This is a genomic window from Fusobacterium ulcerans ATCC 49185 (genome assembly GCF_900683735.1).
Lineage (GTDB): Bacteria > Fusobacteriota > Fusobacteriia > Fusobacteriales > Fusobacteriaceae > Fusobacterium_A > Fusobacterium_A ulcerans_A.
This window is the reverse complement of record NZ_LR215979.1, coordinates 2,249,191-2,306,861: the sequence shown is the minus strand read 5'-3', so window position 1 is coordinate 2,306,861 and position 57,671 is coordinate 2,249,191. Positions and strand designations below refer to the sequence as shown.

At 29.9% G+C, this 57,671-nt stretch carries 44 protein-coding genes, 1 other RNA gene and 2 pseudogenes (2 of these 47 only partly in view); 32 read left to right on the top strand and 15 right to left on the bottom strand.

Annotated features, from left to right (window positions below):
• The 8 genes from E0E45_RS10320 to smc form a co-directional block, all read right to left on the bottom strand.
• Window positions 1-917: the 5' portion of a glycogen/starch/alpha-glucan phosphorylase gene (locus E0E45_RS10320; protein WP_130891081.1), read on the bottom strand. 1,465 nt of this gene lie to the left of the window's left edge; only the first 917 of its 2,382 coding nucleotides appear in the window; the start codon lies at window positions 915-917; the stop codon falls past the left edge of the window.
• Window positions 918-940: 23 nt separating this feature from the next.
• Entirely contained in the window at window positions 941-2,455 is a 1,515-nt protein-coding gene (malQ, locus tag E0E45_RS10315; protein ID WP_130891080.1) for a 4-alpha-glucanotransferase, read from the bottom strand.
• An 11-nt stretch (window positions 2,456-2,466) separates the two neighbouring features.
• The gene (locus E0E45_RS10310) at window positions 2,467-3,252 is read right to left on the bottom strand and encodes a TrmB family transcriptional regulator (protein ID WP_130891079.1); all 786 of its coding nucleotides are present in this window, start codon (window positions 3,250-3,252) and stop codon (window positions 2,467-2,469) included.
• Window positions 3,253-3,512: 260 nt separating this feature from the next.
• Window positions 3,513-5,276: a flavocytochrome c gene (locus E0E45_RS10305; RefSeq protein WP_130891078.1), complete on the bottom strand. Its 1,764-nt coding sequence runs from the start codon at window positions 5,274-5,276 to the stop codon at window positions 3,513-3,515.
• A 115-nt stretch (window positions 5,277-5,391) separates the two neighbouring features.
• Complete coding sequence (locus E0E45_RS10300) at window positions 5,392-5,991, bottom strand: nitroreductase family protein (RefSeq protein ID WP_130891077.1); 600 nt, start codon at window positions 5,989-5,991, stop codon at window positions 5,392-5,394.
• Window positions 5,992-6,072: 81 nt separating this feature from the next.
• Window positions 6,073-7,314: a cytochrome c biogenesis protein/redoxin gene (locus E0E45_RS10295; RefSeq protein WP_130891076.1), complete on the bottom strand. Its 1,242-nt coding sequence runs from the start codon at window positions 7,312-7,314 to the stop codon at window positions 6,073-6,075.
• Between the two features lie 382 nt (window positions 7,315-7,696).
• Window positions 7,697-9,142 (bottom strand): HD domain-containing protein, encoded by a 1,446-nt coding sequence (locus tag E0E45_RS10290; RefSeq protein WP_130891075.1) that lies wholly within the window; start codon window positions 9,140-9,142, stop codon window positions 7,697-7,699.
• A gap of 352 nt (window positions 9,143-9,494) precedes the next feature.
• Entirely contained in the window at window positions 9,495-13,013 is a 3,519-nt protein-coding gene (gene smc, locus E0E45_RS10285; RefSeq protein ID WP_130891074.1) for a chromosome segregation protein SMC, read from the bottom strand.
• 414 nt (window positions 13,014-13,427) lie between these two features.
• On the opposite strand from smc, the gene E0E45_RS10280 reads away from it, so the two are divergent.
• A complete protein-coding gene (locus E0E45_RS10280) occupies window positions 13,428-15,410 on the top strand; it encodes an alpha/beta hydrolase family protein (RefSeq protein WP_130891073.1) in 1,983 nt (660 codons plus the stop codon).
• Window positions 15,411-15,604: 194 nt separating this feature from the next.
• On the opposite strand, the pseudogene E0E45_RS10275 reads toward E0E45_RS10280, so the two are convergent.
• The 4 genes and pseudogenes from E0E45_RS10275 to E0E45_RS10260 form a co-directional block, all read right to left on the bottom strand.
• Window positions 15,605-16,555, bottom strand: a pseudogene (locus tag E0E45_RS10275) (IS91 family transposase); the annotation flags it as partial.
• Window positions 16,556-16,570: 15 nt separating this feature from the next.
• Window positions 16,571-16,759, bottom strand: coding sequence for a transposase zinc-binding domain-containing protein (locus tag E0E45_RS18100; protein ID WP_420026343.1), 189 nt, complete (start codon window positions 16,757-16,759; stop codon window positions 16,571-16,573).
• Between the two features lie 245 nt (window positions 16,760-17,004).
• Window positions 17,005-17,955: pseudogene (locus E0E45_RS10265) on the bottom strand (IS91 family transposase); the annotation flags it as partial.
• Window positions 17,956-17,970: 15 nt separating this feature from the next.
• The gene (locus E0E45_RS10260) at window positions 17,971-18,213 is read right to left on the bottom strand and encodes a transposase zinc-binding domain-containing protein (protein WP_130889764.1); all 243 of its coding nucleotides are present in this window, start codon (window positions 18,211-18,213) and stop codon (window positions 17,971-17,973) included.
• Window positions 18,214-18,683: 470 nt separating this feature from the next.
• On the opposite strand from E0E45_RS10260, the gene E0E45_RS10255 reads away from it, so the two are divergent.
• From E0E45_RS10255 to E0E45_RS10205, 11 genes are all read left to right on the top strand, one after another.
• Complete coding sequence (locus E0E45_RS10255; protein ID WP_130891072.1) at window positions 18,684-19,988, top strand: winged helix-turn-helix transcriptional regulator; 1,305 nt, start codon at window positions 18,684-18,686, stop codon at window positions 19,986-19,988.
• Window positions 19,989-20,159: 171 nt separating this feature from the next.
• Window positions 20,160-20,879, top strand: a complete 720-nt coding sequence (locus E0E45_RS10250) for a DUF5058 family protein (RefSeq protein WP_197730055.1) — start codon at window positions 20,160-20,162, stop codon at window positions 20,877-20,879.
• 13 nt (window positions 20,880-20,892) lie between these two features.
• Window positions 20,893-21,546 carry a hypothetical protein gene (locus E0E45_RS10245; protein ID WP_130891071.1) on the top strand — a complete coding sequence of 218 codons (654 nt, stop codon included), beginning with the start codon at window positions 20,893-20,895 and terminating at the stop codon, window positions 21,544-21,546.
• A gap of 9 nt (window positions 21,547-21,555) precedes the next feature.
• Entirely contained in the window at window positions 21,556-23,178 is a 1,623-nt protein-coding gene (locus E0E45_RS10240; protein ID WP_130891070.1) for an N-acyl-D-amino-acid deacylase family protein, read from the top strand.
• 2 nt (window positions 23,179-23,180) lie between these two features.
• Window positions 23,181-24,500 carry a TRAP transporter large permease subunit gene (locus E0E45_RS10235; RefSeq protein ID WP_130891069.1) on the top strand — a complete coding sequence of 440 codons (1,320 nt, stop codon included), beginning with the start codon at window positions 23,181-23,183 and terminating at the stop codon, window positions 24,498-24,500.
• A 654-nt stretch (window positions 24,501-25,154) separates the two neighbouring features.
• The gene (locus E0E45_RS10230; protein WP_130891068.1) at window positions 25,155-26,780 is read left to right on the top strand and encodes a Na/Pi cotransporter family protein; all 1,626 of its coding nucleotides are present in this window, start codon (window positions 25,155-25,157) and stop codon (window positions 26,778-26,780) included.
• A gap of 146 nt (window positions 26,781-26,926) precedes the next feature.
• Window positions 26,927-27,724, top strand: a complete 798-nt coding sequence (locus E0E45_RS10225; protein WP_130891067.1) for a 5'-nucleotidase, lipoprotein e(P4) family — start codon at window positions 26,927-26,929, stop codon at window positions 27,722-27,724.
• Between the two features lies 1 nt (window position 27,725).
• Window positions 27,726-29,066, top strand: a complete 1,341-nt coding sequence (locus E0E45_RS10220) for a sigma-54 interaction domain-containing protein (protein WP_130891066.1) — start codon at window positions 27,726-27,728, stop codon at window positions 29,064-29,066.
• 317 nt (window positions 29,067-29,383) lie between these two features.
• Window positions 29,384-30,664: a CitMHS family transporter gene (locus E0E45_RS10215; protein WP_130891065.1), complete on the top strand. Its 1,281-nt coding sequence runs from the start codon at window positions 29,384-29,386 to the stop codon at window positions 30,662-30,664.
• A 19-nt stretch (window positions 30,665-30,683) separates the two neighbouring features.
• A complete protein-coding gene (locus E0E45_RS10210) occupies window positions 30,684-32,036 on the top strand; it encodes an acyclic terpene utilization AtuA family protein (RefSeq protein ID WP_130891064.1) in 1,353 nt (450 codons plus the stop codon).
• A 1-nt stretch (window position 32,037) separates the two neighbouring features.
• Entirely contained in the window at window positions 32,038-32,337 is a 300-nt protein-coding gene (locus tag E0E45_RS10205; protein ID WP_005981264.1) for a hypothetical protein, read from the top strand.
• A gap of 116 nt (window positions 32,338-32,453) precedes the next feature.
• Here E0E45_RS10205 and rpoN read toward each other — a convergent pair whose 3' ends face one another.
• Complete coding sequence (gene rpoN / locus E0E45_RS10200; protein ID WP_130891063.1) at window positions 32,454-33,692, bottom strand: RNA polymerase factor sigma-54; 1,239 nt, start codon at window positions 33,690-33,692, stop codon at window positions 32,454-32,456.
• 137 nt (window positions 33,693-33,829) lie between these two features.
• The gene (gene pssA, locus E0E45_RS10195) at window positions 33,830-34,606 is read right to left on the bottom strand and encodes a CDP-diacylglycerol--serine O-phosphatidyltransferase (RefSeq protein WP_130891062.1); all 777 of its coding nucleotides are present in this window, start codon (window positions 34,604-34,606) and stop codon (window positions 33,830-33,832) included.
• Between the two features lie 212 nt (window positions 34,607-34,818).
• Here pssA and E0E45_RS10190 point away from each other — a divergent pair, with 212 nt between their 5' ends.
• From E0E45_RS10190 to hslU, 18 genes are all read left to right on the top strand, one after another.
• A complete protein-coding gene (locus E0E45_RS10190) occupies window positions 34,819-35,589 on the top strand; it encodes an RNA-binding protein (RefSeq protein ID WP_130891061.1) in 771 nt (256 codons plus the stop codon).
• A gap of 12 nt (window positions 35,590-35,601) precedes the next feature.
• A complete protein-coding gene (locus E0E45_RS10185) occupies window positions 35,602-37,314 on the top strand; it encodes a hypothetical protein (protein WP_130891060.1) in 1,713 nt (570 codons plus the stop codon).
• Window positions 37,315-37,373: 59 nt separating this feature from the next.
• Window positions 37,374-37,473: signal recognition particle sRNA small type (ffs, locus tag E0E45_RS10180), an RNA gene on the top strand.
• A 186-nt stretch (window positions 37,474-37,659) separates the two neighbouring features.
• Complete coding sequence (locus E0E45_RS10175) at window positions 37,660-39,837, top strand: ATP-dependent helicase (protein ID WP_130891059.1); 2,178 nt, start codon at window positions 37,660-37,662, stop codon at window positions 39,835-39,837.
• Between the two features lie 13 nt (window positions 39,838-39,850).
• Complete coding sequence (lpxC, locus tag E0E45_RS10170; protein WP_130891058.1) at window positions 39,851-40,675, top strand: UDP-3-O-acyl-N-acetylglucosamine deacetylase; 825 nt, start codon at window positions 39,851-39,853, stop codon at window positions 40,673-40,675.
• A gap of 28 nt (window positions 40,676-40,703) precedes the next feature.
• The gene (fabZ, locus tag E0E45_RS10165; protein WP_005981279.1) at window positions 40,704-41,129 is read left to right on the top strand and encodes a 3-hydroxyacyl-ACP dehydratase FabZ; all 426 of its coding nucleotides are present in this window, start codon (window positions 40,704-40,706) and stop codon (window positions 41,127-41,129) included.
• A gap of 17 nt (window positions 41,130-41,146) precedes the next feature.
• Window positions 41,147-41,920: an acyl-ACP--UDP-N-acetylglucosamine O-acyltransferase gene (gene lpxA, locus E0E45_RS10160; RefSeq protein WP_130891057.1), complete on the top strand. Its 774-nt coding sequence runs from the start codon at window positions 41,147-41,149 to the stop codon at window positions 41,918-41,920.
• Entirely contained in the window at window positions 41,920-42,723 is an 804-nt protein-coding gene (locus E0E45_RS10155; RefSeq protein ID WP_130891056.1) for an LpxI family protein, read from the top strand. Before lpxA ends, E0E45_RS10155 begins: the two co-directional genes overlap by 1 nt.
• Window positions 42,724-42,735: 12 nt before the next feature.
• Window positions 42,736-43,809 (top strand): lipid-A-disaccharide synthase, encoded by a 1,074-nt coding sequence (gene lpxB, locus E0E45_RS10150; protein ID WP_130891055.1) that lies wholly within the window; start codon window positions 42,736-42,738, stop codon window positions 43,807-43,809.
• Window positions 43,806-45,590 carry an ABC transporter ATP-binding protein gene (locus E0E45_RS10145; protein WP_130891054.1) on the top strand — a complete coding sequence of 595 codons (1,785 nt, stop codon included), beginning with the start codon at window positions 43,806-43,808 and terminating at the stop codon, window positions 45,588-45,590. The genes lpxB and E0E45_RS10145 overlap by 4 nt, the downstream gene beginning before the upstream one ends.
• Before the next feature lie 32 nt (window positions 45,591-45,622).
• On the top strand, window positions 45,623-46,387 hold the full coding sequence (rph, locus tag E0E45_RS10140) for a ribonuclease PH (protein ID WP_130891053.1): 765 nt from the start codon (window positions 45,623-45,625) through the stop codon (window positions 46,385-46,387).
• A 5-nt stretch (window positions 46,388-46,392) separates the two neighbouring features.
• Window positions 46,393-46,983 carry an XTP/dITP diphosphatase gene (locus E0E45_RS10135; RefSeq protein WP_130891052.1) on the top strand — a complete coding sequence of 197 codons (591 nt, stop codon included), beginning with the start codon at window positions 46,393-46,395 and terminating at the stop codon, window positions 46,981-46,983.
• Window positions 46,984-47,232: 249 nt separating this feature from the next.
• Window positions 47,233-48,255: an ABC transporter substrate-binding protein gene (locus tag E0E45_RS10130; RefSeq protein ID WP_130891051.1), complete on the top strand. Its 1,023-nt coding sequence runs from the start codon at window positions 47,233-47,235 to the stop codon at window positions 48,253-48,255.
• A gap of 131 nt (window positions 48,256-48,386) precedes the next feature.
• Entirely contained in the window at window positions 48,387-49,508 is a 1,122-nt protein-coding gene (locus tag E0E45_RS10125) for an ABC transporter ATP-binding protein (RefSeq protein ID WP_130891050.1), read from the top strand.
• The gene (locus E0E45_RS10120) at window positions 49,498-51,153 is read left to right on the top strand and encodes an ABC transporter permease (protein WP_130891049.1); all 1,656 of its coding nucleotides are present in this window, start codon (window positions 49,498-49,500) and stop codon (window positions 51,151-51,153) included. The genes E0E45_RS10125 and E0E45_RS10120 overlap by 11 nt, the downstream gene beginning before the upstream one ends.
• A 61-nt stretch (window positions 51,154-51,214) precedes the next feature.
• Window positions 51,215-52,912 carry a sensor histidine kinase gene (locus tag E0E45_RS10115; RefSeq protein ID WP_130891048.1) on the top strand — a complete coding sequence of 566 codons (1,698 nt, stop codon included), beginning with the start codon at window positions 51,215-51,217 and terminating at the stop codon, window positions 52,910-52,912.
• Window positions 52,913-52,916: 4 nt separating this feature from the next.
• Window positions 52,917-53,717 (top strand): response regulator transcription factor, encoded by an 801-nt coding sequence (locus tag E0E45_RS10110; protein ID WP_130891047.1) that lies wholly within the window; start codon window positions 52,917-52,919, stop codon window positions 53,715-53,717.
• An 86-nt stretch (window positions 53,718-53,803) separates the two neighbouring features.
• Window positions 53,804-55,120: an ATP-dependent protease ATPase subunit HslU gene (gene hslU / locus E0E45_RS10105; RefSeq protein WP_130891046.1), complete on the top strand. Its 1,317-nt coding sequence runs from the start codon at window positions 53,804-53,806 to the stop codon at window positions 55,118-55,120.
• 32 nt (window positions 55,121-55,152) lie between these two features.
• Here the strand turns inward: hslU and E0E45_RS10100 are convergent, their stop codons facing one another.
• Window positions 55,153-56,529: an MATE family efflux transporter gene (locus tag E0E45_RS10100; RefSeq protein ID WP_130891045.1), complete on the bottom strand. Its 1,377-nt coding sequence runs from the start codon at window positions 56,527-56,529 to the stop codon at window positions 55,153-55,155.
• Between the two features lie 267 nt (window positions 56,530-56,796).
• On the opposite strand from E0E45_RS10100, the gene E0E45_RS10095 reads away from it, so the two are divergent.
• Window positions 56,797-57,567, top strand: coding sequence for an ABC transporter permease (locus E0E45_RS10095; RefSeq protein WP_130891044.1), 771 nt, complete (start codon window positions 56,797-56,799; stop codon window positions 57,565-57,567).
• Window positions 57,548-57,671, top strand: the beginning of a protein-coding gene (locus E0E45_RS10090; protein ID WP_232044099.1) for an ABC transporter ATP-binding protein. It continues 599 nt past the right edge of the window; 124 of the gene's 723 nt are visible here — the first part of the coding sequence; it begins with the start codon at window positions 57,548-57,550; its stop codon lies beyond the right edge, outside the window. The genes E0E45_RS10095 and E0E45_RS10090 overlap by 20 nt, the downstream gene beginning before the upstream one ends.

The window sequence follows — 57,671 nt, the reverse complement described above, 5'->3', positions numbered from 1 at the left end:
TCTGGAATAGCTATAACAGGGTGAGTATCATTTAATTGAATTGCTGTAAATTCAGCAAATTTATCAAAATTTCTTCCATGTATTTTTTTAAATTTTCTTAAAATATCCTGCAATGATGCAGATACAAAGAAATACTGTTGTTTTAATCTTAATTTTTTCCCTTCATCAGTTGAGTCATTTGGATAAAGAACTCTTGATATATCTTCTGCTCTAGTTTTTTCCTGAGTAGCATGAAGATAATCCTGTTGATTGAATTTTCCAAGATCAAGGTCTATTATAGAATGAGCTTCCCATAGCCTTAAAGTATTTATATTTTTAGTTCCATAACCTATTATTGGCATATCATATGGAACTGCTCTTACATTTTCATCTCCAAAACTTACTATAACTTCATCAGCTGGTCTTTCAACAGACCATACATCCCCATATTTAAGCCATGTTTCAGGTTTTTCTACCTGATATCCATCTTTAAATGATTGGTTAAAGATACCATTTCTATATCTGATACCATATCCTTGTCCAGGAAGATTAAGAGTAGCAAGAGAATCTAAAAAACAAGCAGCAAGTCTTCCTAATCCACCATTTCCTAAAGCAGAATCTTCTTCTTCATCTTCTATTTTATTATAATCAATACCATATTCTGCCAATACTTCTTTGACTTCACCTAATAATCCAAGATTAATAAGATTATTTCCTAATGCTCTACCCATAAGAAATTCTGCTGAAAGGTAAAAAGCCTGTTTTTTTTGAGAATAAAGTTTTTTTGTTTCATACCAGTCTTCAGCGATTTCTTCCATAATAGCCTGTCCTAAAGCTCTATAAATTTCAAATTCATTAGCTTCAGTTATATCTTTACCAAAACTTATCTTTACATATTTTTCAATTTGTTTCTTTAACTCATTTTTTTCAATTTTCATATTTTCTCCCTTTAATAATTTGTCTATCTTTTAAATTTTCTAGTTATTGTCTTTATATTATTACATAATTCATCTGTAATATATTTTTCATTGAGCCTCCATTTCCAATTTTTTCCTAATGTAGATGGAGCATTCATCCTTCCTTCTTCTCCTAAACCAATAAAGTCCTGCATTTGAGCTATAGCTATATTAGCTTTTGATGCCCATATTGCATCAATAAATCTAAGATTAATAGGAAGCCAGTAATCACTCCCAAATTTACTGAGATAATTTTTTAAATACTCATCACAATAATGTTTAATTTCAGGAGAGATAGTTTCATACCATCCAGTCACAGTATTGTTATCATGGGTTCCTGTATATGCTACACAATTTTCTTCATATTTATGTGGTAGATAGTCGCTGTTTTCTGAATCAAAAGCAAATTCAAGTACTTTCATTCCAGGAAAGCCGCTTCTCTTTAAAAGCTTCTTTACTCTTTCAGTAAGAAGGCCAAGGTCTTCAGCTATTATTGGAAGCTTTCCTAATCTTCTTTCAACAGTTCTGAAAAAATCCATTCCAGGACCTTTTTCCCAGTGTCCTCTTACAGCAGTAGTATCTTTTGACGGAATACTCCAATAAGCTTCAAATCCTCTGAAATGATCTATTCTGACAATATCATATATTTCAAAACAGTAAGCTATTCTTTTTATCCACCAGTCATAATTTGTTTTTTTAAGATATTTCCAATCATACAATACATTTCCCCACAGTTGACCATCTTTGCTAAAATAGTCTGGAGGACATCCTGAAACTCTTTTTGGTTTTTTATATTTATCAAATTGGAATATTTTTGATTCACTCCAAGTATCAGCACTGTCTGTTGCTACAAAGATAGGAATATCTCCAATTATGCAAATTCCTTTGGAATTAGCATAAGATTTTAACTTAAACCATTGTTTATAGAAAGTATATTGCACAAAAGAAAAATAATCCATATTTTTTTTCAAATTTTCATCATTTTTTTCAAATTTTTTTAAATTTCTATATTTATAACATTTAGGCCAGTTTTGCCATGACTTTCCAGAAAATTTTTCTTTTAATGCCATATACAAAACATAGTTGTCCAGCCAGTAAGCATTTTTTGTTTTAAATTTTTTGAAGTCTTCCTCTATTTCATCATTTTTTTCTGTTTTTTTCCAGAAAATCTCAAAAATATTTTTTAAAAGTTTAGTTTTTCTTTCATTTACCTGTTCATAATCAAGATTATCTTCATAGTTTATTTCTCTTAAAGGCAAGAGGTCATTATGATCTATGTATCCAAGCTCTATAAATTCTTCTAAATCTATGAAATAAGGATTACCTGCAAAAGCTGAGAAAGACTGATAAGGTGAATCCCCGTATCCTGTAGGACCCATTGGGAGTATCTGCCATAATTTCTGTTTAGATTTTTCAAGAAAATCTACAAATTCATATGCTTTTTTTCCAAAATCTCCTATTCCATATTCACTTGGAAGAGAAGTTATATGCATTAATATACCACTGCTTCTTTTAAACATTTTTCCCCCTGTTACTGAATAAAGTTTTTCTTTTCATGAAGGCTGTTTATACTAATTTTCTTTTCAAAAGATTTTTCATATATTTTAGCTAATCTTGCCATATAGATGTCACTGTGTATATGTTCTGAGATTATCTGTACATAGACTTCATTATCTGTGAGAGTGCCTATCATTTTATCACCAGTATTAGTCACTACAAAACTATTGCATAAATCAGTTACCATCATAATTCTTTTTGGATTTTTATGAGTTTCTTTTAATTCAGTCTTATGATAATATTCTATATTTTCTCCAATATCTTCTAATTTATTAAAAGAAAATATAATAATTCTTACTCCTCTTTTAGCTGCTTCCTTTAAATCAGATTCCATAATTTCAAGATTGAAATCTGTATTCAGATATATTTCTTTTTCAGCATCTTTAATAATACTGTGAAGAGTATGTAGAATATTTTCATAGCCTTCTATTCTTAGATAATAATCTTTTTTTAAAGGTCTTTCTATATTTTTAAGTTGTTGTTTTATACTTTCAGCATTTTTATGAAATTTCTTTTCTATTTCTTCAAAAATTATCTCAGGCTCTTTTGCTTCATATTCTTTACTACCATTAGGAATCATAAAAACATATCCATTTTTATATAAAGACTCTAAAGCCTGATAAACAGTGGATCTTGAGAGATTTAGTTCTTTAGCCATTTTATAACCATTTGTTTTTCCTGATTTAAGCAAGGTTATATAGACTACAGCTTCTGTTCTTGTGAAACCGAAATTCATAAGTTTGTCTACTACATCCTGCATAACTTCCTCCCTCTATATTTAAGTAGTACATTTATGTACTACTATTCTTAATTTAATTATACTTTAAAAACTGTATAATATCAATAGCAATTGTAATGAAAAAATCTATTTTTTTAAAAAAATATTTAGAAAAATAAATTCAATAAAAAAAGAATGACCTTTTGAAAAGAATATATAAATAACTTCTAAAACTTAATCTAATTTTTTAGTCATTTACTTAATATAATTTCAGGTCATTCTTAATTATTTATATTGAATTTTTATTTATTATCTTTAACTACATTTTGTCCTGCAATTCTTCCAAATACTGTAATATCAGCAATTGCGTCACTACCTAGACGATTGGTACCATGAATATCTCCAGTAACCTCTCCAGCTCCATAAAGTCCTTTTATTACTTCCCCTTTAGTATTGATAACTCTTGCATTTTCATCAATTTTTACTCCACCCATTGTGTGATGTACAGCAGGGACAGCTTTCATAATATAGAAAGGTCCTTTTGCTTCAAATGGAGTAAGTTTTCCTCTTTTATTAAATTCTAAATCTTTTCCATCTTTAGCATATTGATTATATTTTGCTACAGTTTTTTCAAGTTCAGCAGCATCTATTCCAAAGAAATCAGCAGCTTCTTTTATAGTATCAGCTTTCACTAAAAGTTTATTATTAAATAGGTAATTCATTTCATCCTCATGATGTTCAGCTACTCCACTTATTTTTACTTGTGCTTCATCACAGAATTGGTAAGCAGCATTTCCAGTTTGATTTTTTATTGCCATAGAGATAACATCTCTTCTTTCTAATTCTTCAACAAAACGTTTTCCCTCTTGGTTGATAAGAATACTTCCACCAATAAGTCTTACATCACCAAAATAAAGAAGAGCTCCACTTATAGGGTCGCAAGTAGGGTAAGTTTGGATGAATGGCATATCTTCAAGCTGGGCACCTATTTTTTCAGCCATAGTTATTCCGTCACCAGTTATTCCAACTGTGTTTGTAGAAAGAATATTTTCATCTACATCTTTATTGTATTTAACTCTCATTTCAAGATTAGAACCAAATCCACCAGTAGCTAGGATAACTCCATTTTTAGCGAGGAATGTATATTCTTTATCTTCATCTACTGCCTTTACTCCTGTAACTCTTCCCTTATCAACTATAAGTTCTGTAGCAGGAGTTTCATATAGTATAGGAATATTTAATTCTTCAGCTTTAGCAAGAAGCTTAGATATCATTTCAACTCCAGTAGCTCCTTGAGGAACAAGGCTTCTTTCTACAGAGTGCCCACCAAAGAACATCTGTCTATCTTCAAAAGTCATGTTGATATAGTCCTTAAGCCATTCAGCACCACTTAGGGCATTATCGGCTAAAACTCTTACTAATTTAGGATCTCCCTCATGATCTCCACCTTTTAATATATCATTGTAAAAAATATCATTACTATCTTTTAATCCTTTTTTAACTTGTACCCAGTTGTTAGGTGCAGCATATTCTCCACCAGATATAAGAGTATTTCCTCCAGCAAAAGCCATTTTCTCAATTACAATGACATTTTGAGCACCATTGTTTTTAGCCTCGATAGCAGCAACAAGACCTGCTCCTCCTGCTCCAACTACAACTACATCTTTGTTTTGAGTTTCTTTAGCTAATTTTTTAGCTTCTATAACAGGTTTTTTATTTAATTCTTTAAGATCAGCTCCAGAATTTTTAAGAGCATTTCTTACAGCTGAAGTAAGGGCTCTGCTTGTACCAGTAGCACCAGATACTCCATCTACTCTTAGAGATTGATATTTTACTATTTGTTCAGGAACTTTTTTTGCTGCTGATTCAGAGATTATAGGAGTATCAGTATTTTTTATTACTTTTACTTTCTCAATTTTATTTTTAGAAGTTTTTACTTCTACTTTTACCTCCCCTCTGTATCCTTTAGCCTCTCCTATATATGTTCCCTCTTTGAATTCAACTCCAAAAGCTGAAATACTTAAAGCTACACATAATATAAGAGATAAAATTCTTTTTTTGTTCATATTTGTCCTCCTCCAAGATATTTTGTTTCACTATTATAATTATAGCTTAAATTTCATACTTTGACAATAAAAAAAAGAGACGAAATAATTCATTTCGTCTCATAATGTTAGTACTTTATAATACTATAACTCTTTTTTCTATTGGAAGGAATTCTTTTCCAATTGCAGGAGCTGTTGGTTTTCCAAAAGGCATTTGTGCTATAAGCTTCCATGATTTAGGGATTTCAAATACAGTTTTAACTTCTTCATCAATCAAAGGATTGTAATGTTGAAGACTTGCTCCTAATCCTTGTTCAGCAAGCAGTGACCATATAGCAAACTGTAGCATTCCATTAGCTTGTTCAGCCCATACTGGAAAATTATCTCTATATAAAGGGAATTTCTCCATAAGTTCTTTTGTTGTTCTAGTAGAGTCAAAGAAAAGAACTGTTCCATAAGAATTAGCTAATCCTTTAATCTTATTTTCAGTTGTTTCAAAATTTCCAGCTGGGACTACTTTACGAAGAGTATTCATAACAATTTCCCATAATTTTTTGTGGTTTTCCCCATAAAGTATTATAACTCTTGCACTTTGATTATTAAATGCAGATGGAACATGTTTCACTGCATCTTTTATTATTTCTTCTATTTTTTCATTAGGAATAGTTGTTTCTTTAGACAGAGTATATATAGTTCTTCTGCTTTTCAACACATCCATAAAGCTTTTATTGTTCATAATAGTCCTCCTTTTAATGCATTAACTTAAAATTTGTATATTACATTATTCAAGTAGAAACTATTATTTCTTTTTTTTATCTTATTTTTTTTCGTTATTTAATGTCATTTCAATTATTTTTTTCATATTTTCTTTAGAAAGAGCACCTGCTACATATCCCATTATGTTTCCATCTTTATCTATCATAAAAGTAGTAGGAAAAGCACTTATATAGTAATTTCTGAATATTTCTCCTTTTACATCAAATACTACTGGAAATGTATAATTATTTTTAGTAAGAAAAGCTTTTATTTTTTCTTCTGATTCATCTTGGGGAGAAGGATTTTCAGCAGTTGTTGGACTTGCTGCTCCTAATATTACTACATCGTTTTTATTGTATCCATATTCTTTGTATATTTCTTCTATATGAGGCATTTCTGCTCTGCAAGGAGGACACCATGTAGCCCAGAAGTTAAGAAATACCACTTTTCCTTTATAGTCTGAAAGAGTATGAGTATTTCCATATTGGTCTTTTAACTGAAAATCATAAGCTGGAAGTTTTTCTTCCTGAGCAGGTTTAGCTGGCTCTTCAGTTTTTGCAGCATATTCTGTATTTTGGGACTGCTGTCCAGCTGCAAATACATTAAAGTTAAATCCACTCAAAGTCATAATTCCAATTATTATCAGAATAGCTCCACTAATTTTTATACTGTATTTTAAGAAAGATTTTTTTGCTTTTAAGAAATTTAGAACTTTAGTTGTAAATATCCCTAAAAGTAAAAATGGAATAATAAATCCTAAACTGTAAACTGATATAAGCATATTTCCTAAAAAGGCAGTTTTAGCTCCAGATGCCATAATAAGAACAGTAGATAATACTGGACCTATACATGGTGTCCATGCAAAACTAAATGTAAAACCTATTATAAAAGCAATCAATGGATTTATTTTTTTAGCTTCAAAATCTATTTTATGCTCTCTTTCCATGAAATTATTTTTTAATAGTCCTATTTGAAATAATCCTAGAAGGAGGATAAGTACACCGCTTATTCTAGTAAAAAGAATTCTGTTAGTATTAAAGAATCCTCCTAACTTTGAAAAGGAAAGTCCTAAAATAAAAAAAGCAGCAGATATTCCAAGGATAAAAAATATAGTATGTGTAAATACTTTTTTCTGATTATAAGAAATATTTCCCTGATCGTCTGTTGTAGCAGTATTTCCTGAAAGGTAACTCATATAAACAGGAAGGAGCGGAATAATGCAGGGAGAAAAGAAAGAAAATATTCCTCCTAAAAAAACTAAAATAAAACTAATGTTATCTGTTAAAAGTATGTCATTAAACATATGATTCCTCCTTAGTTGTATAAATAGAACTTATTATACCTTATAAATATTAAATATATTTAATTATTTACTAAAAAATTATTTAATTCCTTTATAGACAGAAAAAAATATTAGATAAAAAATGTCAAGATTATCAAGCTTAAAATATCTTGAGTTATTAAAATGACTACTGAATCTAGTCAAATATATTTTTATTTATAAAGATTAAATATTTTTAATAATTTTTTTAATAAAATTTATTATGAATTATTATTTTTTTCTTTGTAACACAAATGACATAATGGCTTGGTATTATTATTTTATAAATCTTTCCCCAAGATGTTTTAATATATAGATAAAAAAAATCTCCCTAATTAAATTTAGAGAGATTTTTTTATTTAGATTATAATTCTTCTTTTATTATTTTTAAGAATAACTTTTTAATCTCTTCTTTCTTCTCTCCAGGACCAAATATATAAAATGAGATATTACTGAATCTTTTGAAACTTTTCTGTGGAAGAAGATCAGAGAGAAGCTTGTCTTCACCATTAAGAGATACATATATCTTAGCTTCAGATACAGCATGATAGAATTTATTGTATCTTGTTATTATAAATATCTCTCCTTTTTTTAAACTAAGAGTTTCTCCAATTTCTCCAACTATTTTTTTTATTTTTTCATTATCTTTTAATATCTTATCCAATCTGTCTGTTACCAGCTTTTCCAGTTCAAGCTCATCTTCTAGACATTCATATTCATAAATAGTCTTCCATAAAGGTTTTAAAAATTTTCTTTCCATTAGCTGCTTCATAACAATAGAAGTGTATTCAACAGTTTTTCCATTGAGAGAAGCTAAATATGCTTTTCTTAAATGAGAATAAATATCATCATCTATTACTAGATTATCTATTACTGCCTCAGTTGAAAAGAAATCTTTTTTATTCATTTCTTCAGGAAATGTTCCTCTCTGCTCATCATAAAGCTTCATAAAATGACCAAGTATATCTCTTATGATAAATTCAGTGTAAACAGAGATATGGTGGTTATATACCCAAAGATAGAGCAAATCTCTTGAATCGACAACAGACTGCATAGCAGGGATAGCTTTAGAACTATATTTTAATTTTTTATCTTCACCTATGAAAGTACATGAAAAAAGTCTTTCAATATCTATTCTAGGAGCTATGTATCCACTCATATGATTATCTCTGATTAAATAATCAAGCTTATCTACATCTATTGTTTTAGAGTTGACTATTTCCACGAGAATATTTTCCAACCATAAATTTTTATCATGATACTGGTTGCCTATTATTATTCTGCATATTAATTCCATATTTATATTGGGATTTATTTCTGTAAGAGTAGGGTTTAATTTTCTTATAATACAAAGACATGACATTAATTCATGAGGGCTTCCTACAATATTTCCCTTTTTATCTTTAAATATTCTATCAGCTTCTTTTTCATCTGAAAGGTTTTCAATTAATGACTTGTAAATTTCTTCCTTATCATAAAAAGATTCTCCTAAATGAGAAAGGGGAGCATGTCCTACATCATGGAGAAGGGCAGCAAATTTTATATGGAATCTATAATTTTCTATTTGTTTTTTAGATATTCCAAATCTTTCCATATCTTTATTCAAAGAATCAAAAAAATCACAAGCTAGTTTCATTACTCCAAGAGAGTGTTCATACCTTGTATGATTGAGAGAAGGGAAAAGATATTCACAAGTAAGCTGTTTTATTCTTTTCAATCTTTGAAAAGACGGAGTATCCACTATTTTTTGAACATCAATATCTATTGTTATATAACTGTGTATTAAATCTTTAATTACTTTATTTCCCATAATTCTCCTTTCTTTGATATATACTTATAATATATTATAACTTTATTTTTTCTCAAAAGCTAATAATTTAATATTGAATAGTTTTTTAATATAGTTGTAACACAAATGACATAATGGCTTGATATTATTATCTTATAAATCTTTCCCCAAGATGTTTTAATATATAGATAAAAAATAGGACTTTCACAAAATGTGAAGTCCTATTTTTTAGTTATTTATTAGAGAAAACTAAGAAGTGTTTTATATTCAAGGAACTCGACTATTCAACATTCAATTTCATTATATTAATCTAACTTCTATTTGTGAATTTCACGCTTTTTTATGTTTTCTTATTAAATTTAAAAAGCAATTCTTAGAATTTAACAGGAACTATTTTAGAGATACCTATCTCTTTATTCATAGTTACTCCAAATATAGATTCTGATTCTCTCATAGTGTCCTTGTTATGTGTAATAAGAATAAACTGAGATTTTTCAGTAAATTCCTTTAATTTTCCAATAAGTTTTCTGGTATTTTTTTCATCCAAAGCAGCTTCTATTTCATCAAGAAATGTAAATGGACTAGGTTTGTACATAAAAATAGACATTATGAATGCTATGGCTACCATAGATTTTTCTCCTCCAGAAAGAAGAGATAGTGTCTGTCTTTTTTTATTTTTGAATTTTACAAATATTTCAACACCACATTCATCAAAATTTTCAGGATTAATAACCAGAAGTTTTCCTTCAGAGTTATTAAGAGTTTCCATACACATCTGATTAAAGTTAGCATCTATCTCTTTGTAAGCAGTGAAGAATTTTTCGTGAATAGTATCATCAATTTCCTTGATTAGTTCCATTAATATATCTTTTCCTTTAACAAGATCATCTTTTTGAGTAGTAAGAAAAATATACTTGTTGTTTAACTCTTTAAATTCTTCTATTGCTAATAGATTTACAGCTTGGAAATTTTTTAATCTGTTATCCAGAGTTTTTAATCTGTCTTTTAACTCTTTCAGTTTTTCTTCTTCAACTTCTATAGCTTCTACTTCTTCAAGAGTACTAAGAATATCTTTCAGTCTTTCTAAATCAATTTTAGTTCTCTCCAGACTTTCTTCTACTCTGTTGAGGCTATCTCTTTTATGAAGGAGATAACTTTCAGTTTCTTTTCTTTTTTTGTTAAGAGTTCTTTCCTCTTCTGTAAGAGCTTCATTTTTTACTTTTCTCTCTTGAACTTCTGTATTTTCGCTTTCATATTTATTTATTCTTTCTTCAATTTCTGTTTTTAATATTTTTTCTTTTTCTTCCAGAGAAATTATTTCATTTTCAAGAAAAGCAGTCTTTTCTTCCATATTTCTTTTTTCATCTACAAGGAACTCATACTCTTTCTTTTCCCTTTCCTCTTCTCTGTCCAGTTGTCCAAGTCTATCCTGACTATTCATAAAGAGAATTCTTACATCTGAAAACTCTTCTTTTTTCTTTTCAATAGCAGTATTTATTTCCCTGATCTTTTCAGTTTCATGCTCTTCATCAGCTTTGATTTCAGCAATAACCTGATCAACTCTTTCTCTTTCATCTTTAGAACTGTTTATTCTTTTTTCAAATTCCTGACTGTATTTCTCTTCTTCTTCCAGTTCTACCTTCACAACTCTTCTGTCTTTTTCTATTCTTTCTTTTTTCAAAATATAGTCATTATATAGTTCCTCTGCAAGTTTAAGTTGTTTTCTGACTCCATCTTCTAAAGAATCTATCTTATCTATTTCATTTTCAAAATTTTCAAGATTTTTACTTATTTCATTTTGTTCAGTAGAAGCATTTTTTATGGTGCTGGTAAGTTTTTCAACAGTTTCTTTAAGGATTCTTATCTCTTTCTTTCTTTCAAATATCTGACTAGCTGTAGAATTGCCAGAATCCCCTCCAGTTATTCTTCCTCTTGAACTCATAAGCTCTCCAGAAAGAGTTACTACATTTCCCATAAACATATTGTTTTTAACTATTTTTAATGCTGTATCCAGATTTTCAACTATAAGGAGATTTCCAAGAACAAATTCAACTACACTTTTGTATCTTTCATCAGCTGTGACCAGTTCAGCAGCTCTTCCTATTACTCCAGGAATATTTATTTTTATCTCTCTTTTTACAGGGACTTTGATGGTATCAAGAGCAAGGAATGAAGCTCTTCCAGCTTTTCTTTCTTTAAGAAAATTGATTGCTTTTTTAGCTGTATCTCCAGTATCTACAACAATATCCTGTATATTTCCTGGAATTCCAGCTTCAATCGCCTTTTCTAATTTTTCTGGAATAGTTACAAGGGAGATAAATACACCTTCTATCCCAATAATTTTACTGTTAAGTACTTCTTTTACCCCTTTGAAGAATCCTTCATTGTTTTCTTCCATTCTCACAAGAGCTTGGAGTTTAGCAGAATGTCTTTTTTCATCATATTCAGCAGTTCTCACTATTTCAGAAAGCTTGTTACTTCTCTGGCTGAGTTTGCTTATTTCTTCTTCTAGAAATGTTCCTCTTTCTTCAATTTCAATAAGTTTTTTCTCTTTTTCAGCTTTTGAAATTTCAGCTTTTCTTAGTTCTGTTACAGCAGAATTTAATTTGATATCATAAGATGAAAGTTCTTCTCTAAGATTTGTAATTTTAGTGTTGCTTCCTTTTACTCTTCTACTTGAACTTTCTATTTCATTTAGAAGCTTTAGTTTTTCTAGTTCCAGCTCCATAACTTTTTTCTTTTTAAGTTCCATTCCCAGATCAAATTCTTTTTTTGTATTTTCCAGTTCTTTTAACTGAGATTCAAATTTTAAATTTTCTTCTGAAAGTTTTTCTATTTTTTCCTTGAGCGTTTCTCTTTCTTCAACCAACATATCAAGAGATTTTGATTTTTCAGATATTTTGAGGTCGCTGTTTGTCATTCTTTCATGTCTGTCACTGACTTCTCTTTTGTACCCTTCTACTCTCTCGCTTATTCTTACTTTTTCTCTTTCTTTAAGCTCAATCTCTCTTTTTAGTTCCTGATTTTTTCCACTTAATTCTTCAATCTCTTTTTTCAGTACAAGCTTTTCTTTATCGATTTCATCAAGCCTGTTTTCAATTGAATTAAATTCCATTTCCAGTTCAGCAGCTTCAGATGTAAGCTTTTCCTTTACAGCATCCCCATCATCTAATTGAGTCTGTTTCTCATTAAATTCACTGAGGTATATTCCCTTTGCCAGTTTATCTCTTTCATCTTTGAGATTAAGATATTCTTGAGCCTTTCCAGCTTGTTTTTCCACTCTATCTCTGTTTTCTTTTACTTCTCTTAAAACTAAATCTATTTTTTCTAATTCAAGTTCTACATTACTGAGATTTTTTACAGCTTCATTTTTTTTTATTTGAAACTTTTTTATTCCAGCGGCTTCTTCAATAATTCCTTTTATCTCTTTTGAAGATGAACCAATAATACGTTCTACTTTTCCCTGTCCAATAACAGAATAAGCACTTTTACCTACTCCAGTATCAAGAAACAGGTTTCCTATATCTTTTAATCTTGTTTTTACATCATTTATATAGTATTCATTATCACCAGTGGCATAAAGTTTTCTAGTTACTTTTATCTCTTCATTTTCTAATGGGAGAAAAGAATCAGTATTGTCTATATACAATGAAACTTCTGCTGAATTCATTGGTTTTTTATCTTTTCCACCAGAAAAAATGACATCAGAACTTTCCTTTGCTCTGATATTTTTATAGGACTGCTCTCCAAGTACCCATAGGACTGCATCCAGAATATTTGATTTTCCACTTCCATTAGGACCTACAATAGATGTAATCCCTCTGTTGAATTCTATATATACTCTCTCTCCAAAAGACTTGAATCCAAATATCTCAACAGCTTTTAAATACATAATATCTCCTAGTAAGTATGATTTTTATATTTATGATTATATATTATTATTTTAAAATAAAGAATAAATTTATTTTATTTTTAATAGGGAATCTTATTTAAATAAAAGTTTTTAGATTTTTATCCAAGAAGTAAGATTTTACCCTTTCATATAAAGTATAACATTAAAATTATTATCTTGCTATTTTGAATTTATTTTTTATGTTTTTTATATTTCTGATATATTGCAAAAATTTCTTGATATAATTAATAGAAATAATAAATTTCATAATGAAAAAATAATAGTGAAAATTATAATTCTCTAAATAAAAAAAACATCTTGAATTTGTAAATAATCAATTGTAAAGTCCATGATTCTAATATATAATATTAGGTAATTCAAGCATTAATATATTAAAACGATGGAGGCACACAAATGGAAAACCTAAAGTTAAAAGATTTTTTAGACTACAAATATCTTTCTAATCTTGAATTTTCACCAAATGGAGAAAATGCAGGTTTTGTAGTAAATACTACAAATTATGATGATAACAACTATCAATCTAATATCTGGCTTCTAAATAATAAAACTAAAAAATATTCAAAATTGACATCTTTAAATGAGGAAAGATCATTTTTATGGATAGATGATTCTACAATTATTTTTCCAGCTGCAAGAGATGCTAAATTAAAGGAAAAAGTAAGTCAAGGAGAAAAATGGACTGCTTATTATTCAATAAACATCAATGGAGGAGAAGCAGATAAATATATGCAGATTCCTCTTTTGATTACTGCTATAAAGATGATAGATAAAGATAACTTTCTTCTTACAGCTAAATATGACAACTATGGAATTAATTTGAATGAGATGACAGGAGAAGAGAGGACTAAAGCTGTTGCAAAATTAAAAGAGGAAAAAGATTATGAAGTTCTTGATGAAATTCCGTTCTGGAGTAATGGTGGAGGATTTACTAATCAAAAAAGAAATAGACTTTATTTATATAACAGAGTATCTAATGAAGTGACACCATTGACTTGTGAACATACAGTTGTAACTTATTTTTCATATAAAGATGGAAAAGTACTTTATGTTGGAAATGTATTTGAAGGAAAGTTGGAGCAAAGAGAAGGAATATTCTGTTATGATATAGCTTCTAAAAAAACAGAAACACTTCTTCCAATAGATGCAAATTTCAGAGTAAGTTATGCTGAGTTTTTAGAAGATGCAGTTATATGTGCATTAAACGACTGCAAAGAATATGGAATGAACCAAAATCCAAGTTTCTATGTTATTAAAAATGGAAAAGTTGAATTGTTGAAAAAACATGACACATGGATGATAAATACTGTTGGTTCAGACTGCAGATATGGTGGAGGAAAAGCTTACAGAGTAGCTAATGGAAAATTGTATTTCCCAACTACTGTATTTAAAGATTCTTTTTTGAATACTATAGATCTTGCTGGAAATGAAACTGTGCTTACTAAAGCTAATGGATCAGTAGATGCCTATGATGTCCATGGAGATGAAATTCTTTTTATTGGACTTAGAGGAATAAAACTTCAAGAAATATATAGTTTAAAAGATGGTGAAGAAACTCAAATTACTGCATTCAATGAAAATATATATACAGATAAAAAACTTTCTATTCCTGAAAAATGTAATTTTGTAAATGATGGAATTGAAATAGAAGGATGGGTATTAAAACCTGTAGATTATGATGAAACAAAAACTTATCCAGCTATTTTGGATATTCATGGAGGACCAAAAACTGTATTTGGGGAAGTATTTTATCATGAAATGCAGGTTTGGGCAAATATGGGATATTTTGTATTCTTCTGTAATCCACGTGGAGGAGATGGAAGAGGGAATGCCTTTGCTGATATCAGAGGAAAATATGGAACTATTGATTATGATGATTTAATGAAATTTACAGATGTAGTGTTAGAGAAATATCCAATAAAAGCTGACAGAGTAGGAGTAACTGGAGGGTCATATGGTGGATTCATGACTAACTGGATAATTGGACATACAGACAGATTCAGATGTGCTGCTTCTCAAAGAAGTATAGCTAACTGGATATCTAAGTTTGGAACTACAGATATAGGATATTATTTCAATGCAGATCAGAATGCTTCAACTCCTTGGATAAATCAAGAAAAATTATGGTGGCATTCACCAATGAAATATGCAGATAAAGCTAAAACACCTACATTGTTTATCCATTCAGAAGAAGACTATAGATGCTGGCTTGCTGAAGGAATACAGATGTTTACAGCTTTAAAATATCATGGTGTGGAAGCTAGACTTTGCATGTTCAGAGGAGAAAACCATGAACTTTCAAGAAGTGGAAAACCAAAACATAGAGTAAGAAGACTTGAAGAAATGACTAACTGGTTTGAGAAATATTTAAAAGATTAGTTTAAATTTTTAATAAAATATTAGGATGATGTGAATTTATTTTCATATCATCCTTTTTTATTTCTTAGGAAATTATAATTTGATAAATTTGTTGAAAAAATAAAAAATGTTAATTATTTTGTATTCATATTAGATATATTAATTGAATAAGATTAAAATTGACAGCACAAAAAAGCTGATTGTTAATCAGCTATTTAGCGATATTCTTTCCAGCAAATGGAGCCTGTATGTATATTAAAATATGATATTTTTTTAACTTTCATTCTGGTATTACATTTAAAACAATAAAAAGGATTTACTCCAAAAGCTTTCCATATTTCAAGTTGATAAAAAGTAAAATTGGAATATTTAGAGACATATTTTCTCATGAATTTCATGATGTTTTTAAGTTCTGATTTAATATTTCTAGAATAGATTCCAAAGCGCCTAATCATTTTGAAATGTTTAGGGGGAATGTGAATAATTAATTTGGAAAGAAATGTTTCTGCATCTAAAGTAAGCTCAATTCTTTGTTTATCATCAGCAAGACTTTCATAATAGAAAGTAACCTTATTATCATAAAAATCAATAATTTTATATTCTGCGATAGGAGCTCTTGCTAGATATCTGCCAATATATTTAATTGCATAAATATTATTATTTAAATCATTTTTTGCAACATTGAAAAAGAATCTTGTATTTTTGCGATAAAGGTAGTTAGCAGCAGCATAAGCTTTAGCTTTAATTTCAGGCTTGTCATAATTTCCAGATTTAACAATATCAATAACCATTTTTTTCCATTGTCCAGCAATGGAATTGACATGAAAATATTTTTTTTCAAGAAATTGGTAGTTTTTATTGAAACCACCTAAAGTAACAATAGCATGAATATGAGGGTTCCATTTAAGATCGCGTCCAAAGGTGTGAATAACAGTAATCAATCCATAATGAATGATATCTGAGTTAGTAAAGTATTTAGAAGAATATTTTGAAATTTTATGAATTCTTTGATTTTTTGCTTTAATGTTATGAAATTGATATTTAAAAACATCATTAACAGCATAAGCAAGCTTAGTTAAAAGATCTCTATCATAGAAGAAAAACATTCTAAGTTCTTCAGGAATAGTAAAAAGGACACTTCTATGTTTAACATCAATAAGAGAAGTGGAAGTTTTTTCAGTTCAAAGAGCAGAATAACGTTTACCGCAGGAAGGACAAAATCTAGATTTACAAGTAACTTTAATTTTATGCGCATCATGACAATTAGGGCATTGAAGAGAGAGAAAAGATTTATCAATAGAACAAGCTAAGAATTTTTGAATAGTCTGTTTAATATCCTCAAAATGCTCATTTTTAAAATATTTCTTGATTTTACCTAAAAGTGCATGTATGTCTCCCTTGTATAATTAGGGTGGTAACTATATTATACAAAAAAGAGAGCTGAGTAAAACATTTTTTTAAATGTTACTCAGCTTTTTTTATTTCTTAGGAAATTATAATTTGATAAATTTGTTGAAAAAATAAAAAATGTTAATTATTTTGTATTCATATTAGATATATTAATTGAATAAGATTAAAATTGACAGCACAAAAAAGCTGATTGTTAATCAGCTATTTAGCGATATTCTTTCCAGCAAATGGAGCCTGTATGTATATTAAAATATGATATTTTTTTAACTTTCATTCTGGTATTACATTTAAAACAATAAAAAGGATTTACTCCAAAAGCTTTCCATATTTCAAGTTGATAAAAAGTAAAATTGGAATATTTAGAGACATATTTTCTCATGAATTTCATGATGTTTTTAAGTTCTGATTTAATATTTCTAGAATAGATTCCAAAGCGCCTAATCATTTTGAAATGTTTAGGGGGAATGTGAATAATTAATTTGGAAAGAAATGTTTCTGCATCTAAAGTAAGCTCAATTCTTTGTTTATCATCAGCAAGACTTTCATAATAGAAAGTAACCTTATTATCATAAAAATCAATAATTTTATATTCTGCGATAGGAGCTCTTGCTAGATATCTGCCAATATATTTAATTGCATAAATATTATTATTTAAATCATTTTTTGCAACATTGAAAAAGAATCTTGTATTTTTGCGATAAAGGTAGTTAGCAGCAGCATAAGCTTTAGCTTTAATTTCAGGCTTGTCATAATTTCCAGATTTAACAATATCAATAACCATTTTTTTCCATTGTCCAGCAATGGAATTGACATGAAAATATTTTTTTTCAAGAAATTGGTAGTTTTTATTGAAACCACCTAAAGTAACAATAGCATGAATATGAGGGTTCCATTTAAGATCGCGTCCAAAGGTGTGAATAACAGTAATCAATCCATAATGAATGATATCTGAGTTAGTAAAGTATTTAGAAGAATATTTTGAAATTTTATGAATTCTTTGATTTTTTGCTTTAATGTTATGAAATTGATATTTAAAAACATCATTAACAGCATAAGCAAGCTTAGTTAAAAGATCTCTATCATAGAAGAAAAACATTCTAAGTTCTTCAGGAATAGTAAAAAGGACACTTCTATGTTTAACATCAATAAGAGAAGCGGAAGTTTTTTCAGTTCAAACAGCAGAATAACGTTTACCGCAGGAAGGACAAAATCTAGATTTACAAGTAACTTTAATTTTATGCGCATCATGACAATTAGGGCATTGAAGAGAGAGAAAAGATTTATCAATAGAACAAGCTAAGAATTTTTGAATAGTCTGTTTAACATCCTCAAAATGCTCATTTTTAAAATATTTCTTGATTTTACCTAAAAGATTTGTTATATTGATTTTAGAGATAATATGTTTGATTTGCATGTATGTCTCCTTTGTATAATTAGGGTGGTAACTATATTATACAAAAAAGAGAGCTGAGTAAAACATTTTTTTAAATGTTACTCAGCTTTTTTTATTATAAATTATTAATAATGTTTTCCTTCTAAAGTTTTTTCTAAACTGAAATCTTCTGATTTTATTTTTTCAATATCTATTTCTTTTACTAATGCCCAAGGATAAAATCCGTTAAAAAATATAAATGACAATTATCCTAAATATGCATTATCAATAGATAATTTAGATTCATATAATGTTGAAGGAATAAGAAGAGAGAAAATCATAATTTTTTTCTTTCATCCAAAACTATTTAACAACAAAATTTAAAATGAATTTACATAATTAAAAGACTAACCATCTTTAGATTTCAAACCTGTTTCTGATTCTATGAGATGATTTTTTATTTTAACTTCTATAAATCCCATGCTATAATACAGTAAAAAAAGGGGGGGAAAATGAAGGTTGGATTAGTTGCATCTTCATCATACATAGAAAAAATAAATATGGTTGTAAAAAAAGAATTTGACCAAATAAATATAACCAATATTATTTATGATGATTACAAAAAAGTTCCTGAAATGTTGGAAAAAATCCAAAAAAAATATGATGTTTTGATGTTCACAGGAATGCTATGCTATAAATATGCCTTACAACACATTCAACCTGAGACTATCTGGGAAAAATTCCCTCGACATGGTGACAGACTCCTAAGAGCTTTACTGGAAGTTATAGAAAGAGGATATGATATAAAAAATATAAGTTTTGATACATATTCTAAAGATGTTCTGGAGGAAATATACGCTGAAATAGGATTTGCTCAGGATTTAAAAATTCAGGTAATCAATGAGTCTATACTAGATGTAGAGTATAATAACAGGGTTTTTGAATTTCACAGGACAAATTATAGGCAGGGAAAAACAAGTTGTTGTATAACTGCATTGTATAAAGTTACTAAAATGTTAGAAAAAGAGGGAATACCACATATTGTAGCAGTTCCTACTTACAATACCATAAGAGAGTCCTTTAAAAAGGCATATCTAAAATATCAGGCAAAAATCAATCAAAAAAGTCAGTTAGTTGTTTTATCAATCTGTATAAATATTCCAAAAGAGTATTCAATCAATGATAAAAATGAATATAGATATATTTTAGATAAAATGAAAGTATCAGAACAGATTTATTTTTTTGCTCAAAAGATTCAGGCAGCCGTAATAGAACCATCAAAGGATAGTTATCTACTCTTCTCCACTAAGGAAATTTTGGAGTCTGAAACAGATAATTTATACAATATAGAACTTTTTGAAAATTTAAAAAATCAGATTTTTAATTCTATCTCTATTGGAATAGGATATGGAGAAACTGCAATAGAAGCTAAATATAATGCAAATATTGCCATGGAAAAAGCAAAACAGAAAGGTGAAAATATCCTCTATGTTATATACAGTGGCAATAGAATCTATGGTCCTATCAAATACAATAATACAGATGATTCTTTAGAGATAAACAAAAGATTTTATAAAATAGCAGATGAATCTCAAGTGAGTCTAAATAAAATATTTCAAATCTATAATATCATAGAAAGAGAACAAAAGAAAAACTTTACTTCTAAAGAGCTGGCAACTAAATGTGGGATATCAATAAGAAGCATGGACAGAATAATTGAAAAGCTGGAAAATGCTGGATATATAGAAATTGTAGGAAAAAATATTATAACTCAATATGGAAGACCAAGCAGAATAATAAAAATAAATTTTAATTAAAAAGCTGAAAAATTAGTGAAATACTTGCTGAATTTTTCAGCTTTTTTTATATAAATTTCATAAAATTCACTTAAAGACAATATTAAGACAATATACAGTCAAAAGTCTTTATGATATATTGTAAAAAACGAATTAAAAATGTAACAAAATATATAAAAATGGAGGAAATGTATGGAAACTGGATTGAAATTAAATGAAATAATGAACAGCTATGGAATGTGGATAGCATGCAGTTTTATGATGTTAGTACTTATAATTCAAAGTGTCCTCTTTGTAAAAGTAAGTTTGAAAGAAAGTAAGAATCTGGGAATGGATCAGCAGAAAATAAAAGAGGGAATCAGATCAGCAATGGTGACTTCCATAGGTCCTACTGTGGCTCAAATAGTAATACTAATGTCTTTAATAGCAGTAGTTGGAGCCCCTAATGCTTGGATGCGTATCAACGATGTAGGAGCAGGAAGATCAGAAATTGCTCAGGTATCTATAGGAGCCAGTGTATTTGGAGTTGAGCCTGGAGCAGCAGGCTATGGAGTAGAAGCATTCAGTTATTCTCTATGGGCAATGGCATTAAACAATGTTGGCTGGATGATAATGGCACTATTATGTGCTGGAAAAATGGGAATTATGGTTGAAAAATTAAATACTAAATATGACCCTAAATGGATAAAACTATTGATGAAAGGTTCTGTATTGGGAGTATTTGGATATCTATTGACAAGCAACATAATTGGAAAACCGAACTACTATATACTGGCAGCAGTAATATCTGCAATTGTAATGCTGGCTCTAGGAAAATTATTTGGAAAAAATCAGAGAATTCAAGAAATTTCCTTAGGAATTGCAATGCTCTGTGGAATGCTGATAACAAATGCAATAAAATTATATCTTTAAAGGGAGGAAATTTATGAGCAGTTTTACTAAAGCATCTATTAAAATAGGAACCATCACTTTATCACTGGCAATTATTTTTAACTTCTTTCCAGTACTTTATTTGGCAGTAATACACCACGTTTTTCCTTCAAAATTCATAACACTGTTTGTACTTGTTGCTTCTGCCAGATTTGTTAGCTGGATAGTACAACCATTATCATACTTTGGAGTATTGGGAACTGGGGGAACATATATGTCATGGTTATCTGGATCTGTTGGGGATATTCGTATGCCAGCAGCCAGAATGGCACAGAAGGTAACTGGGTATGAAGGAGGAACTCCAGAGGGAGATGTTATAGCTACATTGGGAGTAGCAGCTTCAAATTTTATAACATTCAGTTTTCTTAGTATATTTGTTCTGATTGGAGCAGGGATAATGCCTTATCTTCCTAAATTTATTCTAAGTTCATTTACATATATATTACCATCTCTATTTGCAGCAGTATATATAGACATGATGTCTAAAGATAGAAAAATAGGTATACTTACTATAATATTAACTGTACTTATTTTCCTTGTTCTACCTAAACTGGGAGTACCTAGTGGTATAGTAACTCTATGTACAGTAATTGGAGGAATCAGTAGTGCCAGATTGGTTTATGTTATGAACAAAAAAAATAATAACTAGGAGGAAATTATGCTGGATATAAAAATCATAAATGGAAAAATAATTGATGGAACAGGGAAAGAGAGATATAGAGCTGATATAGGAATTAAAGGAAATAAAATAATAAGAATAGGAAAAATAGAAGAGGATGCAGAAAAAATCATTGATGCTGAGAACAAACTGGTTTGCCCAGGATTTATAGATATACATACACACTCAGATGTATCAGTGATATATGACAGATGCGCCAGCAGCAAGATAAGAGATGGGGTAACTTCTGAAGTAATAGGCAACTGTGGTATAGCTGTAGCACCTATTTTTGAGGAAAAGAAAGATTATTTGCTAAAATATCTTGCTACTCGTCTGATAGGAAGTATTCCTGTGGAATTAAAATTACCATGGAATACTCTAGATGAATATTTCGATTTTATTGATAATACTCCTCCTGCTGTAAATATTATTCCTCTGTTAGCTCAGGGGGTAGTGAGAATAAATGAAATGGACTTCTCCAAGGCAGCTCCAACAGATGAACAATTAAACAATATGAAAAAAATAGTAAATGAAAGTATGAAAGCTGGAACTTTTGCTATCACATCTGGGTTAGTTTATCTGCCAGGAGATTATACCAGTACAGAAGAACTAATAGAATTATGCAAGGAAGTAAAAAAATATAATGGGTATTATACTACCCACATGCGTACAGAAAGTGACGGAATATTTGAGGCTTTAGAAGAAGCTATAACTATAGCGGAAAAAAGTGAGATTCCTTTACACATATCACATTTGAAAATAGCTGGATTGAAAAACAGGGGAAAAACAGATCAATTATTACAAAGAATAGAGAAAGCTCAGGCAGATGGATTGGATGTGACTTTCGATGTATATCCATATGATGCTGGACTAACTTCACTCTCTTCTCTACTACCTCCATGGGGATTTGAAGGAGGAGTTGAGAAGCTGATAGAGAGACTTAGGGAAAAAGAAATCAGAGAACAGATGCGTGAAGATATAAAGACAGGAATCAAAGGCTGGCAGAATTCTATCAGTACTTTAGGTTCATGGGATGAAGTAGTGATAGCATCTGTTTTCAATGAAGAAAGTCATTTATTAGAAGGAAAATCAATTAGAGAAATAGCAGAGATGTGGAAAAAAGATCCATTGGAAACAGTTTTTGACATAGTACAAAAGGAAAAAGGGAGAGTACAGGTAATATTGAAACGTATGTCAGAAAATGATGTTAGAGAGATAATAAAACATCCTTTAGCAATAGTGTGTTCAGATGCTATGAGTCTATCTGAAACAGGAATTTTATCACAAGGGAAACCACATCCAAGGGCTTTTGGAAGTCATGCTCGTGTTATATCAAAATATGCAAGAGATTTGAATCTATTTTCAATAGAAGATGCAATCAAAAAAATGACTTCTATGCCTGCCAATCGTCTTGGATTAAAAAATAGGGGTATTCTGGCAGAAGATTATTATGCTGATATAACTATTATTGACTTGGAAGAAATAGAAGATAGAGCAACTTATGCCAATCCAAAACAATATTCAAAAGGAATAGATACAGTAATAGTTAATGGAAAAATAGCACTTATAAATGATGAGGAAACAAAAGAATTTTCAGGAGTAGTTTTAAAAAGAGGTGAATAGTTATGGATATAAAAATTTTATTTGAACCGCCTTCTTTAATTGCATTGATTCCTATGATAGTATATTTGATATTAGCATTTAAAGAAAAAAACAGTACAGGTGCTACTGGAGTTGCTATTATTTTTGGATATTTTATAACAAGACAAAGTCCAGAATCAATAGGAAAATTATTTGCTAAATCATTGGGTTCATCATTAGGAATAGTTGGATTTATAATCATACTGGGAAGTGGTTTAGGACATCTAATGACAAAAACTGGAGTCAGTCAGACTATGGTCACTTGGATAATAAATAAGATAGGGGTAAACAATGAAAAAAAGGCTATTTTAGCAGTGATGTTTTCATGTGTCCTGATTTGTGGACTGCTAGGAACATTAGCTGGTGGGTGCTCTATAATAGCTCCCATTCTAATACCAGTTGTAGCTGCTGTTGGTCTTACTCCAAGTACAGTTGGAGCTGTTTTCCAAACCTCAGGGGAAACTGGGCTCATATGGGGACCATTTACAGGACCAGTAGTAACCTTACTGGCTATAACAGGATTATCATATAGCAAAATGATGATATGGGCCGCCTTACCTTTTGGGATAATCTGGCTGATTTCAATATATTTTCTAGCTCTGAAAATACAAAAAAAAACAAGGGGAAAAGAAAAATATGATTTGACTAAAGAGCTTGAAGAAAAATTTGTTCCCAATCAAAAACAAAAAAGAACAACTACTCTATTTTGTATCTCGTTTATGGTAATGGTGGGATATGGACTGCTTACAAAACAGGGAACAAACTATACAATTATTGTAATGCTAATTCTTTCTTCTATAATAGGAGTAGCTGGAGGTTTAGGTTTAGATGATACTTTTAAAGAGTTAGGAATAGGAATATCAAAACAGGCAAAACTATTTTTACTTTTCATATTCTTAAATGTCTTTATGGAGTTAATAAACATTGGTGGAGGATTTGAAGCATTAAGTAATTTATTTATGCCATTAATAAATAAAGGAGGAAAGACAACTCTTGTCATAGTGGGAAGTATAGTTGGTGCATTTGGAATAAATGGAGCAGCAGTGGCTCAAATGCAGATAACACATGATCTGTTTTTACCAGCTTTAAAAGTCACAGATGTCCCTATGGAAATGTGGGCGATAGCTCTAATTGCAGCTTCAAGAATAACAAGTTCTATCTATCCAGGAACTAATATGATTAGTCCTATGGGAATTGCCAGATCAAATAATATCAAAGCGATGCTCTATGCAGGATGGGGAGTTTCAATGGTTGTTCTTATCTATATTTTCATCTGGTCTTTCGTCGGAATGAAATTATTCTAAATATTTACTTCCTAAAAACTAAATCTAAAAAGAGACCATGCAGATTAATTTTCACTAATCTCTGGTCTCTTTTTTTCAAGTGTTTGTTAAATACAAAGTAGAATACTACAGTTGGAGTCACAGCTTCTATAAAATCACATAAAGGTCGAGTGTAGAAAGCATTTCTAGTCCCTATAAAAATCAGTGAGAGTAAACATATATCCACAAACATATGTTGATTTTCTAAACATCGAAAGAAAAAAACTATCTTTATTCTTCCCACAGCAGTAAATCCATCTACAAAGCAGTACTGGAATGAAAGTAGTAGAAAAAATATACAAATTGTAGGAGATTAAGTCTGGATTAATTTTAAAATAAAAAAGACAACCTACAAGTTGCCTCAGGCTGTAGATGATTAAAATTATCTATAGTCTTTGGTCTGCATTCCAAGAGATAATATTCTATTTTTTATATATTCACATATTTTTTACAACAGAATATAAAAAAAATACAGAAATTTTAATAAAAATATTCTTTTTAAATCCAGGAAAAACAAAGGTTTAAGGGGAAATAATATTTTTTTACACAATTTTTACATAGAATTAACAATAGAATAACATTAGAATGATAGTATATTTTTCAGTTGAAGATGTTTATAAAAACTTAGGAGGAAGAATGTATTTAGATATCATTTTTAATGTTCTTGGGGGATTGGGAATATTTCTTTATGGAATGGATAGTATGTCATCAGGAATGCAGAAATTAGCAGGACAGAGATTAAAAAAAATACTTGCATTATTAACAACAAACAGAATTATGGCCATACTTATGGGAATGGGAGTAACTATGTTGGTTCAATCATCATCTGTAAGTACAGTTATGACAATCGGATTCGTAAATGCTTCATTACTGACGCTTAAACAGGCACTTGGAGTAATATTTGGAGCTAATATAGGAACTACAATAACAGGATGGATACTTGTATTGAATATAGGGAAATATGGGCTGCCAATTGTTGGGGCAGGAGCTATATTATATATGTTTTTAAAAGGAGATAGGGCAAAAACAAAAGCTCTTACTTTTATGGGGCTTGGAATGATTTTTTTAGGACTTCAATTAATGAGCAATGGATTGAAACCTATTAGAAGTATGCCAGAATTTGTGAGTATGTTTCATATGTTCTCTGCTGATACATATTTTGGAGTAATAAAAGTTGCAGCAATTGGGGCATTGATAACTGCTGTTGTTCAATCATCATCTGCTACACTGGGTATTACAATAACTCTTGCAGTTCAAGGACTTATTGATTATCCAACAGCTGTTGCTTTAGTTCTTGGAGAAAATGTTGGAACTACAATAACTGCTATACTCGCAACATTAAATGCAAATGTAAATGCTAAGAGAGCTGCTTATGCTCATACTATTATAAATACTTTGGGAGTTATATGGGTAACAGCAGTCTTTCCATATTATTTAAAATTTCTTTCAAATTTTGGAAGTCCAGAGGCCAATATAACTATGGCAATAGCCACAGCTCATACAATGTTTAATGTGACTAATGTGATAATATTTACTCCTTTTATAGGGGTTATGGCTGACCTTTTAACTAAAATAGTAAAAGATGATGGAAAAAAAGATGAAAGAGTTACTAAAATTGATTTTCTTATGCTTAAAACTCCAAGCGTGGTTGTAGGGCAGACAAAGACAGAAATACTTACAATGGGAAAATATATTGAAGAAATGTTTGGAGCTCTAGATAATATTTATATAAATGATGAATTTATAACTGAGGAAAAAGTAGCTCAAATGAGAAAAATAGAAAATGATCTAGACCTTTTTCAGAAAGAAATAACAGATGCAAACTTTGTGATATTGAATAAGAATATAACTGATAAAATGAAAATGGATACTAGAAATAATCTGGAAGTGTGTGATGAATATGAAACTATCAGTGATTATCTCATGAGAGTAACTAATTCGCTTAAAAAACTCCAGGACAACTCTATAAGCCTTACTGATGAAGAAAAAAGTACATTGAAGGAATTTAATGAAGATACAAGAGAACTATTTAGAAATGTAAATACAGCTTATGCTTTAAAAAATAGAGATATACTTGTGAAAGCTATAACCAAAGCTAACAAAATAACTGAAAAATATAGAAAGGCAAAACAGATACATCTTCAAGATGGTGGACAGGAAAATCCAATAGCTATGCTTACTACAAGTTATATGGATATTTTAAATCATTACAGAAGAGTAAGAGATCATATCTTTAATATTATAGAGGTATACAGTATCTAAAATAAATTTAAATAGGTAGAATGACTTAAAGTAAAATTTAGCTTTCAGTCATTCTTTTTTATTAGGATTAAAAAAATGTATTCTTGAAATAATAGATTCTTATAGTATAATTGATATAGAAAATATATAAAAATGGGGGCATAAAATTGAAAAAAATAATTTTGGGTCTATTTATAGTTACAAGCCTTTTATTTGGAGAAGAGTTAAAAAAGGATATGAATGGAAGACTTGTTGATCAAATGGTGCTTGCAACTCTTTGGATGCAGAAGTCAGGAGAATATAGAGCATTAGTGTATCAGACTTTTAATACAGCAAAATTATCTTTTGATAATATAAAAGCAAAAGATGGAAAGAAAAAGGCAGTGGTGTCTGATCTCGATGAAACATTGGTAGATAATGGAAAAATGGCAGGGTGGCAGATAGAAAATGGGGTGACATACAGTTCAGATGCATGGCACAAATGGGCTCAAGCAAAGGAAGCAGAAGCTATACCAGGAGCTGTTGAATTTTCAAAATATGTAAATGAAAATGGTGGCAAGATGTTTTATATATCTAATCGTTCTCATAAGGAATTTGATGCTATAAAGGAAAATCTCATAGCTTTAGGATTTCCAGAAGTTACAGAAGAAACTCTTTTACTGGTAAAAGAAACATCAGATAAAGCAAAAAGAAGAAAGCAAATAGAAAAAAGTGGATATGAAATAGTAATGCTTTTAGGGGATAACTTAGATGATTTTGATTCTGAAATTAGGAAAAAAGGCAATGAGGAAAGAATAAAACATGTGGATAAAAATAAGGCTGAATATGGAGTTAAATATATAGTTTTTCCAAATCCAATGTATGGAGATTGGGAGGGAGGACTATATAAGGATTATTGGAAAAAGACTCCAGAGGAGAAACTTGAGTTAAGATACAAAAGTTTAAAAATATGGAATGGAGAATAATATGATAAAAATAACAGGGCATGCAAAACTTGTATTTGATTCACTTTATGATGGAATACTTATAGTAGATAAAGAAGGGATAGTAAGATACATAAATCCTGCATATACAAGAATAACAAAAGTAGAAGAAAAAAATATAATAGGAAAATATCTTTCTGAAGTACGTCCTGGAAGCCGCCTTACAGATGTTGTAAAAGATGAAAAAATGGAACTGGGAGCTCACAGAAAGATGGGAGAAGTAGAATATCTTGTAAATATGGTGCCTATTTATGAAAATGGAAAGGTTATAGGGGGAATATCTCTTCTTAATGAACTGATAGATATTTATAAGCTTACAGAAAAATTAAATCTTTCAAAAATAATAATTCAAAATTTAAAAGAGCATGTAAAAACATTAGGAAATGGGAAATACAGTTTTGATGATATTATAGCTGTAGATGAAAAAAGTATGGAAGTAAAAGAATTTGCAAAGAGAATAGCTCTGGCTGATTCTAATGTATTGATAACAGGGGAAAGTGGAACTGGAAAAGAACTTTATGCAAGTGCTATTCATAATTTCAGTCCAAGAAAAGATTTTCCGTTTATTCCTGTAAATTGTGCTTCTTTTGAGAAAAATTTAATAGAGAGTGAACTTTTTGGTTATGAAGAGGGGTCTTTCACAGGAGCGAAGAAAAATGGTAAGACTGGGTTGTTCCAACTTGCCCAGGGAGGAACTCTGTTTTTAGATGAGATAGGAGAACTTGAATATGGACTGCAGGGAAAACTTCTTAGAGTGCTTCAGGAAAAAAGTATAAGAAAAATTGGTGGATCAAAAGAAATACCAATAGATGTAAGACTGATTTGTGCTACTAATAAAAATCTGGAACAAATGATAGAAGAGAACACTTTCAGGAGAGATCTTTATTATAGAATTGCAATAATGCCTATGTCTATACCTCCATTGAGAGAGAAAAAGAATGATATAAAAGCAATAGCAGAAAAATTTCTCTGTGATCTTTCAATGAAATATAGGAAAGAAGTAAGATTAAATGAAAATGCTTTGAAAGTATTAAAAGAATATGACTGGCCAGGAAATATAAGAGAATTAAAAAATATTGTTGAATTTACATTTAATATGGCTGAAGGAAATGAAATAAAAGCTGAACATCTTCCAATAACTATAAAGAATGATATAAATGAGAATGAAAATATCCTCCCTCTTAGTGAAATAGTAAGGAAAGCAGAGCAGAATTATTTGAAAAAAGTAATAGAGATATATGGTGACAGTGTAGAGGGGAAGAAAAAAACAGCTAAAGCTTTGAATATATCTCTTGCTACATTATATAATAAACTGGAAAGATAATGTTTGTTTCTAAAAAACTAGAAATAGAACAGTAATTATTTCTAAAAAATTAGAAACATGTATTTAAGAATTATTAAGTTGTAAAATTGTCAATGTGAATGATCAAAAAGCTAGATTATATTTCTGCTTAAAAGTCATTCACATTTTTATTTCTAAAAAATTAGAATTTTTTTTATATAAAATTTATTTTAAATTTTCTGAACCCTGATAAATCAAGGCAATTAAAAAATATTTACTATGGCATAGGATTTGCTTTATATTTTAACAAAGAAAATGTCAGACGAAAATAAATATTAATAAAATTAAGGGAGGAAAATATGGTAGCGGCTTTAGGATTTATAACGATCATTGTACTATTAGCAGTAATAATGTTGAAAAAAATGTCTCCATTAGTAGCACTTATATCTGTGCCTGTAATAACAGCACTTATAGGAGGACATGGGTTAAATATTGGAAAATATATTAATGATGGGGTAAAATCAATAGCTCCAACTGGAACTATGTTTATCTTTGCAATCTTATTCTTTGGGATTCTTACAGATGCAGGAACTTTCCAGCCGATAATTGATAAAATTTTAAAAATTGTTGGTAAAGACCCAATAAGAATAGCAATAGGAACAGCAATACTAGCTATGATAGTACATCTTGACGGTTCAGGAGCAGTAACATTTCTGGTAACAGTTCCAGCAATGCTTCCTCTATATGAAGCTTTAGGAATGAGAAAAACTACTCTTGCTACAATAGTAGCACTAGGAGCAGGGGTAATGAATATCCTTCCATGGGGAGGACCTACAATCAGAGCAGCAACTTCTTTAAAAATACCAGTAACAGAACTTTTTAATCCTTTACTTATACCTGTTTTAGCAGGAATATTATTTGTTCTTTTTGTAGCTTTTAAATTAGGAAGAGATGAAAAAGTTAGAATTGGAAATATAGAAAATATAAATATTGATACAGAGAATCTGGGAGAAAAGAAAGAAAGCAGAAACTTTATTGTAAATATTTTGACGATAATAGTTGCAATAGTAGTTCTTGTATCAGGAAAATTATCTCCAACAGTTGTATTTATGATTGCTTTCTGTATCTCAATAGTAATAAACTTTCCTTCTGTAAAAGAGCAGAAAGAAAGAGTGGATGCTCATGCAAAAGCAGCTCTTATGATGGCGAGTATATTATTTGCAGCAGGTGCATTTATTGGAATTATGCAAAATTCTGGAATGATAACAGAGATGTCTACAGTTATAGTAAAAACAATTCCTAAATCATTGGGAAGTTATATGGCAGTTATTACAGGAGTAATAAGTATGCCAGCAAGCTTACTGTTTGATCCAGATTCATTCTACTTTGGAGTACTACCAGTTCTTGCAAGTACAGCTCAAGAATTTGGAAGTTCAGCAATAGCAGTTGGAAGAGCGGCTATATTAGGACAAATGACGACTGGATTCCCAGTAAGTCCTCTTACAGCGTCAACTTTCCTTTTGGTTGGATTGACAGGAGTAGAACTTGGAGAACATCAAAAGAAAACAATTCCATATGCGTTTTTAACTACAATAGTAATGCTTATAGTAGCAATAGTAACAGGTGCTTTATATAGATAATTAACTTCAGGAGGTTAAAATGAAAAAAGTAAGAATAGGTTCAGGAGCAGGTTATGCTGGAGATAGAATAGAGCCAGCTGTAGATTTAATGCTCAATGGAAATATTGACTATATAGTTTTTGAATGTCTTGCAGAAAGAACAATAGCAATAGCTCAACAGGAAAAATTAAAAGATCCAAACAAGGGATATAATGGTCTGCTTGAATATAGATTTGAGAAAATACTTCCTATATGCTCAGAGAAAAAAATAAAAGTAATAACTAACATGGGAGCTGCTAATCCATTGAGTGCTATCAAAAAAATTAAATCAATGGCAGAATCTATGGGAATAAAAAATCTTAAATTAGCAGCAGTAATTGGAGATGATATATCTGAACATCTTGGAAAATACCTTGATCGTGATATATTAGAATTAGGTATGCCTTTAAAAAATCTAGAAGATAAATTAATATCTGCAAATGTATATTTAGGTGCTGATGGAATAGTAGAGGCATTGAAAAATGGAGCAGATATAGTAGTTACAGGTCGTTGTGCTGACCCTGCAATATTCATGGCTCCATTGATTTATGAATTTGGTTGGGATGTAAATAATGCTGATTTAATTGGAAAAGGGATTATGATAGGACATCTTCTTGAATGTGGAGCTCAGGTATGTGGAGGATATTTTGCAGTACCTGGATACAATGAAGTAAAAGATCTATGGAATGTAGGATTCCCTATTGCTGAAGTAAGTGAGAATGGTGAAGTAGTAATTACAAAAACTGAAACAACTGGTGGACTTGTAACTACTCACACTTGTAAAGAACAGCTTATATATGAAATACATGACCCAGCAAATTACTTAACTCCTGATGGAGTAGCTGATTTTACAACTATTTCATTAAAAGAAATAGGAGAAGATAAAGTATTACTAACTGGAGCAACAGGAAAAGAAAAACCAAAAACTTTAAAAGTAAGTATTGGATATAGAGATTGCTTTATAGGAGATGCTGGAATCAGCTATGGAGGTTCAACTGCTTATGCCAAAGCAGCTCTTGCAGGAGAAGTAGTTAAGAAAAGATTAGAGTATACAGGAGTAAAATTTGAAGAATTGAAAATAGATCTTTTAGGAGTAAATTCTCTTTATGGAGATACTATTGGAAGAAAATTATGTGATCCATCTACTTTAGGTGAAGTAAGATTGAGAGTAGCAGGAAGAACAGCAAATAAAGCAGAAGCAACTAAAATAGTAAATGAAGTAGAAACTCTTTATACTAATGGACCATCTGGTGGCGGAGGAGTAACTAAGAGCGTAAGTGAAGTAGTTTCAATATGTTCTATATTTGTTCCTAGAGAAGATATAAAAGTCGAAGTTATGTATGAGGAGGTTTAAAATGAAATTATTAGATATAGCTCATTCAAGAACAGGAGATAAAGGAAATATTTCAAATATTTCTCTTATAGTTTATGATGAAAAAGATTATGAATTAATTCGTGAAAAAGTAACTGCTGAGAAAGTAAAAGAATATTTTAAAGATATAGTACATGGAGAAGTAGTTAGATATGAAATACCAAATTTAGGGGCTTTAAACTTTGTCATGGATGAAGCTTTAGGTGGGGGAGTAACAAGATCTCTGGCTTTGGATAAACATGGGAAAAGTTTATCTTCAGCTCTGCTAGAGATGGAAATTTAAAAAAAGCTATATAAAAACATAGGGGAAAAAGAGGCTAATTAGAAAGATAAAGTAAATTTTAGAACCTTTCTACTGGAAAAGTTCTAAAATTATACTATTCTTAAGTTAGCTTCTTTTTATTTTCTTTTTCTTTCTCTGGTAGAAGCAATTCCAAGTTCTTCTCTATATTTAGCTATTGTTCTTCTAGCTACATTACATCCATTATTTTTAAAATGCAGGGATATTTTTTCATCTGATAAAGGAGAAGCTTTATCTTCTAATTTTACAAGATTCTCAATGGTCTTTTTTATTTCAAGGCATTCTGAATTTAATAAAAATAAAGATTTTATAGCAATCATTCCTTGAGGAGTTTCTATAAATTTATCTCTTACAGTTCTAGAAATAGTAGATTCATGAAGATTCAATTCCTTTGCAATATCTTTTAAAGTTAAAGTCTGTAGAAAATCCTTGCCTTTAAAAAAGAAATCCTTCTGCTTTATTATCAGTTGATTTAAAACTCTTTCTAAAGTGATATATCTTTTCTCAATACTTTTAATCAGATTTATAGCTGTGTACATATTGTTTTTATCAGACAATGAATTTGTAGATTCATATGAACTGCTTATTTTGATTTTAGGAATAGCCTCTTCATTTAATGTAACTATAAGTTCATCATCAACTATCTCTATTTTAGCTTCTGGGACAACATAGTTTGTTTTATTCCCAACAAAATATCCTCTAGCAGGTATGGGTTCTAATGTCTTGATTATATCAAGGTAATCTTCTATCTGCTCAATAGAGATATTTAATTTTTCACTTATAAGGGAATAATTTTTATCTCCAAGTTCTTCCAGAAAATCATCTATAAGATAGAAAAGTTTTTCATCAGTAATATTTTTAGCCAGAAGCTGTATTTTTAGATTTTCTTTTAAGTTTTCAGCACCTATACCAGTTGGTTCTAATGAATATATAATATCCATAGCCTCTTTCATTTGAGCTGTAGAAGCTTTGAGAGCTTTTTTTATCTCCAGTTTAGACATAGAAAGGTATCCTCTGTCATCTAAATTATTTATTACATATTCACATATAGATTTTATTTTAGGTGAAATTTTTAAATAACCAAGTTGTTCCTCTAAAAAATCAATTAAAGTTTTTTCTTCAATGATAAAGTCAAAGGGAGAGGGAGTTTCTTCATCAGAATTATATTTTGCTGCAGGAGCAGAATATGTTACCTCCAGCATTGGATTTTTTAATGCTTCTTTTTCGATAAAATCCTTTAGGTTAGATGAAGACATTTGAAGTATACTCATAGAAATTTTCATTTCCTGTGTTAAAGAAAGTTTCATTTCCTGTTTTAGCTTTAATGTAAAGTCCAAATTAAATCACCTCGTTTTTTTAGCCTTATGTATATGATATCATATATTTGAAAAAATAAGAAATATATTTAATTCAATACAAAAAGGACAGATTTGATATTATCAATCTGCCCATTTTTTATATTTTAAATATAGTTTTATTTATCTTTTTCTTCTTCTTCCATAACTTCTATTATTTCTTCTATTTCATCATTATCATCAGCTGGATTTTCAGAACCAAAGAATCTCTTTGTAACATGAGACATGATATTTATGAGAACATAAGCATAAGTTACTATAAATAAGCTTATAGGAAGTGTAACAACTACTAAAATTATAAAAGCACCAGCAAATTTCTTTGGAATAAAAGGAAATGCTTTATCTGGAGTTTTGAATTTCATAGTACTTACCATAAGTACAGCAGCAATTACAGTGATAGCCATAAGAGCATCTATATTAAAAAGGTCAATTCCTAAATGTTTGTTTACCATATAACAGAAAAGGAAATAAGAGCAAACCATAGAAGCTGCACTTGGAATAGGCATTCCACTAAAGTCACCCTTTTCACTTGAAGCAACTGTGATAATATTAAATTTTACAAGTCTCATTACCCCACACAGAGCATATAAGAATGAAACTGGAACTATAAATGGGCTGGCTGCAATTTTTTGCGTCAATATAGAATAAACTAAAAGACTTGGAGCAAGACCGAAGGAAACTGCATCACAAAAGGAATCAAATTCCTTACCAAATTCACTAAAAGCATCTAATTTTCTTGCTGTTTTTCCATCTAATCCATCACAAACCATAGCCAATATAATAAAGACTATAGCACGTATAAATTCACCCTTAATTGATGCTGTGATACTTAAATAACCTAAAAATAAACCAGCAGCAGTGATTGCATTAGGTGCTATATACTTTCTTTTTACCATTTTAATTTTCATCTCCTTAATGTTGAAAAATATTCATTTAATTTTAGCATAAAAAAAACAAATTTTCAATCTAATGTTGAATACAAGCATCTGAAGTAGTAGAATATCCATTATTTTTATATTAAATAAAAAAACTTTTTTTAGGTATTCCTTTTCTGAAAAAAATCATATAAAATCATATATGTAGAGAAAAATAAAAAAGGAGAAAAATTTTGAACAGAAAAAAACTTCAATCAGTATTTCCTGATATAGATGAATTTTTAGTAGGAGCAATATGTGATGATATAGAACTTTGTGAAGAGATAGATTATCCTGTGTACAGCAGATATTTTTATCCACCTAATTTTTGGACTAGATTAGAGAATTTAAACCTAGGGGTAAAGTTTTCTTTTTTGGGAATCAATGACAGCTGCGAAAAGAAAATGATAGGAGTATATCCAAAAGATTTTGATTCAGCTATGTTAAGTTTTCCAGTTAAATATTTTAAAATAGCCAATGGATCTAAGTTCAAGGAGCTGGAACATAAACATTATCTTGGGAGTATTATGTCTTTGGGATTAAAAAGAGAAATATTAGGAGATTTGATTGTAAAAGATGGGATATGTTATGGTATAATAAATGAAGAATTATTTACGTTTTTAAAGGAAAACCTTAAGATGATAGGTAAAATCCCTGTAGAAGCTGAAGAGATAATTTCTGGAGATATTCCAGAAACAGAATTCAAGGAATTGGTAGAAAGTATAGCATCTTTAAGGCTGGATGTAATAACAGCGGCTTTAGGAAATTTTTCCAGAAATAATGCAATAGAAGCTTTAGAAGCTGGAGATGTAGCATTGAACTACAATACTGATAAAGATAAAAGCAGAGTAGTAAAGGAGAGGGATATTATATCCATAAGGAGAAAAGGAAAATTTTTGATTGATTCTGTTTTAGGTGAGAGTAAAAAGGGAAAAATAAGGATACTGATAAAAAAATTCAGCTAAGGAGTTGAAAAGATGAAAAAGTTAATTATGTATTTAGCAGCAGGAATTATTATAATAGTAATTGGAGTATATGCTGCCAGAAACATCATAGTGAAAAATATTTTAGAGAAAAAACTTACAGAAATAAATAAAGGTAAGGTAGATATAGGAAAAGTTGAGTTCTCTCCTTTTAATAAGAGAATAGTAGTTAGAGATATAGAAGCAACAAGTCAGAGAAACAGCATGAAAAATTTTGTAACAGTAAAAGAATTTAATGCTGATTATGATATTTATATTTCAGATAAAAAAGTTTTGATAAGTGAAGCTCATATAATAAATGTAGATTTTCTTACAGACAGAAAGACAGATGGAACTATTGGAATAAAAGAAAATGCTCCATTAGATGCTTCACAAGTCCTTATCCCAGATGATGATGAAAAAAATAAAGAGGTATTGGTAACAGAAATAGAAAATTCGTATTTAGATAGTATGAAAATAAATGACTTGAATCTTGAGAATATTTTGAAAAGTGAATATGAAAGAAATAATAAACTTTTGGAAGAAAAGAGAAATTATTGGGAAACTAGAATAAAAGAGATAGAAAAAGGGAAAGAATTTAAAAGTATAAGAGAAGATTTGAAAAAAGTAACAAGCCTTAAAAATCCATTGGATATCTTCAAAATGGATAGAGAGGTAAAAAATATAATAGAATCTGCCCAAGTATTAAACGATCAGCTGAAAGATGAGAAAGAACAGATAAGATTAGATTTGGAAGATATGAAAAATTCTCCTGAATTAAAATTCTCTGTGGAAAAAGGGGTAGAGGCTTTTGTACAAAATGGAGAAATAGCAATAAAAGATTTAGATTCTCTTGTAAATATATATCTTAATGAAGTTTATGAAAAGAAGATATATGAAATAGTTGTAAAATACAGAGATGTTTTAAAAGAAATTGAACTTAGAAAAAATGAAGACTTGCAGCAAGAAGATAAATGGGAAATATATGTTGAAAAGATTGATCTTACATCTGAATTATATGGATTTTCTTTAAATGGAGAATTAAATAATATTTCAAGTAGACTTTCAAGAAACGAAGATAATGTAACATTCTTTTTAAATGGAAATAAAAAAGACAGTTATGGGAAAATGGATGGATATTTTAATGTAAATACTTTAGAAGGGTACATAAATATAGATATTTCAAAAGTTAATCTTGAAGAATTGAAAGAACTTAATGAATATATACTTGGAGGTTCAGCAGGGCTTTCGCAAAAAACTGTTCTTTCAAAAAATGATATAGTTATAAATGGTAAACTTAATATACATAATATGGATCTTAATGGGCAGAAGATAACAGATTCTTTAAATATAAAAATACCTTTGCTTAGAGATATGATAATACCTCTTCTTAGTGATGTAAGAGATGGGGATATCAGTTACAATTATAATTCTAATACAAGAAGAGTAACTGTAAAAAGTAATCTTTCTGAAAAAATATTAAAGGTATTAAATAACAAAGATGGATACTGGAAAAAGAAAATAATTGAAGACATGAAGAAAAACAGCGAAAAAGAAATTGCTAAATATGAAGAAATTTTAAAAGCAAAAGAGGAAGATATACGAAAAAAATCAGAAGATGGACTGGAAATTCAGATGAATGAGCTTAGTAAAATTGAGGAGCAGATAAATTTTTTAAAGTCAAAAAACAAGAAAGATATATTAAATGAATTGTTTAAAAGATTTTAAGGAATAAAATTGTTGACTGAATTATAAAAACTTGATATAATTAATCGTCGTGGAAATTGTCTGAGGAATCTCATGGCGCAATATTATCGAACCGTGTCAGGTCTGGAAGGAAGCAGCACTAAGGTATTTATTGTGGGTGTGAGTTAAAACTTCTTTCAGTTTTCACGACACTTAAAAAAGCTTACATAGGAAGAAGCAGAGCTTCTTCCTTTTTTTATAGACTGCTCAATAAATGATAACCATAAATAAAAGATATTGAATATTATAGAGTGTTGATGACTTCTAATTGATAAGAGCAGGTGTTTTATGGTATAATTAACTTTTAGAAGGAGTGGATAAAATAGAATGAGCATATTAGAAAAATTAAATGACAGACAGAGAAAAGCTGCTGAGAAAATAGAAGGGGCATTGCTTATACTTGCTGGAGCAGGTTCTGGAAAAACAAGAACAATAACTTATAGAATAGCCCATATGATTCAAGAATTAGGGATATCTCCATATAAAATATTAGCTGTGACATTTACCAATAAAGCAGCTAAAGAGATGAAAGAAAGAGTTGAAGATCTTATAGGGGAAGATGGGAAAAGAACAATGGTTTCTACATTTCACTCATTTGGTGTAAGGCTTTTAAGAACATATGGGGACAGACTTGGCTATGGAGCTAATTTTACTATTTATGATGCTGATGATCAAAAAAGAGTAGTAAAAGGTATAATGAAAGAGCTGGTAGTCAAAGACAAAAATCTTACAGAAGGTATGGTAGTTTCTCTTATTTCAAAATTGAAAGAAGAAGAAGTATCTGCTGATGAATATGAGAAAGCAGAAAATAAATATAATATGAATGCTGCTATAGTGTCAGAAGTATATAGAAGATATAATATAGCTCTTAAAAACAATAATGGAATGGATTTTTCTGATATATTAATCAATACAGCAAAACTTTTAGAGATACCTGATATTTTAAATAAAGTTCAGGATAAATTTAGATATATAATGGTTGATGAATACCAGGATACAAATAATATTCAATACAAGATAATTAATAAAATAGCTGGTAAATATGGAAATCTATGTGTAGTTGGGGATGAAAACCAAAGTATATATGGATTCAGAGGAGCTAATATTCAAAATATTCTTGATTTTGAAAAAGATTATCCTGATGCAGAAGTTGTAAAATTAGAAGAAAATTATCGTTCTACTTCAGTGATACTGGATGCAGCCAATGCTGTAATCAGTAACAACTCAAGTGCAAGGGATAAAAAACTTTGGACTAAGAAAACAACTGGCGAAAAAATAACTCTTCTTCAATGTAATGATGGAAGACAGGAAGTAAATGTCATAATTGAAGAGATAATTAAAGGGAAAAATCAAGGTAAGAAATATAGAGATTTTACTATTCTTTATAGAATGAATGCTCAATCAAGACTTTTTGAGGAAGGTTTTTTGAGATTCAATATACCATATAAAATATTTGGTGGAATGCAGTTCTATCAAAGAGCAGAAATTAAAGATATAGTTGCTTATCTGGCTGTTATCAATAATCCTAAAGACAGTCTTAACCTGAGCAGAATACTTAATGTACCTAAGAGAAAGATAGGAGATAAGAGTTTAGAAAAAATAAATGAGTTTGCTTCTGCAAATGGACTTACTCTCTTTGAAGCTTTAGGAAGAGCAAAAGAGATAGATACTCTTACAGCTAATATGAAAATAGTATTAGAAGAATTCCATAAAATGATGATGGAACTTATTGATATGAGCGAAAGTGAAGCTGTTTCAGAACTTTTTGATAAAGTAATAAAAAGTATAAAATACTTTGATTATCTGGAATCAAACTATGAAGACAGTGAGAATAGAATAAACAATATAGAGGAATTAAGAAACTCTATTACAGAAATGGAAAAGATAATAGAAACTCTTACTTTAAGAGAATATTTAGAGAATATATCATTGGTAAGTGCTACAGATAATCTGGAAGAAGAGAAAGATTATGTAAAACTCATGACTATTCATAACTCAAAGGGACTTGAATTTCCTACAGTATTTTTAGTAGGAGCTGAAGATGAAGTCTTCCCAGGGAAAAAAGCTGACTTTGAACCTAGAGAGCTTGAAGAGGAAAGAAGATTGTGTTATGTGGCAATAACAAGAGCAGAGGATAAGTTATATATTTCTTATGCTGCAAGCAGATTTATGTATGGAGAGGAAAGTTTCAGAACTAAATCGAGATTTATAAATGAACTTCCTGAGAATCTTCTTGAAAGTAATATAGAATCTCAATTTAAGAGAGAAGCAATAAATCCTACAAAAACTCCAGTGAAACAACAATTCAAAAAAATGATAACTATAGAAGACTTGAACAAAACATATAAGGAATATCCTTATTCTGTTGGAGAAAAGGTTATGCATAAGAAATTTGGGTTGGGAGTGGTAAGAGGAGTAACAGATAAAAAAGTTGAAGTAGACTTTGTAGATGGAAAAAGAGAAATTGCAATGGCAGTTGCAGATAAATTTTTAACAAAAAACTAGATAAGGAGGGAAGATGAAAAGGAAAACACTGGCAAAAGAGATTATATATTCAGGTATTGGACTCCATAAAGGAGAAAATATCGATATGAAGCTGATCCCTGGGAGCAATGGAATAATTTTCAAAAGAGTTGATCTTGAAGATGGAAAAAATGAAATAAAATTAGATATAGAAAATACTTTTGACCTTACGCGAGGAACTAATTTAAAAAATGAGTTTGGAGCAAAAGTTCATACAATAGAGCATTTTTTATCAGCATTATATGCAGCGGAAATAACAGACCTTGTAATAGAGCTTGATGGAAATGAGCTTCCTATCTGTGATGGAAGTGCAGGAAGATTTATAGATCTTTTTGAAAATGCTGGAATAAAAGAACTAGATGGAGAGGTTGAGCCTATAGTTATAACTAAACCAATATATCTTACAGTAGGTGATAAAAATATAGTAGCTCTTCCATATGATGGATATAAAATAACATATGCTATCAGATTTGAACATAGTTTTTTAAAATCACAGTTGGCAGAGTTTGAAATAAATCTTGAAAATTATAAAAAAGAGATAGCTCCAGCAAGAACTTTTGGATTTGATTATGAAATAGAATACCTTAAAAAAAACAACCTCGCTTTAGGAGGAACTCTTGAAAATGCCATAGTAATAGAAAAAGATGGTGTAATGAATCCAGAAGGACTAAGATATGAAGATGAGTTTGTAAGACATAAAATGCTTGATATCATAGGGGACTTAAAAATATTGAACAGACCTATCAAAGGTCATATAATAGCAGTAAAGGCAGGGCATGCTTTAGATATAGAATTTGCAAAATTACTGAAAAATTTATAATTTATTTAAATCTTAGGAGGAAAAAAATATGTTAGATACTTTAGAAATCATGAAAAGAATCCCACACAGATATCCATTTTTACTTGTTGATAGAATTCTTGAAGTGAACAAAGAAGAGCAAAAAATAAAAGGATTGAAAAATGTTACTATCAATGAAGAATTTTTTAACGGACATTTTCCAGGACACCCAATTATGCCAGGAGTACTTATAGTAGAAGGAATGGCACAATGTTTAGGTGTACTTGTAATGGATGGAGTAGAAGGGAAAGTTCCATATTTCGTAGGTGTTGAAAGTGCTAAATTTAAAAGTCCAATAAAACCTGGGGATCAAGTTATTTATGAAGTAGAAGTAGAAAAAATAAAAAGAAACTTTGTAAAGGCTCATGGAGTGGCAAAAGTAGATGGAGTTTTAGCATGTGAAGCTACATTTACATTCTGTATAACAGACAAATAGATTAGGGGGAATTCATTTTGGTAGATATTCATAGCACTGCTATAATTGAAGAAGGAGCAATTATAGAAGATGGAGTAAAGATAGGACCTTACTGTGTAATAGGAAAAGATGTAAAAATAGGAAAAAATACAGTTATACAATCTCATGTAGTTGTAGAAGGAATTACAGAAATAGGGGAAGACAATACTATTTACTCATTTGTTTCTATTGGAAAAGCTTCTCAAGATTTAAAATATAAAAATGAACCCACAAAAACTATTATAGGAAACAAAAACTCAATAAGGGAATTTGTTACTATTCACAGAGGAACAGATGACAGATGGGAAACAAGAATAGGAAATGGGAATCTTCTTATGGCCTATGTTCATGTTGCCCATGATGTCATCATTGGTGATGGATGTATACTTGCAAATAATGTCACTCTGGCAGGACATGTTGTAGTTGATAGCTTTGCAATAATAGGAGGGCTTACTCCTATCCATCAATTCTGCAGAATAGGTTCTTATTCTATGATAGGAGGGGCAAGTGCTGTAAATCAGGATATTTGTCCTTTCGTACTTGCTGAAGGGAATAAAGCTGAAGTAAGAGGATTAAATAGTATTGGACTCAGAAGAAGAGGTTTTTCTGATGAAACATTGTCAAATCTGAAGAAAGCTTATAGAATAATATTTAGAAATGGTCTTCCTTTAAAAGAAGCTATTAAGCAGGTAGAGGAAGAGTATGGTGAAGATGACAATATAAAATATTTACTGGATTTCATAAATAACAGTAATAGGGGGATAACTAGATAATGGATAAATTAGGGATAATAGTTGGTAATGGAAAACTGCCCCTTTATTTCCTGCAGGAAGCTGAAAAGCAGAAGATCAATGTTTTTCCCATAGGTCTTTTTGAAACTATTGAACCTGAAATCAAAAGTTGCAGCAACTTTAAAGCTTTTAATATAGGTGAAGTAGGAGCTATAGTGAAACATTTTCTCTTGAATGATATAAGAGAGATCATTATGCTTGGTAAAGTTGAAAAAGAAATTATTTTTAAAGAGATGAAATTAGACAAATATGGAGAGGAGCTTCTTAAAAGGTTACCAGACAAAAAAGATGAAACTCTCCTTTTTGCAATTATTGCATTTTTTAGATTGAATGGAATAAAAGTTCTGCCACAGAACTATCTTTTGAAAAATTTTATGTTTCAAGAGAAGTGCTATACAGGGAACAAACCTTCGAAAGAGGATATGAAAACTATAAAAATCGGAATGGAAGCAGCTAAAGCTTTAAGTGAAGTGGATGCTGGACAGACTGTTGTATGCAAGGATTCTTCTGTTGTGGCATTGGAAGGAATAGAAGGAACAGATAAAACTATTAAAAGAGCTGGAGAACTGGCTGGAACAGGAACAATAATTGTAAAGATGTCAAGACCCCAGCAGGATATGAGAGTAGATATACCAGCAGTGGGAATAGAAACCATAAAGAGAGCAGTAGAGATAGGGGCAAAGGGAATTGTTGGAGAAGCTGGGAAAATGCTTTTTCTTAACAGAGATGAAGCTGTAAAGCTTGCTGAAGAGAACTCTCTTTTTATTATGGGAATAAAAGCTTAAGAGGAGATTTTTATGAAATTTTTTGTATCTACAGGAGAAGTTTCAGGAGACTTACATCTTTCATATTTAGTAAAAGCTATGCTTGAACAAAATAAAGATCTGAAATTTTATGGTGCAGCAGGAAATCACAGCAGAGCTCAAGGAGTAGAAGTGATACAGGACATAGAAGAGCTTGCTGTAATGGGATTTACCGAAGTGTTCAAAAAGTATAGTTTCTTAAAAAAGAAAGCAAATGAATATATTGATTTTATAAAGAAAGAAAAAATAAACAAAGTGATTCTTGTGGACTATGGAGGGTTTAATCTCAAATTTCTTGAACTTTTAAAAAAAGAAGTACCAGAAGTAGAAGTTTACTATTACATACCCCCAAAACTTTGGATATGGGGAGAAAATAGAATAACAAAGCTGGTGAAAGCAGATCACATAATGGTTATTTTTCCTTGGGAAGTAGATTTTTACAAGAAACATGGAGTAGACGCTGTATACTTTGGCAATCCATTTGTAGATAAGTATTCAGTAATTGAGAGAACAGGAAATAATATACTTCTTCTTCCAGGAAGCAGAAAACAGGAAATAAGAACACTTATTCCTGTAATGCTGAAAGTAGTAGAAAAGAAAAAAGAAGAAACATTTCTTTTGAAACTTTCCAGTAGTGAACATCTGAAATGGATAGATGAAGATTTGAATAAATTTGAAAATTTAAAGATAGTATCAGATAAAAGTCTGGCTGAATGTGTAAAAGAATCAAAAACAGCTGTAGCAGCTTCTGGTACAGTAACACTGGAACTTGCTTTGATGGGTATTCCTGTTATTGTTGTGTATAGGACAAGCTTTATAAATGCCTTCATAGCAAGACATATTTTGAAAGTAGGATTTGTTTCCTTACCTAATCTTACGCTTAATAGAGAAGTATACCCAGAATTATTACAGGAAAAATGCAATCCAGAAGAGATAGAAAAATATCTTGATTACTTTGAAAATTCCAAAGAAAAAATAGCTGAAGACATAGCTGAAGTGAGAAAAAAACTATCAGGAAAAGATGTTGTAAAGAGCTATGGAAATTTTCTGATTAAAGGAGAACAATGATAGAAAAATTAAGTATATTTAAAAATAAATCATTAAATACATTTTTGAAATATAGTTTTAAATATAAGTGGGTAATGGGAGCAGTAGTATTTACTTCTGCCTTTAGTTCAGCTATGGGAGCAGTTCCAGCATGGCTGAGCAAATACCTTATAGATGATGTATTAGTAAATAAAAATGCAAGAATGATGGCTATGGTAATAGGGGGAATATTTGTTTCTACTATACTTAAAGTAGTAACTGGATATTTTGCTTCTATTTCATCAAACTATGTAACAGAAACAATAAAGAGAGATATAAAAATAGACGTATATTCTCATCTTCAAAAACTCCCTATGTCATATTTTAAAAGGAATAAACTGGGTGATGTAATGGCAAGACTTTCTGGGGATTCTGCAACTTTAGGGAGAATAGGATTTATCATATTTGATATGTTTAAAGAATTTCTTACAGTGGTTGCTCTTACTTTCAGAATGTTTCAGGTGGATTATATTTTGGCACTTGTAGCTTTGATAGTAATGCCTCTTATCATAAGTACAGTGAAAAAATATACTAAGAAGATAAGAAAATCTGGTAGAATCAGACAAGACACTTCAGGAGCAGTTACAGCATTTATTCAGGAAACTCTTTCTGGTATCTTTGTAATAAAAGCTTTTAATAACAGTGATGATATGATTGAAAAATATAAAGTTATCAGTAAGGATGAATTTGAAAAATCATATAAAAGTACAAAGATAAAAGCAAAAGTTTCTCCTATCAATGAAATAATTACAACAGTAATGGTATTGTTGGTAGCTTCATATGGAGGATATCAGATAATTGTTTTAAAAACTATGACAGCAGGAGATTTGATTTCCTTTGTTACTGCTTTGGGATTGATGAGCCAGCCACTGAAAAGACTTATAAATAAAAATAATGACCTTCAAGAAGCTCTGCCATCAGCAGACAGGGTAATAGAGATATTAGATGTTCCTCTGGAACAGGATTACTATGGTGAAAAAGAAGAGGAATTAAAAACTGAAATAAAAGATATCAAATTTGAAAATTTATCATTCCATTATGATGATTCTCCAGAATTGATACTTAAAAATATAAATTTAGATGTAAAAGCTGGAGAAGTTATAGCCCTTGTAGGAAAAAGTGGAAGTGGAAAAACTACTCTTGTAAACCTTATTCCAAGATTTTATGAAACTACAGAGGGAGCTATAAAAGTAAATGGTATAGATATAAAGAATATTTCATTGAAAAAATATAGAGATTATATAGGAATAGTTCCTCAGGAAAGCTTTCTTTTCAGTGGTTCTATTTCCCAAAATATATCTTTTGGAAAAAATGGAGTAACAGAAGAGGAAATTATGAATGCAGCTAAAATGGCTAATGCTTATGATTTTATTATGGAACTTCCAAATAAATTTGAAACAGAGGTAGGAGAAAGAGGAGTACTTCTTTCTGGTGGGCAAAAACAGAGAATAGCTATTGCCAGAGCCCTTATACAAAATCCAGAAATAATGATACTGGATGAGGCTACATCTGCTTTAGATACTGAATCAGAAAGATTAGTACAGGATGCTTTAGATAAATTGATGGTCAATAGAACAACTTTTGTAATAGCTCATAGATTATCAACTATAATAAATGCAGATAAGATAGTTGTAATGGAAAATGGAGAAATAAAAGAAATAGGAACTCATCAGGAATTACTTGAGTTTAAAGGATTGTATAAACATTTCTATGAAATACAATTTGGAAAGAAAGAAAAGACAAAGGAAAAAGTATTAGCATAAAAAATTGACAGATCAAGAGGAGAAATAGAATAATGGAAGTCAAAGAAATGATAATAGAAGAAGATTTAAGAACTTTGAAATTAAGAGAAGATGGAAGAAAAGTAGACAGTCTTAGAGAGATAAAAATAACAAAAGATTTCAATCTTTATGCAGAGGGATCAGTATTAATAGAATTTGGAAATACCAAAGTAATATGTACAGCTTCTGTAAGTGAAAAAGTACCACCTTTTATGAGAGGACAAGGAAAAGGATGGCTTACAGCTGAATATTCTATGATACCGAGAGCTACTGGAGAGAGAAATCAGAGAGAATCTGCAAAAGGAAAACTTTCTGGAAGAACTATGGAGATACAAAGACTTATAGGAAGAGCTTTAAGAACAGCTGTAGATTTAGATAAATTAGGAGAGAGAACTATAACTATTGACTGTGATGTTATTCAGGCAGATGGAGGAACTAGAACTACTTCTATATCTGGAGGATTTATAGCTCTTGCTTTAGCTGTTAAAAAGCTCATGAAAGATAGAGTTCTATCTATAAATCCAATAATTTCTAATGTAGCTGCTATCAGTGTAGGTATTGTAAGAGGAACTCCAATGCTTGACTTGATGTATACTGAGGATTCTGCTGCAGAAGTAGATATGAATGTAGTAATGAATGGTAAAGGGGAATTTGTTGAAGTACAGGGAACAGGAGAAGAGGCTACTTATACTAGAAAAGAGCTTAATGAACTGATTGATTTAGCTGAAGTTGGAATAAAAGAGATAATCAGAATTCAAAATGAAGTAATAGGAGAATAGATACTATGAAAATTTTTCTAGCAACAGGAAATAAACATAAAATAGAAGAAATAACAGCTATCTTCAAAAGTGTAAAAAATATAGAGATACTTTCTATTAAAGATGGGATAGATATACCAGAAGTGATAGAAGATGGAGATACTTTTGAAGCAAATTCTGCTAAGAAAGCAATGGAAATAGCCAAATATACTGGAATGATAACAATAGCTGATGATTCAGGATTATGTGTAGATGCTCTGGATGGAGCTCCAGGAGTATATTCTGCCAGATATTCTGGAGAACATGCAACAGATGATTCCAACAATAAAAAGCTTATTAAAGAATTACAAGGTAAAGAAAACAGAAAGGCTCATTTCGTAAGTGTAGTTACTCTGGGAAAACCAGATGGAAGAAGTTATTCTTTCAGAGGAGAAGTTCCAGGAGAGATAATAGATGAACCAAGAGGAGATAAGGGATTTGGATATGACCCTCATTTTTTTGTAGCTGAATATGGAAAGACACTTGCAGAGATGCCAGATATAAAAAATATAATAAGCCATAGAGCTAATGCATTAAAAAAACTTGAAGCCGAGTTAGAAAACATATTAAAAGATTAAAAAAATAAATATGCAATATTGAAGAGGTTGATTAGAAAGCAAAATGATTTTTGCTTATAAATCAATCTCTTTTTTTGTTGAATTATTATCTTTTTGTTTGATATAAATATAAAAAATCTATAAAAAAAACATATAAATATAAAAAAGTTCATTTTTAAGTATAAAAAAATAGTTTTAGGGATTGTTAGTTTCCTTTAAATGTAATATCATTGGATTATAGTAGATAAAATAATTAGGGAGGAAAAATATATGAAGAAAAGATTTTGGGTTATTTTTAGTTTAATATTATCTGTTTTATTTATAAGCTGTAGTGATAAAAAGGAAGAAAAGAAAGCAGAAGCTAAAGGGGCAGGAAATCTTACAATTTATTGCCCACATCCATTAGAGTTCATCAATCCTCTAGTTAATGAATTTGAAACAAAAACTGGTATATCAGTAGAAGTTATAGCTGCTGGAACTGGGGAATTGATGAAAAGAGTTGAATCTGAAAAAGATAATCCTCTGGCAGATATTTTATGGGGAGGAACAATAACAGTTGTAGATCCTATAAAAGATAATTTAGAAAATTATACTACAACTAATGAAGAAGCTTTTTATGATTCTTATAAAAATGTTGAAGGAAATATGACAAGATTCTCAGCAGTTCCAAGTGTTATTATGATTAATAAAAATCTTATTGGAGATATAAAAATAAATGGATATGAAGATTTATTAAATCCAGCATTAAAAGGAAAAATAGCTTTTTCAGATCCTGCTAAATCATCATCTTCATTTGAACATTTAGTAAATATGCTTTATGCAATGGGAAAAGGAAATCCAAATGATGGTTGGGGATATGTAGAGAAGTTTATGGAAAACTTAAACTATACTCTTCTTTCTGGATCATCAGCTGTATATAAAGGTGTAGCAGATGGGGAATATACAGTTGGACTTACATTTGAAGAAGGAGCAGTAAAATATGTAAATTCTGGAGCAGCTGTTGAAGTAGTATATATGGAAGAGGGAGTTATTGTAAAACCAGATGGTGTATATATAATCAAAAATTGTAAAAATATGGAAAATGCTAAAAAATTCGTAGATTTTGCAACTGGTAAAGAAGCTCAAACTATGGTTTCATCTCAATTAAATAGAAGAAGTGTAAGAAAAGATGTTGAGCCAGGAAAAGGATTAAAAAGACTTGAGGATATTTATGTTATAGAAGATGACATTAATGTAGTAAAAGATCAAAAACCTGTATGGTTAGATAAATTCAAAGATATCTATACTAAATAATAAAAAAGCTTAAAGTAAAACTTGTTTTTTAAATTAATAAACTCCTACAATGAGGCTGTTCAAAAGTCTAAAGATTAAGCTTTTGAAGCAGCCTTATTGTTATAATCAGAAAAAATTAAAAGAGGTGTAAAATGAGTGTAGCTATAAAAGTAAGTAATGTTATAAAGAAATTTGGAGATAATATAATAATACCTGGAATGTCTGTTAATATAAAAAATGGAGAATTTTTTACATTGCTGGGACCTTCAGGATGTGGAAAGACTACTCTGCTTAGAATGATAGCGGGATTCAATAGTATAGAGGGTGGAGAAATCTGCTTTGATGACAAAGTTATAAATGATATGCCTGCTCATAAAAGAAATATAGGAATGGTATTTCAAAGTTATGCTATTTTTCCTCATATGACTGTAAGAGAAAATGTAGAATATGGATTAAAACTCAGAAAAGTAAACAAAAAAGAAATGAAGGAAAAAACAGATGACATACTTGATGTAGTAAAAATAACTGAGTATCAAGAAAGACTGCCTGAAAGACTTTCAGGAGGGCAGCAGCAGAGGGTAGCTTTAGCCAGAGCTATAGTAATTCATCCAAATGTACTCTTGATGGATGAACCTCTATCTAATCTAGATGCTAAATTAAGAGTAGAAATGCGTTCTGCAATAAGAGATATTCAAAAAAAAGTTGGAATAACTACTGTATATGTAACTCATGATCAGGAAGAGGCACTTTCTGTATCTGACAGAATAGCAGTAATAAATAAAGGAGAAATTCAACAGATAGGACAGCCTCATGATATTTATGCAAGACCTGCTAATCAGTTTGTTTCAACTTTCATAGGACATTCAAATCTTTTTAAAGGGAATATCAAAATAGATGGTGATAAGAAATATGTAGTATTTAAAAATGGTTATAAAGTAAGCATGAATAATTTATCAGATGAAGTTAAAGATGGACAGGAAATAGTTATTGCAGTTCGTCCAGAAGAATTTTCTATATCTGATGAGGGAATTGAAACTACTATAAAAACAAGTATGTTTTTGGGAAAATATACTAATTATGAGATAGATGCTAAAGCAGATGAGATAGTAAGTGGTATGCCAGCTCTTGAATTTTCTCAGGATGTAGGACATGCTCTTCATATATATCAGGTAGGAGAAAAGATAGTATTAAAACCAAATGCAAAGAAAATTAATATATTCACAGAAGATGGAAAGAAAAGCTTAATAAAAGGAGTAGATCCATATGTTGACTAAAAAAATAAAATGGGACTTCTGGACAGTTGTAACTTTAGTTATAACTCTTGTATTTGCATTGTTTTTAATTTATCCATTATTTTCTCTCTTGCTCAGCAGTTTTAAAGATCCTTTGACTGAAAACTGGAGTATGACAAACTTTCATAGATTTTTCAGCAGAAAATATTATTATCAAGGGCTTCTTCATAGTTTTCAGGTCACTACATGTGTTACTGTTATTGCTATCATAATTGGAGTTCCAATGGCATATTTTATGACATTTTATAAGGTTAAATTTAAGGCATTGGTAGAGGTTCTTATTATTATTTCAATGCTTTCTCCTCCATTTATTGGAGCATATTCATGGGTTCTTTTATGTGGAAGAAGCGGGGTAGTGACTACTTTTTTTAGAGAGGTTCTTCATATAAATCTCCCAACTATCTATGGATTTTCAGGAATATTGTTGGTATTTACTTTAAAGCTATACCCATTTATTTTCCTCTATGTATCAGGAGCTTTGAAAAAAATAGATGTGGCTTTGAGTGAAGCAGCAGAAAGCTTAGGGTGCGGTACTTTTAAGAAGGTATATACAATAATAATGCCTTTGATATTGCCAACTCTTATGTCTGGAGCCCTTCTGGTATTTATGAATGCAATGGCAGACTTTGGTACTCCTATGCTGATAGGAGAAGGGTATAATGTAATGCCTGTATTGATATATTCAGAATTTGTTGGAGAAATGGGAGGAAGTGCAAACTTTGCTGCTGCCATGGCTACAATAATGATAGTAATAACCATAGCTCTATTCTTGGGACAAAAGTATATAGTAAATAAAAAATCATTTGTTATGAGTTCAATAAGACCAGTACAGCCAGTTGAACTTAAAGGAATAAAAGGAAAACTTATGCATGCTTTTATATATGCAGTAGTATTTTTGTCAATTATCCCTCAAATAACAGTTATATATACTTCTTTCTTGAAAACAAGAGGATCTATGTTTGTTAGAGAATTTTCAATTGAAAGTTATGAGATGGTTTTTTCAAGAATGGGAAATGCTATTTTAAACACCTATATGTATGGATTAACAGCTATAGTTATAATTATATTTCTAGGAATGTTCATAGCTTACATTTCAACTAGAAAGAAAAACTTTCTTACAGGGATAATAGATACTATAACTATGTTTCCATATATAATTCCTGGATCTGTAATAGGTATAACTCTTCTTTTAGCTTTTAACAGCAGACCACTTTTATTAAGTGGGACAGCTGCTATATTGGTAATTTCTTTTGTTATAAGAAGAATGCCATATACACTTCGTTCTTCAGCTGCTATTTTGTATCAGATAAGTCCAAGTTTGGAAGAGGCCTCTATCAGCCTGGGATGTTCTCCAGTAAAAACGTTCTTTAAAGTCACAGCAGTTATGATGCTTCCGGGAGTTTTATCAGGAGCTATTCTAAGCTGGATAACAGTTATCAATGAGTTGAGTTCTTCTGTCATTCTATACACAGGGACTACAAGAACTATGTCAGTAGCTATATATACAGAGGTAATAAGAGCCAGCTATGGAACAGCAGCTGCACTGTCTACGATTTTGACTATAACAACTGTAATATCTTTATTAATATTCTTTAAGGCTACTGGTGGAAGAGATGTAAATATTTGATGTACAAAAATTAGAAATAAGGTATAATATATTAAAAAATTGCGATTATGGGATGATGGATATGAAAGACAGTAAATTTGTAAGTTTTAAAGAACAAATGAGAAAAGTGCTGATTTTGTATTCATTAGTTCCCATAATTTTTTTATCTTTTGTAGGTTATGGACTTATATATTTTTTTGAATTTGAAGCTATAAAAAAAGATAATCAATATAACAGCCGTGTATTGACCAAAAATCTTGATAATATGGTAAGAGAGTATTTTAATGAAATAGAAAATTTGTATAATGATGAAATTATTATTAATGCTATGATTAATAAAAAATCAAATAAGGATGCATATGAAAAAATTTATAAGTGTATAAATTCTACAACATTAAGGGGAAATTTTATAATCTATGATGAGGAGCTGCATGTTCTTATGAATAATGCTCAGTTTATAGGAAGTGATAATGGGTATAGCTGGGGATTTTTTATGAGAATGCAGGATAATATCAATAATACAATAATTTATATAAATAAGATGCATTTTAAAAATAACAGTGTAAGTGTTTTTTCTGTTGGAAGAGCTGTAAAAAAATCTGGGAAGCTTATAGGATATATAGTCTTTAATATATTGAATGATGATTTAAGAGAATTTGTAGGAGAGGGAAGTTCTTACAATACAATAATTGCTGATAAGACTAATAAAATAGCATTTACTACTAATGATATATTTAAAGATAAATTCGGAAAAGTAGTAAAGAAGCTTAGGGAAGATGACCATTATGTAAGTATCAATAAAGAAAAATTTTATGTGACAAAAAGCCCTGTATATTATTCAAATTTAGTGCTTTATACAGTTTCAAGAATGAATCATCTTACAGATAGTTTTGTAAATGGAATAGTATATTTATGTATAGTTTTTATGATTATAATATTTACAATGCATAAAGCAGCTAAAATAATAACCAGTAAAAAAACAGCTGCTGTTGAAAAAATAGTAGAAGCAATAGAAAATATAAAAACAGGAGATTTGAGTAATACTCTATATGTAGAAACAAATGATGAGTTTAGAATAATAGCAGATTCATACAATAAAATGCTGGAAAATATAAAATTTCTCATTGAACAAAATAAAGAAGAGGTAAAACATGGAGTACTTTTAGAAATAAAACAGCTTGAAAGTCAATTTAATCCCCATTTTCTTTTCAATACATTAGAAATGCTGAAATATACAATTAAAACTGATACTTCCATGGCAAATAAAATAATATTAAATATATCATCACTCCTGAGATTTAGTATAGAAAATAAATCTTCAGAGGTAACTCTTGAAAGAGAATTGCAATATGCTAGAAATTATCTTGATATACAGAGATTCAGATTTGGAGAAAATTTTGATTATTATATAGATGTAGATAAAGATACAGAAAAATTTCTTGTTCCTAAATTGGTACTTCAACCAATAATAGAAAATTCTATTAAGCATGGGTATACCCAGATAAATAAATTGATGATATTTATAAAAACTAAAAAACAAAAAGATAAATTAGTAATAGATATATATGATAATGGAAATGGAATAGAAAAAGAAAAACTCTATGAATTAAGAAAAAGACTTAAATATAAAGAGCTGAATATTGGGAATCATATTGGAATATACAATGTTCACAGAAGAATACAGCTTATATATGGAGATAATTATGGAATAAAAGTACAGAGTTCTGAAAGATGGGGAACTATTGTAAAATTGGTATTTTCCATAAAAACAGAGGGATAAAGATATGATAAAAGTATTGGTAGTAGAAGATGAATATATCATAAGAAAAGGAATGATAAACACAATAGACTGGCTCTCTATGGATTGTAAGATAATTGGAGAAGGAATAAATGGGAGAGAAGGATTAAAGCTCATAGAAGAATTTGCTCCTGATCTTGTAATAACAGATATAAGAATGCCTGTAATGGATGGACTTGAAATGCTGAAAACTGCAGAAGAAGCAGGATTGAAATTTGAAAAAATAATATTAACCAGTTATGGAGAATTCAAATATGCTCAAGAGGGAATAAAGTTAGGGGTAGCAGACTATATCCTTAAACCAATAGATGAAGAACTTTTGGAAAAAGCTGTGAAAAAAGTAAAAGAAAAGATAGAGAAAGAAAATACATTGAGAGATGTTGAAAATATAACAAAGACTAAAGAGGATATAGAATTCTTCTCTCCAAGGATATATCTTGGAAAAGATAGTGATAAAAATAGATATGTAGAAAAAACTCTGGAAAAAATATTGAATTGCTATTCAGAGAAATTGAATATAAAAGATATAGCTGATGAGCTGGATATAAGTGTAAGTTATCTCAGTCGAAAAATAAAAGATGTAACAGGAGAAACTTTTTTGGATATTTTGAACAAATATAGAGTACAGAAATCTTTAAGGCTATTATTAACTAAAGAATATAAAATATATGAAGTATCTGATATGGTAGGCTTTACAGATTATAAGCATTTTTGCAATGTTTTTAAGAAATATTTAGATACAGCCCCTGGAGATTTTGTTAAACAAAATATCATAATATTAAAATAATAATTGAAGTTTTTTCTTTTATAACTTTGTGATATAATAAGCATAGTGTAAAAATATAAAAAGAAGGAAAAGAAAAAGGAGAGATAATGAACAGAGGACTTACTCCAAAGAAGATAGTAGAAGAACTTAATAAATATATAATATCACAAGATGAAGCTAAAAAAAATGTTGCTATTTCTTTGAGAAATAGAGATAGAAGAAAAAATATAGAAGATGAGGAATTAAGGAGGGAAATTACTCCTAAAAATATAATTTTGATGGGTCCAACAGGGGTTGGAAAAACAGAGATAGCTAGAAGAATAGCTAAGATAGCTGATGCTCCATTTTTAAAGGTAGAAGCCACTAAATATACTGAAGTAGGTTATGTGGGAAAAGATGTGGAAAGTATAATAAAAGATTTGACTTCTCTTACTTACAGAAAAATGAAAGAACAGAAATTTAATGAATTAAGAGAGGAAGCATATGAAACAGCATTGGAAAAAGCTGCTAAACTTGTAAAACCATATGATTCTCTTAATGATGAAGAAAAAGCTCAAATAATGCAGGATATTGATGATGGAAAATATGATGATACAGAAGTTGAGATAGAAAAAACTAAAAAAGATTTAGATCTTCCAATAATTGAAGTTGTATCTGGAAGTGATGATACTTCTGGAATTGGAAGTATTTTGGATCAGGTAATGGCAGGAGTATCAGGAAAAAGCAAAAAGATGATAACAACTGTAAAGAATGCCATTGGAATAATGATGGATGAAGAGGTTGAAAAGAAACTTGATTTGGATTCTCTTAATGCAGAAGTTATAGAGAATGTAGAAAATAATGGAATTATTTTTATTGATGAAATAGATAAGATCGCTGAAAGAGATGGTGTAGGAAAAGGGGAAGTATCAAGACAGGGAGTACAGAGAGATATCCTTCCAATAGTAGAGGGAAGTACAGTTATGACAAAATTTGGGCCTGTAAAGACAGATCATATCCTTTTTATTGCAGCAGGGGCATTTACACAAAGTTCTCCATCTGATTTGATGCCTGAATTACAAGGTAGATTCCCAATAAGAGTAAAATTAAAGAATCTGGAAAAAGAAGATTTTGTAAGGATACTTACAGAAGTAGAGTATAACCTCCTTGATCAGTATACAGCAATGCTGGCTACTGACAATGTAGAGCTTACTTTTACAAAGGGAGCTATAGAAAAAATAGCAGATATAACAGCAGCAGCAAATGAGAAAGTAGAAAATATAGGAGCGAGAAGACTGTCAGCAGTGGTAGAAGAGCTATTGAGAGAGGTGATGTATGAAGCTCCATATGAAAAGAAGAAAAAAGTGAGTATAGACGCTAATTTTGTTAAAAAGGTGTTTAAGAAAGAAAATGAAGAAGAAAATCTAGATAAATATATTCTCTAAAGAAAAAAGGATGGCGCCCCATCCTTTTTTTGTTATATTGAATTTTTATCTTTCTTTATTACTGATACCCATGGAGTCTTTGTAACTATGTAGTAGAATAACAGACCAGCTACAGTATTAGATACTAGATTTCCCCAGAATACCGAATCTACTCCAAGCCATTTTTTTGTTATAATAATAAAGATATATCTTATCAGCCATACTCTTAAAAGTCCCATAACCAAAGGTAGTCTTGTTCTTCCTAGACCAATGAAAGCACCTTGAGATACCATAAACAAACCAAAACCTATAATAGAGAAAGTATATATTTTTAATGAGTGATCAGCTAATTTTACTATATCTTCATGATTCTGAAATAATCTAACAAGAAAATTACTACTTGGAAGAAATATTACTATAAGAATAAAAGAGATAACTAAACTTACCAATGAACCATATTTAAAAGATTTTTCAGCATTTTCTGGTTTTCCAGCTCCTATATTCATACTGACCATAGTAGTTACAGTAGTACCAATAGAAGAAGGGAGAGTAAAACACATAGTATTGATATTGCTGGCAATAGTTTGAGCTGTAAGAACAATTGCTCCATATTTTTCAACTTCCATATTGATAAGAAAGAATCCAAAGTTTATCAATGAATAAGTTATCATAGAAGGAAGAGCCAAAATTAAAACTTTTTTCAGCAGAGCAAAATCAGGGTAATAACCTCTGAGAACAAGCTGAGTTTCACTTTTCTTTACAAATAAATCATAAAACATCCAGATAGCTATAATTATGTATGAACAAAGAGAAGCCATAACAGCTCCAATTATTCCAAGATGAAAAACAGCAAGGAATAATGTGTTAAATATAATTTTCAACAGTAATAAAATTATTATTCTGATAAGAGTTGCTTCAGGCTGTCCAGTTGCATTTTTTATTGCATTGTATATTGCAGCCATAAATAATAATGGAATAACTATTGAATAAAGACTTAAATAAAGGAAAACCTGATGAGCTATCTCAGGGCTTATATTTTGTGATACAATAGAAGCAAATATGATAGAAGTAGGAGCAACCAGCAGACCTATAAAAAATGCAAATACCATGATTTGGGTAGAAACTTTTTTTACTTTCTCCAGATCTCCAGTTCCATTGATCTGCCCAACAATAGCCATAGAAGCTACACCTAATCCTAAAGACAGAGCATTCAGTATATTTATTATAGGCTGTCCAAAACCAACTGCTGCTGCCACAAGATATCCTGAGGTATGGTTTAAAAATAATCCGTCTGATAATGGTATGAGAGATGAAACCATACCCATTAAAATAGTTGGAAGTGATAAAAAAAGCAGAGTGTTAAGAATGTTTCCATTGAGAATCATTTCACGTCTCTTTTGGACATTCGATGATAAGAGACCTATTTTCATAATGCCAATCCTCCTTAGTGTAATCACTTTCAATGAAGAATTATAAAAAATAAAAATTTACAGAATAAAAATAAATTTATCTGTAAATTTTTTAATAAAATATAGTCTTCATGTCAAAGGTCTTTGTTTTTTATTGTAACATATTTTTCTTGTAAAAAGAACAAAAGTTATAAATTTTTTTTAGTTCCTGAGAATGATTTTTAGGTATTACATTTTTGTTGGATTTATGCTAAACTTGAGGTGATATTAAAATTAAAATAAGGTGAAGTGGATAGTTTGAAGAGTGAGAAATTAAAAGGGATATATTTAATAGCAGTTATTTTAATTGTATGGACAGTAGGATCACACTATAACCTGTGGAACAGCTATATAATTCCAGCTCCATCAAAGATAATCAGTTCCTTTGTGAAACTGGTGGAAAATGGAAAATTGATAAGACATATAGGTATAAGTCTTAGGCGTATATTTATAGGGTTTTCTATTACTGTTTTTTTAGCAGTTCCTCTTGGAATATTTTTTGGTGTTTTTACAAATATATATGTTTATTTCAAATCAATTTTTGAATTTTTTCGTCATACACCACCTCTTGCACTTATACCAATGATAATTCTTTGGTTTGGGATAGGAGAAACTTCTAAGATAGTGATTATAGTATTGGCATCATTTTTTCCAGTATTTTTAAATGTGCTGAAAGGAGTAGAAGGTTGTGATAAAAAATATATAGAAGTAGGAAAAGTTTTTGATATGTCGCAAAAGGATATATTTTTAAAAATAATACTTCCTAACTCTGTTCCAGATATTTTGATAGGATTAAAATTAGGAATAGGGTATAGTTGGAGAGCAATAATTGGAGCTGAACTTATAGCAGCTTCTTCTGGAATAGGATATCTCATATTAGATGCACAGCAGATATCAAGGTCAGATATAGTTATGTTGGGAATAATAGTGATTGGAACTTTAGGGATAATAACAGATAATATATTTTCCATGGTCGTTTCTGCTTATATAAAGAGGAAACATGGTGATTGCTTTGAATAATATGTATAGAGTCTTAAATCTCAAAAAAATATTTGAGATAAGCGAAAATGAAAAAATAATATTTGAAAATATGAATTTAGAGATAGATAATAATAAAATAACTG

Excerpts from the sequence above, each read along its gene's own strand:
- malQ (WP_130891080.1), bottom strand. The coding sequence starts at position 2,455 with ATGTTTAAAAGAAGCAGTGGTATATTAATGCATATAACTTCTCTTCCA.
- E0E45_RS10310 (WP_130891079.1), bottom strand. The coding sequence starts at position 3,252 with ATGCAGGATGTAGTAGACAAACTTATGAATTTCGGTTTCACAAGAACA.
- E0E45_RS10305 (WP_130891078.1), bottom strand. The coding sequence starts at position 5,276 with ATGAACAAAAAAAGAATTTTATCTCTTATATTATGTGTAGCTTTAAGT.
- E0E45_RS10300 (WP_130891077.1), bottom strand. The coding sequence starts at position 5,991 with ATGAACAATAAAAGCTTTATGGATGTGTTGAAAAGCAGAAGAACTATA.
- E0E45_RS10295 (WP_130891076.1), bottom strand. The coding sequence starts at position 7,314 with ATGTTTAATGACATACTTTTAACAGATAACATTAGTTTTATTTTAGTT.
- E0E45_RS10290 (WP_130891075.1), bottom strand. The coding sequence starts at position 9,142 with ATGGGAAATAAAGTAATTAAAGATTTAATACACAGTTATATAACAATA.
- smc (WP_130891074.1), bottom strand. The coding sequence starts at position 13,013 with ATGTATTTAAAAGCTGTTGAGATATTTGGATTCAAGTCTTTTGGAGAG.
- E0E45_RS10280 (WP_130891073.1), top strand. The coding sequence starts at position 13,428 with ATGGAAAACCTAAAGTTAAAAGATTTTTTAGACTACAAATATCTTTCT.
- E0E45_RS10260 (WP_130889764.1), bottom strand. The coding sequence starts at position 18,213 with ATGCAAATCAAACATATTATCTCTAAAATCAATATAACAAATCTTTTA.
- E0E45_RS10255 (WP_130891072.1), top strand. The coding sequence starts at position 18,684 with ATGAAGGTTGGATTAGTTGCATCTTCATCATACATAGAAAAAATAAAT.
- E0E45_RS10250 (WP_197730055.1), top strand. The coding sequence starts at position 20,160 with ATGGAAACTGGATTGAAATTAAATGAAATAATGAACAGCTATGGAATG.
- E0E45_RS10245 (WP_130891071.1), top strand. The coding sequence starts at position 20,893 with ATGAGCAGTTTTACTAAAGCATCTATTAAAATAGGAACCATCACTTTA.
- E0E45_RS10240 (WP_130891070.1), top strand. The coding sequence starts at position 21,556 with ATGCTGGATATAAAAATCATAAATGGAAAAATAATTGATGGAACAGGG.
- E0E45_RS10235 (WP_130891069.1), top strand. The coding sequence starts at position 23,181 with ATGGATATAAAAATTTTATTTGAACCGCCTTCTTTAATTGCATTGATT.
- E0E45_RS10230 (WP_130891068.1), top strand. The coding sequence starts at position 25,155 with ATGTATTTAGATATCATTTTTAATGTTCTTGGGGGATTGGGAATATTT.
- E0E45_RS10220 (WP_130891066.1), top strand. The coding sequence starts at position 27,726 with ATGATAAAAATAACAGGGCATGCAAAACTTGTATTTGATTCACTTTAT.
- E0E45_RS10215 (WP_130891065.1), top strand. The coding sequence starts at position 29,384 with ATGGTAGCGGCTTTAGGATTTATAACGATCATTGTACTATTAGCAGTA.
- E0E45_RS10210 (WP_130891064.1), top strand. The coding sequence starts at position 30,684 with ATGAAAAAAGTAAGAATAGGTTCAGGAGCAGGTTATGCTGGAGATAGA.
- E0E45_RS10205 (WP_005981264.1), top strand. The coding sequence starts at position 32,038 with ATGAAATTATTAGATATAGCTCATTCAAGAACAGGAGATAAAGGAAAT.
- pssA (WP_130891062.1), bottom strand. The coding sequence starts at position 34,606 with ATGGTAAAAAGAAAGTATATAGCACCTAATGCAATCACTGCTGCTGGT.
- E0E45_RS10185 (WP_130891060.1), top strand. The coding sequence starts at position 35,602 with ATGAAAAAGTTAATTATGTATTTAGCAGCAGGAATTATTATAATAGTA.
- E0E45_RS10175 (WP_130891059.1), top strand. The coding sequence starts at position 37,660 with ATGAGCATATTAGAAAAATTAAATGACAGACAGAGAAAAGCTGCTGAG.
- lpxC (WP_130891058.1), top strand. The coding sequence starts at position 39,851 with ATGAAAAGGAAAACACTGGCAAAAGAGATTATATATTCAGGTATTGGA.
- fabZ (WP_005981279.1), top strand. The coding sequence starts at position 40,704 with ATGTTAGATACTTTAGAAATCATGAAAAGAATCCCACACAGATATCCA.
- E0E45_RS10155 (WP_130891056.1), top strand. The coding sequence starts at position 41,920 with ATGGATAAATTAGGGATAATAGTTGGTAATGGAAAACTGCCCCTTTAT.
- lpxB (WP_130891055.1), top strand. The coding sequence starts at position 42,736 with ATGAAATTTTTTGTATCTACAGGAGAAGTTTCAGGAGACTTACATCTT.
- E0E45_RS10145 (WP_130891054.1), top strand. The coding sequence starts at position 43,806 with ATGATAGAAAAATTAAGTATATTTAAAAATAAATCATTAAATACATTT.
- rph (WP_130891053.1), top strand. The coding sequence starts at position 45,623 with ATGGAAGTCAAAGAAATGATAATAGAAGAAGATTTAAGAACTTTGAAA.
- E0E45_RS10135 (WP_130891052.1), top strand. The coding sequence starts at position 46,393 with ATGAAAATTTTTCTAGCAACAGGAAATAAACATAAAATAGAAGAAATA.
- E0E45_RS10130 (WP_130891051.1), top strand. The coding sequence starts at position 47,233 with ATGAAGAAAAGATTTTGGGTTATTTTTAGTTTAATATTATCTGTTTTA.
- E0E45_RS10125 (WP_130891050.1), top strand. The coding sequence starts at position 48,387 with ATGAGTGTAGCTATAAAAGTAAGTAATGTTATAAAGAAATTTGGAGAT.
- E0E45_RS10120 (WP_130891049.1), top strand. The coding sequence starts at position 49,498 with ATGTTGACTAAAAAAATAAAATGGGACTTCTGGACAGTTGTAACTTTA.
- E0E45_RS10115 (WP_130891048.1), top strand. The coding sequence starts at position 51,215 with ATGAAAGACAGTAAATTTGTAAGTTTTAAAGAACAAATGAGAAAAGTG.
- E0E45_RS10110 (WP_130891047.1), top strand. The coding sequence starts at position 52,917 with ATGATAAAAGTATTGGTAGTAGAAGATGAATATATCATAAGAAAAGGA.
- hslU (WP_130891046.1), top strand. The coding sequence starts at position 53,804 with ATGAACAGAGGACTTACTCCAAAGAAGATAGTAGAAGAACTTAATAAA.
- E0E45_RS10100 (WP_130891045.1), bottom strand. The coding sequence starts at position 56,529 with ATGAAAATAGGTCTCTTATCATCGAATGTCCAAAAGAGACGTGAAATG.